This is a genomic window from Christiangramia aestuarii (assembly GCF_009735585.1).
Lineage (GTDB): Bacteria > Bacteroidota > Bacteroidia > Flavobacteriales > Flavobacteriaceae > Christiangramia > Christiangramia aestuarii.
Map to the genome: position 1 here is coordinate 57,672 of NZ_VJVW01000006.1, position 57,671 is coordinate 115,342.

Below are 57,671 nucleotides of genomic sequence, written 5' to 3' on the forward strand. Positions count from 1 at the left end.
ATAAATTCACCGGTAACCGTTCCGGCAGGGATATGCCCGTCCCATTTCACCAGCACAGGCACGCGGAAACCACCTTCCCAGCCTCCAACACCTTTCTGACCTTTAAAGGGCTGGTTACCACCATCTGGCCAGCTGTTGGAAGCCGCACCATTATCTGTAGAGAACATCACGATGGTATTTTCATCTGCGCCCAGTTCTTCCAGTAGGTCCAGTAATTCTCCTACATCATCATCCAGTTCCATCATCCCGTCGGCATAAATACCGTAACCGCTTTTGTCCTGGTATTCATCGTTCAAATTGGTACGATAGTGCATGCGGGTAGTATTATGCCATACAAAGAAAGGTTTGTCATCTTCTACCGCTTCCCTGATAAATCGTTTGGATTGTTCCAGAACATCCTGATCCAGGTTTCGCTGTACTTCTGCACCCCACGGTCCAAGGTCCTTGATCTCCTGTTTCCCGTTAGCCAGTGCTTTGGAATGAATAATTCCGCGTTCCTTGAGGTTCAATCTTTTTTGTACTTCCTCATCTTTTGGGAAGTCATATTGCTCTGGATATTCCCCGGCATTCAAATGGTAAAGAATTCCGTAGAATTCATCGAAACCATGCGCTGTTGTAAATGTTCATCCCGGTCTCCCAAATGGTTTTTGCCGAACTGCCCTGTGGCATAACCATAGGGTTTCAACATTTCGGCCAGGGTGGGATCACTGGCCTGTAATCCCTGAGGAGCTCCCGGCAGTCCCACGGTGCTTAGACCGGTTCGCATGGGATACTGCCCGGTAATAAATGCGGCACGACCCGCAGTACAGGATGCCTGCGCATAATGATCCATAAAGATCATTCCTTCCTTGCCAATTCGATCAATATTAGGTGTTTCACCACCCATCATTCCGCGGTGGTAAGCACTGATGTTCCACATTCCAACATCATCACCCCAAATGATCAAAATGTTCGGTTTTTCCTGGGCGCACATTACTACGGGCAGGAAAAAAAGGACTAAGTATAGCCAAGGGCTTTTAGTTTTCTTTTTCATAATTAAGACAGTTTATATTAGTTAATAGCCATAAAAATTCTGATCCTCGACTTTTGGGGATAGCCAGGTTTGGTTAGAGATCGAATAATTTATTTATGGGTTAGGATATTAAAAATAAAAAAAAAGTAATAGTCTCGTTAACAGATAATTATAGATTTCGAAAGAAGCCAATAATCCTATATGGATAAAAAAACCGGGCGAAAACCCGGTTTATGTTGTTTATTCTGATGGACTATACCAAATGGGACTACTCCAGGCTCTCTCCTGTATACTTACCGGGAGATCTTCCCGTGGTTCCCTTCCAAGAGTTTTAGCATCGTAAGTACTCCATCTTGGAGTAGGGATCTGGATAACCCTCGCGTAATAGACTGCATATTGAGAAGGGTCAAATTCCGGATCGGTCCAGAGGGTCCTGAGTTCTATATCTCCAATATCATTAGTATATGAAGGCTCCGACGGATTCACTGTATTGCCTACCTCTGCAACGGTACCGTCTGAACTTATTTTGCGGTCGCCAGATACAGCCACATTAAAAATTTTCTCCTGTTGATTGCCATTGGAATCTACCCAACCTTTAATGATTTGAATTCTATCCAGGTTCGCACCATCAGGATCCTTCATCGCATGTACCAGAAAGGTGGGTGCATTACCATTCGATCCGGTAAGGTCTCCGCCCATGGGCACTCCGCCAGAATAAGCCGACTCTATCCAGTTATCCTGTTCCAGCATGTTTTCAGTAAAACCAAAACCACCAAAGAATCTTACCTTTAAGCGGGGACCGGAAGTAGCGAAGGTTTCCTTGCGCATGATCGCATCAAAGATGGCTTCGCGGGTATTGGAAACCGCCCAAACTCCGGCCAGTCCGGCACTTCCAAATGCCCTAACCTGAGCGGCCGATGCTTCATCTACTCCAGGAGGGCCATCAAGCCGATGTTCGGGATTGTTTTCAAAACCGAATTTCCCATGGTAGTTATCTTCTTCGATTGGGGAATAGGAATTATGAGTATCTGAATCCCCAATAAAGCCATATTTAAATGGATTTCCCTTTCCTTCCTGTTCGTATTTCAGGGAGCGGATAAGCGCCTCGCGCATATAGCCTCCGCGTTTGTTCTTAGGTTCTTTTGCACCGGCAGCCAGCGTATAATCCCAGATCTCAAAATTGGCAAATTCGTCGTTAGGAGAAAGAGAGGGGTGAGTTTCTGAAGCACCCTTTATCTGGATTAGTTCAAACACCGGCTCATTTCGCCTTCGGGTTTGAGAATATTCCTTATTGATCGTACTTCCACCGTAAGTTTCTCCAATGGGAAACATCATTCCGTCACTGGCATTTCCATTATGAGGAACGGCCAGCAATCGGCTTCCCTGGGAACGTTGATGTTCCATCCATTTCCAGAGATCCTCGGGCACATCTGAATCTACAGCCGAAAAAGGAACTGCCGGTACGTTTTTGGTATCTCTGAATAATACTACCCTGTGGAGATTCCTCCAGTCTGGAGCAGCCGTCCACTCGAAAGCTGCAAAAGTGGTAAAGCTGCCCGGCTTATAATGTTTATCGGCGTAATCCACAACCTGGTCCCACATATTCGCGGCAAAAGTTGAATCACCAAGAATGGAATCCTTTTCCCTGTAGGTATAAATTCCATCTGAGATCTTTCCATAGGCCTCAAAAGATGCTACCGGATCGTCGCCGGTAATATCTCCAGCCAGTGGATGTTTACTCATCATGCTGTTTTCATCTTCCATCTTAGGCAGGGCGCCCAGGTATTCGGCATGGTCAGAAACCGCATACCAGTCCAGTGGTTTGTCGATTTTTAAAGTCGATCCATCGCCGCCACCTGCAATGGTTTCTCCCTGTGCCCACCGGTAGGCATCATCAGGTCCGGTGACCGACCCGTTGATGTAGCCATCAAAGGACCAGCTGGTATGAACATGTAAATTACCGAAATAAGCCTCTTTCAAAGGGTTTTCCTGGATCTCAGGTTCATCGGTTTCATTAGAGGTTTGAGTAGTATCTTCAGAATCCTTATCAGACTTACAGGATATGAAAATTATGAGGGCAAATATGAATAAATAAGGTCGCAGCTTCATATTAAAAGGTATTAGCGAGTTAGTTAAACATCTAATTTACTGAAAAACAGTTTTTTAAGTGTTTTTTTGTATTTTAATGTTCGCTTTTTCAGAAAAATATCTGGGAAAGAACTCTGTGTAATTAAAAAAACTACCAACTATGAAAAATTTATTCAGGTCGCTCGGGATACTATTAAGCTTTTGCCTTTTCTGGAGCTGCGGCGATGAAAAAAAGGAAAATGCCGAAAATGAAACTGCTTCCAACAATATGGAAAGCGAGCAGATCGAAAGAAATCCACTAAAAGAAGCCTATTTTGGAGACACCCACGTGCATACCGGCTGGTCATTTGATGCCGGCCTTGATGGCGCAACCCTAACTCCAACCGATGCCTATAGATATGCCATAGGTGAAGAAGTCACTTCAAATTCTGGGATAAAAACTCAGTTATCTCGTCCTTATGACTGGTTTATGATCACCGATCATTCCGATGGAATGGGAACCATCAATGAAGTGATCGATGGAAATGCTGAAATGATGGAAAGTGAAGTGCTGCAAAGGTGGAACGAGGCTTTTGCTTCAGGCAGTGAGGAAGCTGCAGGTGATGCCAAAAGTGAGGTCATCAACCTGCAGTCTAATGGACAGTTACCAGACCAAATAATGGATCCAAAATGGATGGAAACCGCATGGAATAAAACCATTGATGCGGCAGAGCAATTCTATCGTCCCGGTGAATTCACCACCTTTACCGCCTATGAGTGGACGGTGAATGCCGGAGGTGGAGATAACCTGCATAGAAATATAATCTATAAAGAAGGTGGCGACCAGGCTCGTGATATCCTTCCCTTTACAACTTTTGAATCTGAAGACGCTAAGAAACTTTGGGAGTGGATGGCCAATTATGAGGCCAAAACCGGGGACAAATTACTGGCCATTCCTCATAATGGTAATATGTCTAACGGCCGGATGTATGAAGAACAACAATTCGATGGTTCCCCTATGACCAAAGAATGGGCTCAAATGAGACAGAAATATGAAAGACTTATGGAATTGTTCCAGTATAAAGGGCAGAGTGAAGCTCACCCATTCCTTTCCCCAGAAGATGAATTCGCCGATTATGAGCTCTGGGATCGTGGTAACCTGGTGTTGAAGCCAAAGGAATCAAAGGAAACCTGGAAGTACGAATACTGGCGTGAAGGGCTTAAATCTGGGATGAGGATCAAACAGGAACTTGGAGTTAACCCTTTTATGTATGGCTCCAATAGTGCAACAGATACGCATACGGGAATATCATCAGTAGAAGAAGACGAATTCTATGGGAAGTTTAAGACCGTGGAACCCAGCAATAAAGAAAGATGGAATTTTCCATTAATTTCAGGGAACAACGATGCCTATAAAGGCTGGGAAATGGCGGCTTCTGGTATTATGGGTGTCTGGGCAGAATCTAATACCCGTGAGGATATCTGGGAAGCCATGTATAGAAGAGAAACTTTTTCCACTACCGGTCCACGTATGAAGATCAGGTTTTTTGGAGGTTTTGATTATACCGAAGAAGATAAAAATGACCTGGCAAAAAATGGATATGATAAAGGTGTAGCCATGGGCGCCATGCTTGGCGCTGCTCAAAATGATAAAGCACCAACATTCCTAATCCAGGCGATGAAGGATCCGGAAGGTGCGAACCTGGACAGGGTACAGGTAATCAAAGGCTGGGTAGATGCCAATGGTGAGACCCAGGAAAAGATCTATCAGGTAGCCTGGTCGGGAGATCGAAAGCTTGATAACAGTGGCAAGCTTCCCGCAGTGGGAAATACAGTAGATATGGAAACTGCAGAATATACCAACGATATTGGGGATACTGAATTCACTACCTACTGGACCGATCCAGACTTCGATTCAGCATTACCCGCCTTTTATTATGTAAGAGTATTGGAGATCCCAACACCCCGCTGGACATTATATGATAAAATAAGACATGATCTGGACCTTCCAGATGAAGTTCCCCTGGTACACCAGGAGCGAGGAGTAAGTTCTCCCATCTGGTATAACCCGGAATAGGAAATGAATTAAATTTAAAAAAGCCTGGATTTTAATCCGGGCTTTTATTTTTTAAGTAACTGTAATTCAGATTTTTAGTATCTTAATGTACGCTTTTGAAAAATTATTCCGAGATAAAAGTGTTCAATAAAACTACCAACCATGAAAATTTTTTTTAAGCCATTTGCGATACTGTTCAGTCTTTGCCTTTTAGGGAGCTGCGAAGATGAAAAAAAGGAAATTTCAGATGAATTAGCCATAAATAGTGGGACTGAAACTAAAGCAGTTGCAGAGAATCCGCTTAAAGAGGTGTTTTGGGGAGATACGCACCAGCATACGGGGAACTCATTCGATGTTTACCTGTTTGGTACTCCTAATTCCACCCCGGAGATCGCTTATAGGTTCGCCAAAGGGGAAGCGGTGAAAAGTCCTACCACGGGTGAAACCATGCAGTTAAGCAAACCCCTGGACTTCCTGGTAGTGGCAGACCATGCCGAATTAATGGGCTCTATCGCCCTGATGTATGAAGACACCCCTGGAATTTCTGATACCAAATCTGGAAAGGCATTCCTGGAAATTTCCCCGAACGCAGATGAGGAAGGAATGCAGAAGATCTATGACATTTTAAATTATGCAGCCTTTGACCAGCCAAATGAAGCCAATTTAACCGGAAAAGACCTGATCAACGATCTTGGAGGTGAAAAAAGGAAAACAGCCTGGAATAATTACCTGGAAACAGCCAGGGCTCACAATGATCCTGGGAAATTCACAACCCTTATTGGCTGGGAATGGAGCTCAAATAATGGCGGGGCGAACCTTCACCGGATAGTTTTTATGCCCCAGGATGAGGAAATAGCCAGTAAATTTATACCATATAGCGCCTTAAGCAGTGATGATCCTGAAGATCTGTGGGATTGGCTCGATGAAACCAGTTCCCGAACAGGAGCCGATTTTGTGGCGATTCCGCATAATCCAAATATCAGTCTCGGGCTTATGTTCCCTGAGGTTCGTTTGAACGGTGAACCGGTGGACGAAGCTTACGCTCTACAAAGAATGAAGTGGGAACGAGCCGTGGAGATCACCCAGATCAAAGGAGATTCTGAAACACATCCGGCGCTATCTCCCAATGATGAGTTCGCCGATTTTGAAACCTACGATTTTGCTTTAACCCCCGAGGGTACAAGGCCAGACCCAACCCTTGCAGATTATGTTAGGACAGGCCTTATGCGAGGCCTGGAACTGGAAAAAAAGCTTGGAACCAATCCATATAAGATTGGTCTTATTGGTAGTTCAGATTCCCACACAGGAATGAGTGCAATCCAAGAAAATAATTTTGCCGGGAAGGGGCAGCATGATGCCACTCCAGAAAAACGCCCACATCCTACAGGAATTGGCTCTTCAAAAGGCTGGGATATGGGTGCAGCCGGATGGGTTGGGGTATGGGCCGAATCCAATACACGTGAAAGTCTGGTCGAGGCATTTAAAAGAAAAGAGGTATATGCCACCACTGGCCCAAGGATCAACTTGCGATTCTTCGGCGGTTTCGAGTATGCTGAAGATGATGTTTCAGCAGAAATTATGGTTGAAACAGGTTATGATAAAGGAGTGCCCATGGGTGGTGATCTTTATAATACTGAAGGAAAGGCTCCGTCTTTTATGATAGCCGCGATAAAAGATCCTGATGGAGCAAATCTTGATAGAATTCAGGTGGTTAAAGGTTGGTTGGGAGCCGATGGAAAATCAAAAGAAAAGGTATTTGATGTGGCTCTTTCCGGTGATCGCACCGATGGTAGCCAGGCTGTGGGTAACACAGTAGACCTTAAGACAGGAAAATATACCAACAGCATTGGCGCCTCTGAACTCTCAACCTTGTGGACCGATCCAGAATTTGATGCCGGTCAAAGCGCATTTTATTACGTTAGGGTATTGGAAATTCCTACGCCAAGGTATTCCTTACTGGACGCTATAGAATTGGGGATAGATGTGAAGGAAACCAATCATCCTGCCACCATCCAGGAGCGTGTCTACAGTTCTCCAATCTGGTATAACCCGGAATAGAAATCTGTACCAAAGATTAAAGCCTGAAATTCAAAAGACTGCAGGTTTTTTTTTGGGAGAATTTAAAAAATGAAGTTTTAGAATAAAAAATTGACATTCAGCCTAGTGCTGAAATAATTAGACAATTGTTAAAAATCATAGCTAAGCCCTTGATTTAACTGTAAAACTCTGAATAATAGATTGTTAGTAGTGTTTGTGATGTTTTTTCACTAAATTAAGGCTTGCTTTTAAGCATAACCAATCCGAATCTCATAACCATTACAGGTCCTTTACAAAAGATGGCTCTTTCCCCACGCGCCGTTAAGATAACTTAACCCCATTATTTAACTGAAATATTGTGTTTACCTGCCAGGGAAAGTACCCGGCACTATTACTTGAGAGAGATCAATTACTTATAACCGCTAAAACCAACACTATGAAAAAAAGTCTCGCTATTTTTATTTTATGTCTTGGGCTTATTACTAGCTCAGTTATGGCACAGGAAAAACCCAATATCCTCGTGATATGGGGAGATGATATTGGCTGGACCAACCTGAGTGCTTATGAGCACGGGGTAATGGCTTATACCACTCCCAATATTGACCGGATAGGTGAAGAAGGGATCATTTTTACAGACCATTACGCACAGCCTTCCTGTACGGCAGGACGTGCCGCATTTATTACCGGGCAGTATCCTATACGTTCAGGAATGACCACCGTTGGTCAGCCGGGAGACGCATTAGGCTTGAAAAAGGAATCGCCAAGTCTGGCAGAGGTATTGAAAAAGCAGGGGTACCGTACAGGTCATTTCGGGAAAAATCACCTTGGAGACCGCAATGAGCATTTACCAACCGTTCATGGTTTTGATGAGTTCTTTGGTAACCTTTACCACCTGAACACCCAGGAAGAAGCTGAGCAACGCGATTACCAGAATTTTGGAGAAGCCTATTCAGGTTCCCTGGAAGAATATGAAAAGAAATTCGGTACCCGTGGAGTGCTTCATTCCTTCGCTACAGAAGAAACCAATAACCAGTCTGATCCTCGATTTGGACCGGTAGGAAAGCAGCGTATTGAAGATACCGGCCCACTTACCCAGGAACGAATGAAGAATTTTGATCGTGAGGAAGTGATCCCAAAAGCTCTTGATTTTATAGAAGGATCCAAGGATGCTAATGAGCCTTTCTTTGTTTGGCTAAACACCAGCCGTATGCACCTGTACACCAGGATCGAAGATAAATGGCTGGAAAAGGTCGAAAAATATACCTCGGAAGCAGATTATTATGGAGCAGGAATGCTTCAGCACGATTCAGATATAGGTTATGTACTGGACCAGCTGGAAGAAATGGGAATGCTTGAAAATACCATTGTACTATATTCTACAGATAATGGTCCCGAACATGCTTCCTGGCCACATGGAGGTACTACTCCATTCCGCGGTGAGAAGATGACCACTTACGAAGGTGGAGTTCGTGTTCCCTGTATGGTGAGATGGCCAGGTAAGATCCCTGCGGGTCAGCAATTAAATGGTATCCAAAGCCATATGGACCTGTTCACCACACTTGCCGCAGCTGCGGGAGTAGATAATGTTGCAGATAAAATGATGAACGAGAAAAAACAGTATATCGATGGGTTGAACAACCTGGATTACTGGATGGGAAAATCAGACAAATCTGAGCGAACCCATATTTTCTATTACTATGAAAGTAAACTAACCGCGGTGAGAATGGGCCCTTGGAAGTTCCATTTCTCCACCAAGGAAGATTATTATGCCAACGTGGTTCCACGTACAGTGCCGCTGGTTTTCAATATCCGCATGGACCCATATGAAAGTTATGACAGTACAGATTCTTACGGGCATTTAATGCAGAAAGTTTCCTGGTTGATCCAGCCTATGGGAGAGCTTATGCAGAAGCATTTGCAAACCCTGGCAGAGTATCCCCCAGTACAGGGAGGTAAATCCTTCGATATGTCTAATGTGGTGGATGAGTTCATCAATAAGGCAAGGCAATAATATTAGATTCCTTTAGGAGCTGTGAAGATTAATTAGTTGAGAAGCCGAAGATGATCTGGATACATTCAGGTTGTCTTCGGCTATTTATGCCTCTTCCATGATTTTTTTAACAAGTCTCGAGGATCAATAATCTAGATGTTCTTATAATTCGATTGTAATATGAAAAATTTAGCAAAATGTAGCCTGCTTGTTTTCCTCTGCCTGTTTGGTTTAAATCTATCTGCTCAGGAAGAAACAGAACTTGAAGCCGAACATGAGCAGCATGAAGAGCACCGACATAAGCATGTAATTTCCCTGGGGATAGGTCACGCCCATATTAACTCAGGAGTTGAAAATGGTGAAAAACAATGGCTGGTCTTACCCTCCTGGATGCTGGACTATAATTTCTGGTTCACCGAAAAATGGGCCATAGGATTGCATAGCGATATGATCATCGAAACATTCGAAGTGGAAGATGAGCACAGCTCAGAAGCTGTCATAGAAAGGGAGAATCCCATCGCCCTGGTAGGTGCTTTATCCTTTCAGCCTATTGAATGGCTGAGCCTGGTAGCCGGGGGTGGGGTAGAATATGAGGCAAACGAGAGCTTCGGGCTGGTAAGGCTTGGAGTGGAGCCTCACTGGGAGATACACGAAAAATGGGAAATATTTGTCAATATTGGCCACGACATCAAATTCGATGCTTACAACACATGGAACCTGGCCCTGGGAATTGGCCGCGGGTTTTAGAGCTTTCCCCTACTAACTAATCCTCCTTACAATGAAACAATTTTATCTTTTTCTTATTCTTTTCAGCTTGAGTGCTCAGCTATTCAGCCAGGCAGAACATAAGCCTAAGGAGGAACAGAAAAAGATAAAAATAGCCGGGGTTCCCTATGTGAATTATAGCAGGACCGTAGGTTTTTCCTATGGCCTCCTGGGAGCCGCATTTTACAAACTGAATGCTAATGATACCATCTCTCCTTCTTCGTCTACTACGGTAGCTGCTCTTTATTCAACTTCTGAAAGCTATATAGCCATGGGGATACAGCAGTTCTATTTTGCCGAGGATCGCTGGAGGGCGAAAATTTCAGGGGGAGTAGGAAACGGGAATCTCCAGGTCTACCAGAATTTCTATGCCGGGGGCACTTTTATAGATTACAGTACCAAGGTTAAATTTTTATTGGGTGAGGTGGCCAGGCGGGTAGCACCAGATCTCTATGTGGGACTATCGGGAGGGATCGCCAATGCCCGTACCGAGTTCGACCTGGACCTTCCTTTTACCGAACGCCGGCCAACCATAGATATCCCCATTAACTATGTGGGAACTTTTATTCAAAGTGATTCACGTAACAATGTAAACTACCCGAATATAGGTCATAACATCATGGCCAGTTTTAAGACAGCCGGAGAATGGCTGGGCAACGAATCTGGATTCAACCAGCTGGAACTCACTTACGATCTTTACAAACCACTAAAATCTGGAAGAGACATCTTTCTGGCCCGTTATTATTCAATTAGTTCCTTTGGCGACGTGCCTTTTGTAGGACAGAATACCGTGGGAGGGGATAATATTAGAGGCTACTCTGAAGGCAAGTACCGGGATGACCAGCTTTACTCCATGCAGGCCGAATACAGGCATAATTTCATGCCGAAATTCGGGATGGTCTTCTTTGGTGGATTCGCCACTGTGGTTCCCGAGATCTCTGAAATCTTTGAACATGAGTTTTTACCCGGCATTGGGACAGGTGTTCGTTATCTCTTACTGCCGAAAGAAAAGATAAATATAGGCCTGGATGTGGCCGTAGGAAAGGATGACTGGAGCCTGAGTTTTAGAATTTCAGACGCTTTCTCTAGATAATTTAAATCCCCCGGAAGATGAAAAAGAAAGAACGAATTTTAAAGAGCAATTTTGGAAATGGAGTATGCGCTGTTCTAATTCTATTGCTGGGATTTTTTTTTACACAACCCACCCAGGCGCAGGTCTCGAAATTAAGCAAGAGCGAGCGCGATAGCCTGGCCGCCATCCCCTACCCCTATATCCTGCCAATATTTGGGGGAAAGATAAGGGAACGAGGCATAGATTTTCCGCATCCATTTGGTATCATGGCGAACTATATCTACCAGGAATCAAAATACGACTTGGAAAATCCGCAAATCGGTATTGGCGATTCAGACCTGGTGAGCATAGATTTCGTCGATTTCAAGACCGTGAAGAACCGAACCAACATCCTCAACTTCAGGGCCGATGCCTGGTTATTTCCATTTCTAAACGTTTATGGAATTTACGCGAGGTCTGAGTCACGCAGTAATATCGAAATTGGTTTTCCGCTGAATATCGAGGTAGAAGCAAATCCTACCGGGGAAACCTGGGGTTTCGGAACGGTGGTCGCTTATGGGCTGGGAAATTATTTCGCTGCAGGGAATTTGAACTATTCCTGGACCAGCATCAGTTCACTGGATGATCCTGTACAGGGAACGGTCGCCTCCCTAAGGTTTGGACGTAATTTTCAATTAGGCAAAGCCAACCGAAGCTTTATCCCCACGATAGGGATACAATACCAGAGAATCACCCAGGATTCGGGCGGTGAACTTCCCATTTCAAATATTTTCGCCTCCTTCGATGAGGACGATCTCAACGAATTAAAATCGCAGATCGCCGATGAGGCCATGAACTGGTATGACGAATTAAGCCTGCCTCAAAAACTGGTGGTAGATCGCCTGGTAAACGCCCTGGATAACTGGCTTTCCGGAAGGGATCTGGGCAGCACTCCACTGCGCTACAGCTTCGACAAGGTTCCTTTAGGCGAATGGTCTTTCCAGGTTGGCTTCCAGTATAATCATAGCAAACACTGGTGGTACAGGCTGGAAACAGGTTTCGGTCCGGGCCGTTTTCAACTTATGACATCCATAAATTATCGCTTCGGAATATGAAATCCTGCCAGCTAAAATATTTCTGTTTCCTGCTGCTGTTGCTCTTCTGTATGGAAGGCTACGCGCAGGAAAAGGGGATCAAGGGCTATATGAAAAGAAGAGCCGTAAAGAAAGAAGCGGCCATAGAGGAAGGCCGCCCTTTCCTGAGCGTGCTTGCCGGGCCGGGATACACTCCAGAAAATGGACTTTTAATAGGTGGTGGCATTCTATATACTTTTAAAACGAATCCTGAAGATTCCCTGATACAGAGATCTTCAATTCCCATAAATACCTTCATCAGCACCAAGGGGAATTATGGTTTCAACGCCAAAATGGCCACGTTCTGGTTCCAGGATAAGCTACGCATCAATTTCGTGGGGAAATTTTCCAATGCCAATGATAATTATTTCGGGGTCGGATTTTCAGAGATCAACCGGCTTTCCCTTGGCGATAGCACCACAGCCTATAAAAGGGAATCCTATAAGATCTCCCCAACAGTTCTTTTTCGGCTAATGAAAAATATCTATGGAGGTTTGGGTATAGACCTCAACAGGTCAAAGGTTACTGAACTAAATCCTTTTATGGAACAGAATGCCTATTTCCGGGAATTTGGTCCGGAAAATTATAATGCCGGTCTTAAGTTCACCGCCAGTTACGACAGCAGGGATATCACCGTGAATGCCTGGAAAGGCTGGTTCGTTAACTTCAATGCGACCTTCTATGGCGATTACCTGGGTAGTGATAATGATTATAATATTTATGAACTGGACATAAGGACCTATCATCAGCTGAATCGGGAAGGAAATACGCTCGCCTTAAAATTATATGGCCGTGTGGGCACCGGGGATATCCCTTATGAAGAATTATCCAGGATAGGTGGCACCAATGCCCTAAGGGGTTATATAGATGGGCAGTACAGGGACAGGACCGGGGTGTACCTGATCTCTGAATGGCGACATATGTTCCTGAAGTCTAACGAAGAGCTAAGTAAACATGGGATCGCAGTCTGGCTGGGTTCGGGTAGTATCGCCGATGATTTGGACGCAATAAACGAGTGGATCCCCAACCTGGGAGTGGGTTACAGGTTGGAAGTTCAGCCCAGGATGAACCTGAGGATAGATTTTGGAATTGGTCGGGAATCTTCGGGGCTTTATTTCAATTTTACTGAAGCCTTTTAAAGCTTAACAATTGAATTACAGTGTATTATGAATTATAATAGTAGCTTTAATATTTTTCCCAAGGGAAAGGAATAAACCTAAAAACTGAATTATGAAAGATTTATTACTTCGATGGAGCAGGACTTTAGTGGTCTTTATACTTATAATTAGTCTTCCAGCATTGTCTAATGCGCAGGAGGAGGATGGTGGTGCACCCAGTGCAGAAGAACTGGCAAAAAAGCTTCAGAACCCGGTCGCTAGTTTGATAAGTGTCCCCTTCCAGGGAAACTTCGATTTTGGGATAGGACCGGACGATGGAAGTAGATATACCCTGAACATTCAACCCGTTGTTCCCATCAGCATAAGCGAAAACTGGAATCTAATTGGCAGGGTGATCCTGCCTATTACCACTCAAAACGACGTCTTCGGAAATAGCGGCAGGCAAACGGGCCTGGGTGATATGGTGGCCAGTGCTTTCTTTTCACCTAAGGAACCTACATCAGGAGGTTTGATCTGGGGAGCCGGTCCGGTCTTCCTGGTACCTACGGCCACAGATGATCTTGGGACCAAGAAATTCGGGATAGGACCAACGGGAGTTGTGCTCAAACAAATTGGTGATGTTACTATTGGCGCCCTGGCCAACCATATCTGGTCTGTTGCCGGCGATGATGATATGCCCGATGTTAATTCCACCTTCGTACAACCCTTTATCGCAAAGAACTTCGCGGGAGGCTATGCGATTGCCCTGAATACGGAGCTAACACAAAGCTGGGATTATGATGCAACGAATGGAACTGTAAACCTTATAGGTTCCAAGGTGATAAGTATTGGCAGCCAGTTGGCCCAGGTTGCCGTGGGACCGCGTATCCCCTATGGCAATGCTAATACCGCGGAATGGGGCTTCAGGGCAATGTTGGTACTTTTATTTCCGAAATAGAAATATCAATCAAGTGCATTAGTTTGGTCATGCTCTTTTAAAAATAGATTAAGTTTGCTTAGATCATAATAAATAGGAATTGAAGGTCAATTCAGAAAATTATAGGAATATCCTGGAAAATATTGGGAGGTACGTAAAACTGTCAGATGCTGACATCAATCGTCTTGTTGGAATAATTCAAACCGCCAGGATCAAAAAGCGACAATTCATCGACCAACCTGGTTATACCAGTCAGTATAGGAATTACATCGTTAAAGGATCATTCCGGTCTTTCTTTCTGGATGCTGAAGGTAAGGAACACACAGTACAGATTGCTATGGAAGACTGGTTTGTAAGTGATTTTTATAGTTATATCACCCAGACTCCGGCCACTCTTTTTGTAGAAGCACTGGAAGATTCGGTTATTTTAAGGATGTCCTATGAAGAAATTGAAGGTCTATGCAAGGAGATACATGGGTTAAGTGAGTATTTCAGGATCACTACAGAACGAGCTTTCGCCTTTTCCAGAAAAAGGGCTTTATCCAGCCTAAGCATGACTGCCGAAGAACGATACTTAGAATTACTTGAAAGGTATCCTGCCATGGTAGATCGCATTCCCCAGAAGATTATCGCTTCTTACCTGGGCATGACCCCCGAATTTCTATCCCGAATTAGAAAGAATCTCTCCTCTCAATCTTGATCTAGGTCAAGATTATTTCCTAAACCAGGTCATTTTAAAAAAGTTCTATTCAGCTCAACTTTGTATAGTCAATATTGACGAACTAAAAACAAAGTATTATGAGTTTAAGAACAGAAACACCTTCATACCAGGATGGATTGAAGGAATTACAGGGAAATTTAAGCAATATGCTTCCTGGGGAGGCTTTAGCCATTTTTGAGGAAGATGCGACAGCACTGGAAGCCCAGCATCAGGATATTCTAAAACTAAGCAAAGGAGACCTGGCTCCTAATTTTATCCTGAATAATGCTGTTGGGGAAACTATTCAGTTAAATAACTTACTTCAAGAAGGCAAAGTGGTACTGGTATTTTACCGGGGGTCCTGGTGTCCTTATTGTAATTTGCAGCTAAAGCAATATCAGCAGGTGCTAGACAGAATGGAGGATCTGGGGGCACAATTGGTAGCTGTTTCTCCCCAAACTCCAGATGAATCCCTTAACTTAAAGGAAAAAAATGAACTTGATTTTCAGGTGTTGAGTGATCCTGCAAACCTGGTAGCCAGAAAATATACAAGTGTATTTAGGAATGCCGATAAACCTGTAAAGGCAATGGCAGATCTTGGAATCGATTTCAATTCATATTATTCTGACGATTCCCAGGAGCTACCGGTTCCCGCAGTATTCATTATCGAAAAGGATGGAAAGGTTTCCTTTACCAGGGCAACAGGAGGTGATTACCGTAACAGGGTGGAGCCTTCAGAAATAATTGACGAATTAGCTAAATCTTAAGTTATGGAAGCTGGAGAAAAAAGAATATGGTTTATTACCGGGATATCAAGCGGATTGGGTAAGGCACTTGCCCAATCTGTTATTGACAGTGGAGATTTCATGATTGGTACCTTCCGGACCAGGCCAGAAGTGGTTGAATTCAATAGGAAAAATAGCCAATCCGCCTATGCTGTGCGGCTGGATCTTACAGATCAGGAAAGCATTGGTTTGGCTTTGAAGAGCGTCATGCAGAAGTTCGGAAGAATTGATGTTTTGGTAAACAATGCCGGAATTGGTTTCGCGGGTGCTATTGAGGAAGCTTCGGAAGATGAGGTAAGGAACGTTTTCGAGATCAATTTCTTCGGTACCCTTAATTTGACCAGGCAGATCCTACCAATTATGCGAAAACAGCGGAAAGGACATATTATTCAAATTTCTTCTCATGCCGGTGTTAAATCCTTTCCGGGTTTCGGAATATATAATGCAAGCAAATTTGCTTTAGAAGGATTCAGTGAGGCTTTAGCCCAGGAAATTGAACCTCTTGGAATCAGACTGACTATTGTGGAACCCGGTCCATTTAGAACCGAATTCGCCGGAAAAGGATTATTAACTGCAGCTAATATGATCGCTGAATATTCTGAAACTGCAGGAGCCTTCCGAAAGAAACTTAAAGAGGTGCATGGAATACAGGAAGGAGATCCGGTAAAGGCGGGCAGGGCAATCATAGATATGGTAAATTCCAAAAAATCTACATTGCGACTTCCGTTAGGTAAAACTCCGTTGACGACCATCCAAATGAAAATAGACAGTTTGCAATCCGATCTGGATGCCAACAAAGAAATTGCTGAAAGCGTGATCTTTTAAAACATATATAGAGGGAGGCTGTTTAACTTAAACCGATTTTTTTTATCTTAGAAATCATCTAATATATTAATAATCAGTTTAAATCACTTTTATGCGGGGGCATTTTTGGGTTATGTTTCTTTTATTTGGAATTATATCCGTGGATGCTCAAAATGATTCGCTTGTCTTCACCAACAACAATATCATGGTAGGGGAATTAAAATCCCTGAACAAAGGCGTGATCACCATAGAAACCGATTACAGTGACAGCGATTTCAAGATAGACTGGGAAAAGGTTCGTGAGATCTATTCCACAAGCAACTACCTGTTCACGCTTACCGACGGCAGGAGGCTGAACGGCAGGGTGAATACCGTAGCTGTTCCCAGGTGGGAGATCTACAGGATCAATGGTGACACCGTGGAAGTGGAGAGGGACGAGATCGTTTATTTCAGGTCTTATAAGAAGGATTTCTGGAGCAGGCTGAACGCTTCTGTTGATGCCGACTACAGTTTTACCAAGGCAAATAATTTCAACCAGATAGGAGCCCGGGCCAATATTGGTTATACCGCCCCACGCTGGTGGTTAAAGGCGGGATACAGTATCCTGAGGTCCAACCAGGATGATGTGGAAACGGTTAGAAGGCAGGACGGCAACCTTACCTATCGGAAATTCATGCCCAAAGACTGGTATTACGGCTTTGTGATCTACTTTCTATCCAATACCGAACAGCTACTGACCCTCAGGTCTAATGTGAGGGCGGGGATCGGGAAATATATCATACATACCAATTCCTCTTACCTGGGTATTGAAGCCGGGGTCTCCGGGGTGAACGAGAACTTTGAGAACCGGCCGGAAAACCTCAATTCCCTGGAGGCATACCTGGGTTCAGAACTGAACCTTTTTGATATTGGTGACTGGAGTTTACTAACCCGGATTTTTGCTTATCCCAGTCTTACCGAAAACGGTCGCTGGCGTGTGGATTACAGCCTGGATACCAAATACGACCTGCCTTTAGATTTTTATGTTAAAGGTGGCTTTACCCTTAACTATGATAACCAGGCCATTGAAGGTGCAGCCGACCTGGATTACGTGGTGCAGACCGGAATTGGCTGGGAGTTTAATTGATCAATGTTTTTCATATTTCTGGATCACGGCCATGCTGATGGAAAGTACCAAAATTGCCGCAGGAATAATCAAAAGGTTCCATTCCATTTCCCCCTCATGCTGAAACAACTGGTCTACAAAAAGCACGACCAGGGAGACCAGGATGGTTTGCCATAACAATATTTTCAGCTCAAAGAAATTACCAATGCGTAGCCATTTGGGGAGGTTGTTCTGATCTTCATCGTCTACCAGCCTGCCCAGGAACAGTTTTGTTAAGCCCAGTGAGAATATGAGGAACACCAGCCCTATAAGGAACAGGTCTATAGATTCCAGGATCTCAACCCCAGGCGGTTTGTCACTTTCAAAATTAAAAAATACGATCCCGTAAGCATGTACCGACCTTTTTGCGGCCAGGAAGATCAGGATAAGAGAATTTAAAAAAGTGAACAGCACGATTATGACCACGAGGAACCTAAGCTTGAGCAGATAGTTTAGCATGAGTTAAGCAATTAAAGTAATAGTACCTTAATTTACTCAAAAAACAAGTTAATTATCTGTATTTCAACAACTAATAAACTTTTTCAGGCAAACAAATCTCAACCTTTATATATCTGAAATTGAATTTTATGTCACCAGGAGATGGCAGTTCAGGAATCAAGGAATTCAGGCTCTACCCATGTTTTCCTGTAACCTCTTCAGAAAATCTGCGTCTTATTGATATAACTACAATCTAAATTTTATGAAAAGTTTTTCATCATCATCGGCCAGGGCTCTTTACCTGTTCCTTGTCCTGCCTTCATTTCTATTTATCGCCTTTGCTCAAACTTCGGAAGAGTCAGAGAAGATCGATGAATTGATGAGCAAATATACCCAGTACAAGCAATTCAACGGTTCCCTGCTAGTGGCCAAAGAAGGCGAAGTAATTCTAAAAAAAGGCTATGGGATGGCCAATATGGAATGGGATATTCCAAATAGCCCGAAAACCAAGCACCGGGTGGGCTCTATTACCAAACAATTTACGGCCATGCTTATTATGCAGTTGAAGGAAGAGGGAAAACTACAGTTGGATGTTCCAATTACAACATATTTAGAAGAATATCCTAAATCTACCGGGGACAAAGTGACCATTCATCATTTGTTAACCCACACTTCTGGTGTACCCAATTATACTTCCTTTCCAGGTTTTTTCGAAAATAGGTCCAGGGATCCGTATACGGTAAGGGAACTTACCAGAACCTTTTCAGACTCCAGCCTGGTATTCGAACCCGGAACTAATTTCGCTTACAGCAACTCAGGCTATATTCTTTTAGGCGCCATCATCGAGGAAGTTACCGGAAAAACTTACGAAGAAGCGCTAAAAGAAAGGATCTTGAAACCACTTGCCATGAACGATACCGGGTACGATCATTTTGAAGAGATCATCAAAAACAGGTCTACCGGCTACGAACAGAAAGGCAATAATTTCACAAATTCAAAATACCTGGATATGTCTATCCCCTATGCCGCCGGATCCATTTACAGTACGGTGGAAGACCTTTTTAAATGGCATAAAGCTTTGCTTAACGACGAGCTTATCTCCCCGGCAAGCAAAAAGATCATGTTCCAGGCCCATAAACCCCTGGGACCACAGTCGGCCGCCTATGGCTGGTTCGTGGGTAGTCAGAAATTTGGTATGGAGAAAGATTCGGTTTTTACGACGGTGCACAGCGGAGGCATTAATGGTTATAGTTCTCTTATTACAAGGATCCCCAGTGATGACGCCCTTATCGTACTGCTGAACAACACCGGAGGAAAAGCGCTGAATGATATGACCGAAGCCATTGGAAGGATCCTTTATGATCAGGATTATGAATTTCCGAAGCCTTCTGTCGTCCTGGAAGTAAGGCGTGAGTACCAGGAAATGGGACTTGAGGCTGCCAGGGAACTATATTCAGAAATCAAGGATTCTGAAGACTATGAATTGAATGAATATGAACTTAACAGCTTTGGTTACGATCTTCTTCGCAGCAATAAGATCGATGAGGCCATAGAGATCTTTAAATGGAATGTAGACGCTTTTCCCGAGTCGGGCAATGTTTACGATAGTCTTGGGGAGGCTTACCTGAAAAAGGGAAATATAGAACTTGCTATAAAGAACTATCGAAAGTCTGTAGAATTAGATCCAGCTAATTCACATGCTCTACAGGTGATCAACGATCTTGAAAAGCAGGTGAAATAATTGAAATATTAGCAGGAACGGCAAAAAACAAACAGGTTTTAGCCGTTCTTTTTTGCTTATTCTGCAAATCAGGATCCTGGCAGACGGCTTAATAATTAAAAAGGCACCGGCGGACTCAGCCTGGCCGGTTGCGAGATCTTTACTTCCTCAACCTCGAACTTTTTAGAAGTATAGTTTCTGGAGGTTAGAAAATTAATAAACAGCGCGATTGCCGCGATCATACATAATTTGAAAAGCAGACTAATAGGATTGATCCTGATATCCAGATCCAGTCTCTCAGCCAGTTTTACCTGTTGGGGCATTGTTTTCATATAGCTAAATTTAGCAGCAGTAGGGCACTGCTGGTTCATTTAAACCAATTACATAAGTAGGGCGGCATTTGGGGGCACCTGCAAGTTAAGAACAGATCACCCCTGAAAATTTTATGCACTTAATTAGTTATTAACCAAACTATTAACAATTCTTAAAATTTTGGCCTGGGCCAGTTCCAACCCGGCCCCGGCCAAAAGAATTCATCTAACGGACGGGCCTGTTATCTCACGAGACCTCACCTCAGTTATTCCTGATCGCTGCCTGTGCCGAGGCAATTCGTGCAATAGGCACCCGGAAGGGCGAACAGCTCACATAGTCCATCCCCGCCTTATAGCAGAATTCTATGGAAGAGGGTTCACCTCCATGTTCCCCGCAGATCCCGATCTTAAGCCCGGGCTTGGTTTTCCTGCCATTTTCAATTCCAATCCTTATCAATTGACCTACTCCCTCCTGGTCTATAGCTTCGAAAGGATCCCCGGCCAGGATTCCTTTTTCATAATAGACCGGCAGGAACTTACCTATATCATCCCGGGAAAATCCGTATACCATCTGGGTTAGGTCATTTGTCCCAAAGGAGAAGAATTCGGCATGTTTCGCGATCTCGGCAGCGGTAAGGGCCGCCCTGGGCACCTCGATCATGGTACCTATCTGGAATTCTACCCTGCTTTCCCTCTCTGTAAAAACGGTTTCGGCGGTTTCCCTGATGATCTGCTCCTGCAGGATAAATTCACTTACAGTCCCTACCAGTGGGATCATGATCTCTGGTTTAACTTCAATTCCCTTTTCTTTAAGGTTCAATGCTGCTTCCAGAATCGCCCTGGCCTGCATTTCGGTGATTTCGGGATAGGTGTTACCCAGCCTGCATCCCCTGTGTCCCAGCATAGGGTTGAATTCCCTTAGCTCGTCCACTTTATTTTTCACCTGTTTTACAGAAATATGCATTTCGTTGGCCAGCTCCTTCTGTTGGGTGAGCTCATGGGGAACAAATTCATGCAACGGAGGATCCAGTAACCTGATGGTAACCGGCAGTCCCTGCATAGCCTCGAAAATACCTTCAAAATCTGCTCTTTGCATAGGTAATAATTCCCGCAGAGCCCGTTTTCTTCCGTTAGGCGAATCTGCAAGTATCATTTCACGCATGGCTTTGATCCTTTCATGACCAAAGAACATATGTTCGGTCCTGGTAAGACCAATTCCGGAGGCCCCGAAGTTTCTTGCCGCTTCAGCATCCTTAGGTGTATCGGCGTTGGTACGCACCTTCATCTTTGCGAACTGGTCTGAGATCTCAAGCAATTCAGCCAGGTCTTCGCTTAGCTCGGGTTCAACGGTGGCTACTTTTCCTTCCAGGATATTTCCAGTACTTCCGTTAAGGGAGATCCAGTCTCCTTCGTGGTATACCTTGCCTCCGGCCCTCATCTCCCGGCTTTTATAATCTATGTTCAAAGATCCTGCTCCAGAGACACAACATTTTCCCATTCCGCGTGCCACCACCGCCGCGTGAGAGGTCATTCCCCCACGTGCAGTAAGTATACCCCTGGCCAGATTCATCCCTTCAAGATCTTCTGGAGAGGTTTCGATACGAACCAGGATTGAATTCTTGAACTTATGAGCCTCATCTGCAAAGAACACGATCTGGCCGGTAGCGGCTCCCGGAGAGGCCGGAAGCCCCTGGGCAATTACATGGGCTTTACTTAATGCTGCCTTGTCAAAAACGGGATGAAGCAACTCATCCAGTTTCATGGGTTCAATACGCAGGATCGCTTCTTTTTCACTGATCTTGCCTTCCTTAAGCAGGTCTACGGCAATTTTGATCATGGCCGTACCGGTACGTTTCCCATCCCTGGTCTGTAGAATCCATAACCTGCCTTCCTGAATGGTGAATTCCATATCCTGCATGTCCCGGTAATGATCTTCTATTTTCTGTTGGTACTCATCGAGTTCTCTATACAGGTCGGGCAGCAATTCCTCCAGCGAAGGATATACTTCCCGTCTTTCCTTTTCATCGACCCTGGCCAGTTCTGCCCAGCGCTGCGATCCCAGTTTGGTGATCTGCTGCGGAGTTCTAACCCCGGCCACCACGTCTTCACCCTGGGCATTCATAAGATATTCCCCGTTGAAAACATTTTCACCACTACCGGCATCACGGGTAAAGCAAACCCCTGTAGCTGAACTATCTCCCATATTTCCGAAGACCATGGCCTGGACGTTTACCGCCGTACCCCAGTCTGAAGGATATCCATGCATATTCCGGTAATAGACCGCCCTCTTCCCGTTCCAGCTGTCGAACACGGCCATAGTGGCATCCCAAAGCTGTTCCCAGGGATCTGCAGGGACGCTTTTCCCCGTTTTCTTTTTTACGATCTCCTTGAAATCGCTCACCAGTTCCTTAAGGTCCTCGACACCAAATTCAGTATCCAGCTGAATATTACGTTTTTCCTTCAGCTTCTCTATGATCTCTTCGAAACCGTCATTTTCTTCCTTGGAATCGGGCTTCATTCCCAGTACCACGCTACCGTACATTTGAATAAAGCGCCGGTAGGAATCCCAGACAAATCTATCATTACCGGTCTTCTTAATGAGACCGGCCACTACCTCGTCGTTCAAACCAAGGTTGAGTACCGTATCCATCATTCCAGGCATGGACTTTCTTGCGCCAGAACGAACTGAAAGCAACAATGGATTCCCGGGATCTCCATATCTGGAGCCCATGATCTTTTCTACATGCTCCACTCCTTCCCTTACCTCGGGTCTCAGGATATCGATCAATTTTTCCTTGCCCAGCCGGTTGTATTCTGTACATACTTCAGTGGTGATCGTAAATCCCGGCGGAACCGGAATACCGATACGGCTCATCTCGGCGAGGTTGGCTCCTTTTCCGCCCAAGAGGTTTTTCATATCCTTGCTGCCGTCGGCTGTTCTATTCCCAAATCTAAAGATCCGGGCCTTGGTGGTTACTGCTGCTTCCATAATTCAAATCTTTTAAATGAAACGAGATTATTCTGCATGAAATTAGGCAAGAAAACCAGCAATAAGTATGACTAAAATCAGCTAAGCGGGTCTTTTTGAAGACTGAAAATGAAACAGGTAGAATTATTGTCTTAAAACTACACACCTGAGGCAATGCCTTATGAAAAGAGGAATTTTAGATGCAGTTTTTAAGACTTAACCGGATTTCCTTCTCATTCTTTAAAATTTATTTAGGAAACCTGAGGTTTTAAAATTTTACATTTGAAAGAGCATACCAACAGCTAAAATTTGTCTTTTTCATACCTAAAATACCGAAAACCTACTCCCAATGCTAAATTATAGCTCGCCCAAATGGGCTTTGATAATAGGCTTCTGGCTTATCTCCTGCCAGGTCCTTCTTGCACAGGATACCAGTGAGACCCCACCGGAAGTTGGCACCACCCAGAAGATCGGGGACGTGATACTTTTTTCATTACCGGCCGCAACCCTGGCCTCCACTTTTATTGTTGAAGATGCTAAACCCAATGGAGCCTGGCAGTTTACCAAGGGTCTATTGCTAACGGTAGGAGTTACCTACGGGCTCAAATTCGGCATCAATAAACCCAGGCCAGATATGAGTAATGATAACTCGTTTCCCTCAGGGCATACCTCAACGGTCTTTCACAGCGCCGGATTTGTCCATCGCAGGTATGGTTTTAAATACAGCATGCCGGCCTACGCTCTTGCCGGTTTTACCGCTGCCAGCCGGATAGATTCAGAAAAACATGATATCCTGGATGTGATTGCCGGTGCAGCAATTGGTTTGGGCAGCAACCTGCTTTTCACTACCGAATACCAGCAAGAACATATGCAACTCAGCTTCAGTAGTGGAGATGGCAGTTATTTGCTGGGTTATACCTATAGCTTTTGACAGATGAGAAAGTCCTTAATTGATTTCATATCGAATATCAGGAATTTTTTAATCAGAAAATTCAAAGCCTACGATCATAAACTGCCATATATCATCATCGTTCTAATCGCGCTTATTGTTGTGGTTACAAGCATCAATCTTTTTGTAGAGCTTACCGATACTTTAAAAACAGAGATGCTGGCAGAGATCGATGATAAGATCACCAGTTACGTACTATCATTCCGTAGCCCGGGACTTACAAATTTTTTTATCTTCATGACAAGGCTGGGCGATTTTTACGGTTATCTGGCGGTTCTCATCGGCTATTCCCTGGTTTCCCGCCTGATCTTTAAAAGATGGAAATACGTCTTACAATCCAGCCTGGTACTTATCCTGGCTTCAGCCTCCAACATGATGTTGAAACGTTTTATAAACAGGGCAAGGCCGGGAATAGAGCATATGGTTTCTGTAGAGACGCTGAGCTATCCCAGCGGGCATGCGATGAGCGCCATGGCCTTTTACGGGTTTCTAATTTACCTGTGCACAAAATTCAGGATAAATAAATTCCTGAAAGCGGGGCTTATCGGGCTGCTGGTCTTTATCATCCTCAGCATCGGCATAAGCAGGATCTACCTGGGAGTGCATTTTCCTTCAGATATAGCGGGAGGTTATATTGCCGGCCTTTTCTGGGTGGTCTTTTGTATACTTATATTCAACCTTATTGAAATTTTCAGAAGGGATCCACAAACTTAATTCTGCCAAAAAAATAAACCTGCAGATCAAAGGACCTGCAGGTTTTAACGTAGCCTCACCAGGAATCGAACCTGGATCTAAAGTTTAGGAAACTTCTATTCTATCCATTGAACTATGAGGCCAGCTGCCACAAAAGTAATCTCTTTATTGAAAAAATAAAAAGCCTGGTGAAAAACTTTAATTTTTCCAATCGGGGCACAAATCCTATCTTTCCTTTGTCTAAAATAAGTGAACCTATGAAATTTTTTTCTGCCATTGGGATCTTCCTGCTGTTAGCCGTCCAATCCAGTTGCGGGTCCTTAAACCCCGAAAAATCAAAGCAGTATTCCGGTATCATAAAACCCGCGGGAATCACCACTTACCAGTACGGAACCCACAGGCTGGAAACTAAGGGAGCTTTTTACGCGCTTAGAAGCGATAGCATAGATCTTGAACAATACGAAGATCAAAAAGTGAAGATCACGGCTACCCGCATAAAAGGATATCCTGTAGATGGCGGGCCTGTATTTTTAGAGGTAACAAAAGTTAAAAATTAAATGCTGTAAGCCAATCCTTGCTAAAAAGCCTTTTCCGCTCTAATTTCACCTGAAAAACAAGTATTTTGAAAAAATTATTCCTTGTCCTGTTCCTATGCTTTTTTTCCCATTTTAATTCCCACGCCCAGGTGGACGAGGACCAGTTAGGTGCCTGGTACATGTATATCTGGAACACCGAATTTGGAGAATCAAAATTCGGATTACAGGGAGACGCTCAATATCGAAACTGGAACGTCCTGGGTGACCTGGAACAGCTTCTCCTTCGTGCTGGATTTACCTACAGCCCTAATTCCAGTATTAAGCTTACTTTAGGCTATGCCAATATCACCTCGGGCAGTTTCGGCGATTCCAACGACACCTCTTCTGAAAACAGGATCTACCAGGAAGCTCTGCTTCCGCATAAGATAGCAAACAGGATCTACCTAAAACACAGGTTCAGATATGAGCAGCGATGGGTAGAAGACCAGGATTTCAGGACCCGGTACCGCTATAATCTTTTTCTGAATATTCCCCTTAATCAGCCAGATCTCAACAAGAACTCTATCTATCTCGCCCTGTACAACGAGATTTTCATTAATGGGCAAAAGGATGTTGGGAACGGCAGGGTTGAGCTTTTTGACCGTAACCGTTTTTATGCTGCCCTGGGCTATGCCATAAAAGACAATCTTAAAGTCCAGGCCGGTTACATGGAGCAAAGTACCAACGATATTAGCAAGGGACAGCTGCAGCTGAGCCTTCACCATAGCTTCTAGGATAAGCAGGCTTTTAGTATCTTTAGAAAAATTACAAAACCAGTTATGAAAAAACTATTACTTCTTACCTGTCTCCTATTTTCTGCGGGACTTAGCTCTCAGAACATTAAAGGTCTTTCCAAAGACGCTTTTGCGCATACCTATTCTATAGTTGCCAGGGATACTATCACCGGGGAAATGGCGGTGGGCGTGCAGAGCCACTGGTTTTCGGTGGGCTCCATTGTTTCCTGGGGTAAGGCCGGGGTTGGAGTGGTGGCCACCCAGTCTTTTGTGAATCCCGCTTATGGGCCCGAAGGCCTGGAGCTAATGGCAAATGGTATTTCAGCAGAACAGGCGCTCACCAGGCTTGTGGAAAAAGATGAAGGCCGAGCCTATCGACAGGTCGCTTTCCTGGATGCCAACGGAAATGTTTCCGGTTTCACCGGGGAAAAATGCGTAGAGGCTGCTGAAGACCTACAAGGAAAGAATTTTTCGGTACAGGCCAATATGATGCTTAACGATGAAGTAATACCGGCAATGGCCGAGGCTTTTGTAAGATATTCAGATTATCCCCTGCCCGAAAGGGTTGTTGAAGCATTGAAAGCTGCCCAGGAAGCAGGCGGCGATATAAGAGGCAAACAATCTGCTGCCTTGATCGTAGTGGGACCAGAAAGGACCGACAAGAGCTGGGAGGAAAAAAAGATCGACCTGCGGGTAGACGACCATAAAACTCCTATCAGGGAACTTGAGCGTTTACTGAAGGTTCACCGTGCCTACGAGCATATGAACAAGGGAGACCTTGCCGTAGAAGAAGGAAATATGCAAAAAGCCCTGAAGGAATACGGGGCGGCAGAAAAGATGTTCCCGGAAAATCTGGAAATGAAGTACTGGAAAGCCGTAGCCCTGGCCAATAGCGGAAGGCTGGAAGAGGCCAAACCAATCTTTAAAAAAGTATTTTCAGAAGATGAGAACTGGAGAGAGATGACCACCAGGCTTCCGGCCTCCGGCATCCTTACTGTTTCTGATGAAGAACTTCAGGCAATAATAGAATAATTTGAATATATTTACCAGTCTAATCCTCTTACTATGAAAAGATTATATAGAACTCCAATAATATTAGCTTGCCTTCTATCCATCCTGGTATTTTCCTGCAAGGAAGAAGATAAAAGCACTGAAAAGGAAGAAGCTACCGCTCAGACAGCTTCAGCCGAAGAAATGAAAAAGAACATGGAAAAGAGCAGCGATCTAAAATACAACCCCGAACACGGGGAAGCAGGCCATCGCTGTGACCTTCCGGTAGGAGCACCACTGGACCAGGCAAATGCCTCAACTACTCCAGAGATGACCAGCTCGCCGGTAAGGCTCCAGAGCGCTACACCAAGGATAAATCCTCCTCATGGGGAGCCGGGACATGATTGCAGTGTTGCCGTTGGTGCCGAACTCAACTAGGGATAGCCCATTTTCAGGAACGAATAGAAATTAAATTCGCCCTTTTGCGACCTAAACTGTATGAGCGAAATAAATACCAATTTCTATTCAGACCTTGCCATTCACGACTCTTCCATAAGCGAGCTGATTGGTGACCGCGAGAAATTTTGCAGGCTGCCCGATTCCTGGCATATCCTTGTGGCCGATATCCGGAACTCTACCCAGGCGGTTGCTGAAGGAAAACACAACAATGTGAACCTGGTCGCTACCGGTTGCGTGATCGCCATTCTCAACCTCGCAGAAAGCAATAATATCAACGTCCCCTTCTTTTTTGGAGGTGATGGCGCTGTATTTCTGATTCCGGAAGAACTAAAAGACAATTCCCTGGCCGTACTAGAAAAACATAACCAGAACGCCAGGAAGAATTTCAATTTCAGCCTATCTATTGGCAGCTTTAGCATAGCAGATATTTACCGGGAGAACATAGGCCTACAGATCGCCAGGGTAAGGGTGAATAAAAATTTCAATATTCCGGTGATCCTGGGTACCGCCCTGCAGTATGCTGAAAACAGGATCAAGAACAATGATTATTCCCAGCAGATATCCACCAATGGAGCTCAGTTGGACCTCAGCGGAATGGAATGTAAATGGGACCGGATTAGACCACCTATGGAAGACCAGGAAGTGATTAGCCTTATAATTGAAGGCTGCGAGGAATCAGATTTTTCGCGGGTATATTCCAAGATCATGGCCGCGATAGATGATATCTACGGCTCGGTTGGCCGAAGAAAACCTATTTCGGTAAAAAAATTAAAGATCAAAGCGGGACTGCACAGGATAAATGCGGAATTGAGGACCAAGCTGGGAAGATGGAGCCTGCCGGCTTTCCTTAAAAGCTTTATGATCGCCAATTTCGGGGAACTTTACCTGAAAAACACGAAGGCTGGGATGACCTACCTGCAGAAACTGGTTGAACTTTCAGACAATCTTAGCCTTGATGGCAGGATAAACACCGTAATTACGGGGAACAGTTCCCAGCGCAAAAAACTTACCGCATACCTCGACAAACTGGAAAAATTACAGCTCATTAGATACGGGTACCACGTGAGCGAGGAAAGCATTATGTCCTGCTACGTTAAGGATACCAGTACAGACCAGCACGTTCATTTTATAGATGGCGGCGATGGTGGTTATACCAAGGCAGCCAACCACCTTAAATCTAAATACAAGGTTTAGCTGCCTTAGTTAAAACTGAATTAGTCCAGCATTCCTGCTCTTTCCGCATCCTTGGGTTCGGGCCATGTCATTGGTTCTCCCGTTCTTTTGCTTACAGGCAGTTTTATCTTTTCCCTGGAAGTGGTTTCAGGATCTTCGCTGGCCATATACGCCAGAACAGCAGTAAGGATCACATTATTCTTAACATCATCAAAAACGATCTTATCGTAGGTATCCCTGTTGGTATGCCAGGTGTAGTTCCAGTAATCCCAGCTTAGCGAGCTAAGATTAAATGCCGGTGCCCCGGCGGCTACAAAAGAAGCATAATCTGAGCCTCCCCTTCCCGGTGTGCCGGGGAAATCTGTATTTATATGCTGAGTGATATCCTCTGGTACCTCGTAAAGCCAGTCACCCAAATAATCGTAAGCATGCAGGAATCCGTTCCCCGAAATATCTACCACTCTCCCGGTCCCGTTATCCTGGTTGAACAAGGCCTGGACCTTTTCAACGATCTCGGGATGATCCTTTACAAAGGCTCTGGACCCGTTCAATCCCTGTTCCTCACTTCCCCAATGCCCCACCAGGATGGTCCTTTTAGGATTAGGGTATAATTTCTTAAGGATACGCATGGCTTCCATCATTACGATGGTTCCTGTACCATTATCGGTTGCCCCGGTAGCGCCATCCCAGCTATCGAAATGAGCTGAAAGGATCACATATTCCTCTGGCTTTTCTGTTCCCTTGATCTCGGCAATAGTATTAAAGGTTGGCATCTCCCCAAGTTCTGAAGACTCTGCCACGATCTTTAGTTCAGGCCTGTCGCCATATTCTGCCAGCCTGAACAACATCCCGTAATCTTCAAGGGAAACATCAATGGTCGGGATCTCTTCGGTATAAGAAGAAAATACTTTGTTCACTCCAAAACCACGTGACCAGCGCGAACTTATGATCCCTTCGGCTCCAGCTGCTTCCAGAGCCTTAGGTAATTCCCGGTAATCTAATCCTGTACGCTCTATCCTTTCTTCCCATTTCTTATCCAGCGAATCTCGTTCAGCCTTCATTTTAGAAAAAGAATCTTCAGTTGCCCACTCTTCCCAGTTATCGTCTGGCCTTCCTGTTGGCTGGGGCATGGAGATCATTACAAATTTTCCTTTAACCGACTTCAGTTTATCGATAAAATCCAAAGAGTCCTTAGCATTGGGAAGTATCATCACTTCTGCCGTAATCCCTTTCTTTCCGGTAGAAGGGCTCCAGGCCAGCTGCCTGGCCTCCAGGCTTTGTATCCTGGGTGAGATCATATCTACATGGGTAATTCCCCTTTCCCAGCCTTTCCATTTCCCCCATTGTTCGTTCCTGGCGGTAATATCCCAGCTGCTATATTTTTTCACGGCCCAGTCATGAGCATTTTTCATTTGTGGGGTGCCTACAAGTCGTGGCCCCACCACATCAAGGAGTTCATGGGCCAGAACTTTCAATCGTGAATTCTCATTAGCCTCCTGCACGATCTGGGAGACAATTTCCTGCCTGCTCTGGGCAGTTAGAATACTGCTGCTTAGAAATAATAACAGCAGAACAGAGAGTAGTTTGTTGGTCATAAGTGAAATTTTAAGTGGTAAATTAAGGATCTACAAGATCGTATTTTTTTGAATAACATTCATATTAGACCTAAGCTCCGGCAGTTGGTTTAAGTGGGCACAAATTTTAATTATCTTGGCGGGACAATATTTTCGGCCTTCAGGGCCAAAGAAAACTTTAAAAACAAAGAAGGCATGCTAGACATTGATTTTGTAAGAAAGCAATTCCCATCCCTGGACGGGGATTTCATATTTATGGATAACGCCGGTGGTTCACAGGTACTGGGAAATGTGATCGAACGCATTAGCGGATATCTTTTACACCATAATGTGCAGCTGGGTGCTTCTTATTCGGTTTCTGAAGAAGCCGGCAGAAAACTGAAATTTGCCACCTCCCAGATCGCACAACTGCTGAACGCTTCCCGGGATGAAGAAGTGGTAATTGGTTCTTCCACGACCATGCTGCTGCGTATTCTAAGCCTTAGCATTAGTAAACAATGGAAAGAAGGAGATGAGGTGATTGTAACCGATACCGATCACGAAGCCAATGTATCTCCCTGGATGGACCTTGAAGAAAAAGGGATCAAGGTTAAAATCTGGCAGGTAAATAAAGAAAGTCTTGAATTAGAATTATCTGAACTCAAAAAGCTTATGGGCCCTCGTACTAAACTGGTCGCGGTCACACATGCCTCGAATTTACTGGGAACCATTAATCCCATCAAGGAGATCTCGAAAGAAGTGCACAAGGCCGGAGCCCTTATATGTGTAGACGGGGTAGCCTATGCTCCTCACCGAAAGGTTGATGTGCAGGAACTGGATGCAGATTTCTATACCTTCAGCTGGTATAAGACCTACGGGCCTCACCTGGCGGTGATGTACGGTAAATACGCTGAATTGCTTAAGCTGGACAGCCTTAACCATTATTTTATCGGGAAAGATGCTGTTCCCTATAAACTGCAACCCGGGAATTTCAATTTTGAGCTGACCTATAGCATCCTGGGTATCACCGAATATTATTCTGAACTCTGCAAGCATCATGAAGAGACTGGGCTGCCCGGGTTCAGCCAAAGGCTTTCCAAGGCTTTTGAACTGATTTCTGAGCACGAGCAGCAACTTGCAGAGAAGCTTCTAACCTACCTCAACTCTATCCCAGAAGTAAGAATCATTGGGAATACCTCGGCAGATTCAAGCCTTCGGGTTCCAACAATTTCCTTTGTACATGAGAATTTTAAAAGTGATGAGATTGTGGAAAAAGTGGATCCGCATAGAATAGGGATCCGTTTTGGAGATTTTTACGCTAAAAGGCTGGTGCAGACATTAGGACTGGAAAACAAGAACGGCGTGGTAAGGGTTAGCCTGGTACATTACAACACCCGGGAAGAGGTGGAAAAACTGATCTCGGTATTCCGGGGAATATTTTCATAGGGCATCATTGATTCCAAAACAAGCTAAAACACATCTTCAGCCTCCAGTATTACTGATAAAGAGAAAATTAAATCAAAAGGAAAGCTGGCTATCTATAATAATAACGGTTAAGACGGTTAAGAGGTACTTTGATACCTGCAAAGAAGGCCATTCTCCTTACATTATCGGCGACCACTTCCAGCAGCTCCACCTGGCCACCCAGTTCAAAAGTAATATGGTTCCTTATACGGTAGGAAGTAGATAATTTCAGGGGAACTGTGATCACCCGAACATCTTCTTCCAGAACCTTTCCGCGGTAATCGGGAAGCTCCTGTATAAATGCCAGCCCCACTCCTCCGCCAAAATGTAGGTTGCTTATCTGCCTGAAGGGATCCACATTCACATAGGGCATGAAGGTTATGGAATTATAATATTCCCCACTGGGGAGTTCGGCTGAAGTGGTTCGCTGAAAATAGAGCTCAGCGCCCAGACCCAGTTTAGGCCGGAAGTAATAGATCGCATACAGCCCCGCGGCATAGTTCGGCTCGAATCCCGAAGCAGAATGCCGGTCGCCCTCTTTATTGTTCAAAACACCGTCTGCCACCAATAAGGTGGTATGTTCATAATTGAACATAGGACCAATTTCATAATCCTTATACCGCTGACCATAACTACTAATCGAGAAAAGGAGTATATATAATAAAAACAGCTTTCTGATCATGATATTGATTCCTTGTCAAATTAAAAAGTGCAGGTAATATGTTTCGAATTTAAAGAATAAGCCTGAAACCCTCAAGCAGATTTAAGATAAGCTTTATTAGTTTTTCTAAGGCAGATAAAAATGAGAATTACATGAAATTAGTCTTAAAACAATAGACAATTCATAAAGTTTGATGTTACGGAGCAATTGAGTCAATTAAACTTTCAATATTTTTAAGATTTTATTAAGATTTCAATATTTTCGACCGCATTTTAAAAAATAAACAATATGAAATTAAGAAATTACCTGAACTATATGGCTGTTGCTACAGTAGCCTTAGGTTTATTTTCCTGCGAAAAGGATGAAGCTTATCTTGAAAACTCGAATGTGGAAAATTCAAAGATCGGCACCAATATCAATCAATTTGAAAATTTCAACAAACAGTCATTAGATCTTAAAGTCGATACAGATTACATCAAGGATTTTGGATTAAAAATACCGGAATTAGATGCTGTGGAGCCTTCTGCCTGTTCCACTACTGCCTTTAATACCGTTACTTCCAATGCATATGGCGAACTGGTAACTTCAATCGTCAAGATCTGGGATCGAAAGAGCTATACACCAATTGACCTGGTATATGGAGATTATTTTACGATCAATAACTATGCTGCACAATTAGGAATTAACGCAGGATATTTCGGAAAAGATGGTGAATACACCAATTATGTAAATAATCAGAAAAGGGGTCTGGAACAATTCTGGAATATGCCCGATATGATCAGGGTTCATGGACAACATACTAAAACCCTAGCAGATCTTGAAGTAATTGAGTTCATGTATACCTATTACAGTGACTTTGGTTTGGTCGCAGATGATCCGACCCTGGATGAGAATGATGAAATCGTACAAGAGGGTGCTACTATAAAAGAACTTCTGAGCATAGCCGAAAAATTTAATACCAACAGCGACCAGATCCCTGAAAACGTTGTATATGCTTCAGATGCATTTGCTACCAGTAACGGTACCATAGTGCTTGGAGATGGTATTATTGAATTACTAACAAGGACCGGATTAGAGGATAAAATCGTTATTTCCAGCATCCTTTCTCATGAATGGGCACACCAGATACAATTTGCTAATTTTACCGACTGGAGCTATCCAGTAGATGCTTTTGCCAGAACTCCGGAATCAACAAGGATGACCGAATTAGAAGCCGATTTCTTAACTGGATTTTACCTAACTCATAAAAGAGGTGGAACCTATAACTGGAAAAGAGTAGAAGAAGTATTAACTAACTTCTATTTTATTGGAGATTGCGGATTTGAAAATAAAGGTCACCACGGAACTCCTATCCAACGCTTAAAATCGGCTAAAGCTGGTTATGATTTTGCTCAGGCAATACAGGAAAAAGGATTTCTTCCTACTGCCACTGAAGTTCATTCAGAATTCCTGAATAATTTCGATGATATTTTATAATTCCAGGAAGAGGACAAATAAAAAAGCCCTGCGATTGCAGGGCTTTTTTATTTTATAATTTTTTCAGGCCTTTAAGCTCTGTTTTATCTGCCTCCATGATGCTAATGGCGTAACCACCACCCGGCATGGATTTCTGGGAAAGCTCAGATTTGCTGTTTACCCTGTATTTTTTGATTTCGTATGCCTGCGGATTAGTTTTATAGTGAGCATCGGGAGCATCGGCATAGACCGTGGCGATATAGTCTTTACCTTTTTCAAGGAAGTCGAATTTTATTTTGGACGTTCTTGTCTCATTCCCGTTCACATTCCCCACGAACCAGTTATTGGCTCCTTTTTCCTTCCTAGCCACGGTAACATAATCTCCGGGTTCTGCTTCCAGGTAAACACTCTCGTCCCAGTCTATGGCCACATCTTTAATGAACTGGAAGGCATCGGGAAACCTCATATAGTTCTCTGGCAGGTCTGCCGCCATCTGTAAAGGGCTGTACATGGTCACATAAAGCGCCAGTTGGTTGGCCAGCGTTGAGTTCACATGAGAAGAATTATCCGGGTTGAGCTTGCTCAGGTCCATTTCAAATATTCCCGGGGTATAATCCATTGGCCCGCCAATAAGCCTGGTAAAAGGCAATACGGTCACGTGGTTTGGTTTAGAACCGCCAAAAGACTGGTATTCGGTTCCCCTTGCCGACTCGTTCCCGATAAGGTTTGGATAGGTTCTGGCGATCCCTGTAGGTCTAACCGCCTCGTGGGCATTTACCATGATATTGTAATCTGCTGCTTTTTCCAGGGCATACTGGTAATGGTTCACCAGCCACTGGCTGTAATGGTTCTCTCCCCTTGGAAGAATATCCCCTACATACCCGCTTTTTACCGCCGGATATCCATATTTGTTCATGAACTGGTAAGCGGTATCCAGGTGTCGCTCGTAATTTCTTACCGATGATGAAGTTTCATGGTGCATGATCATTTTCACGCCCTTACTTTCAGCATAATTTTGAATCTCTTCAACATCAAAGTCCGGATAAGGGGTCACAAAATCGAAAACATAGTCCTTGGAGTGCCCAAACCAGTCTTCCCAGCCAATGTTCCAGCCTTCAACCAAAACTCCATCAAAACCATGCTCAGCAGCAAAGTCTATATATTCCTTGACATGCTCAGTGTTCGCGGCATGATTTCCGTTAGGTTTGGCGGCTTCAAAATCGGTTTCTCCAAGTTTTACCGCTTTGTATTCATCGGTATAGTTCCAGGAACTTTTCCCGGTGATCATTTCCCACCAGACTCCGATATATTTCATAGGCTTGATAAAGGAAGGATCTTCAATAACAATGGGCTCATTAAGATTGTAAGTCATTCTGGATGCAAGGATATCACGGGCATCATCACTTACCATGATGGTCCTCCAGGGAGTTTCGGTTGGCGCCACCAGGTAGCCCTTATCTCCATTCACATCTGGAGTTAACCAGGATTCAAAGACCATGTTTTCATCGTCCAGGTTCAGGTGCATGGTAGAGTAGTCTACAAGAGCGGCCTCGTGAAGATTGATATAAAGACCGTCATCAGTTTTCATCATCAGGGAAGTTTGCACTCCCGTTGGTGAGAACGAGGTCTGGGAAAGGTTTTCGGTAATAGAGGATTCCATTTCTCCCCTTATTTCTGAAAGTTTAGACTCGGTATAATCATATTCCTGGGTATCATAATCTCCAGGGATCCAAAATGCCGTGTGATCACCGGTCATGGCGAACTGGCTTCTTTCTTCCTTTATCACAAAATGTCCCAGGTTGTTTTGCTGCGGAAATTCGTACCTGAAACCAAGACCCTCATTAAAAAGCCTGAAGCGAATCACCAGCTCCCTGTTCGTAGAAGGCTGAAGCAGGTTTACTTCAAGTTCGTTATAGTGGTTCCTGATCTCTTTCTCTTCTCCCCAAATCGGTTCCCAGGTATTATCGAAAGTTTCTTCCTCGGTATCTTTTATACTGAAACCCGAAAGCAGGTCTTTTTCTTCCTTAAGGTCAAAGCCCAGTTTACTTGGCTTAATAACCGTTTCTCCTTTATAAGAAAGGTTGTAAACAGGTGTACTGTCTGCGGTAAGTTCGAATCGCATTTCAAGTTCTCCGTTAGGGGACTTGATACTCTGGGCAATTCCAAGGTTTACCGCCATTAAAATAAAAACTGAAAAGAGAATTTTTTTCATAATTGTTTTTTGGATAAAAATACCCGGTTTGCCCGGGCGACTGTCATTTAGGTTTATATAATTCTTACTGTATCGCCTGTTTCAGGTCGTTGATAAGGTCTTCCTCATCTTCTACCCCCACGCTCAGTCTTATGAGCGAATCTACTATCCCGGTCTTTTTTCTTTCTTCCGCCGGAATGGAAGCATGGGTCATGGTAGCCGGATGTCCGGCCAGCGATTCTACCCCTCCAAGAGATTCCGCGAGGGTAAAAATCTTAAGATTCTCCAGGATCTTCCTGGCTCCATCCAGGCTATCTTCTTTGGTTGTAAACGAGATCATCCCGCCAAAATCTTTCATTTGCTTTTTCGCGATCTGGTGATTGGGGTGATCTTCAAAACCCGGCCAGTAAACCTTGTCGACCTTAGGATGAGACCCAAGATACCTGGCCACAGCTGCCCCGTTTTCACAATGTCGCTGCATGCGCAGATGCAGGGTTTTAATGCCTCGCAGTACCAGGAAACTATCCATAGGCCCGCAAATGGCTCCGCTGGCGTTCTGAATAAAATAAAGTTTGTCTGCCAGTTCCTTATCATTTACTACCAGGCCTCCCATAACCACATCGCTATGCCCGCCCAGGTATTTCGTCGCGCTATGCATAATGATATCAGCACCCAGGTCCAAAGCCTGCTGCAGATATGGTGTAGCAAAGGTGTTATCTACTGCCAATAACAGTTCATGTTTTTTAGCAATGCTGGAAACTTCGGCAATATCTATGATATTCATCATAGGGTTGGTAGGAGTTTCCACCCAGATAAGCCTGGTATTTTCATTGATATGCTTTTCTATATTCCCCGCTTCCTGCATTCCCACAAACCGGAATTTGATCCCAAGACCATCGAAGATCCTGGTGAATAACCTGTAGGATCCTCCATAAAGATCGTTGGTGGAGATGATCTCGTCTCCGGGTTTGAAAAGTTTTAGAACGGCATCTATAGCTGCAAGTCCAGAGCCAAAGGCAAGGCCATAAATTCCATTCTCCAAGCTGGCCAGGGACTTTTCCAGGGCAGTCCTGGTAGGATTGGCACTTCTGGAGTATTCATAACCCTTGTGCCCGCCCGGCGTACTCTGTGAATAGGTACTGGTCTGGTAAATTGGAGGCATCACAGATCCGTATGCCGGGTCTGTATTTTCCTGGCCTCCATGTATGGTTTTGGTGTTGAACTTCATATTTCAAATTTATTTGACCCTAAAGGCAATTAGCCAGGCCAGTTTCGCAAGCAGCTAATAACGGTGCAGGACCGGCGGCAGGCTTCAGAAAAATCGAAAAACAAATGTAGTGAGCCGGTTGGGCAATCACAAAATTGCCTTTACCTTTATCTTGTTATTTAACACCTGTAAATTTTGAAAAGACTTTTACCTGCTCTTATTGTTCTATTTAGCTGTTTATCCTGTGGAGAGGATAAAAAAGAGACTGAAACCGAAGAACTGAAACCACTCTCATTCTCCTCTAAAACCATCGAGGAAAAACTGGACAACTGCCAGCCGGAGAATGGTGACTGCACTTTTATAAACCTGAACTTCCCGGTTGCTGAAAATGGACGAGGTGAGGCTGAAAAAATAAATAAGAATATTGAACTCTTCCTGCTGAACACCATAGATTACAATGACGAAGGGGAAGCAAGGAAACCAGAGGAGCTGGCCAGAAATTTCATTGAGGATTACCAGGAAACCGCCAGGGAATTTCCTGAATACGAATTGCCCTGGGAAGCGACCATCACCGGTAAGTTAGTATACCGTTCTCCTGAGATCATTTCCTTAAAATTCAATACCGACATGTTCACTGGTGGGGCCCACGGTTACCGAAGTACCAATTACCTCAACTTCGACCCGATAACGGGAGAAAAACTAAAGCCCGAAGCTATTTTCTCTTCAGAATTCATAGATTTTGTGGAAAAGGATTTCAGAGAAAAACAGGACATCCCTATAGATTCTAACATCAACAGCACAGGAATGTTCTTTGAAAATGACGAATTTCACCTGCCGGCGAATATTGGCTTTACCCGGGAAGAGATCATTTTGCATTACAACGCCTATGAGATCGCGCCCTATTCGGCCGGGAATTTTGTGCTGAGTTATCCAAGAGAGAGCGTTCAGCAATTCATAAAACTGAAGAAAGATTCCCTTCCGGAATCGTAACAGGCCTTCAGAATTCTTTAAAAATTACGTTCTTTGCATTTGAAAATCTTCAGCCATGAAAAAAATCTATCATCTACCTACCTGCGATACCTGTAAACGAATTCTGATAGAACTGGATGCCCCGGAATCCTTCATCTTACAGGATATTAAATCTGAAGAGATCACCGAAGAACAACTAGACGAAATGCACGAGCTTTCGGGAAGTTATGAAGCTTTGTTCAGCAAAAGAGCCAGGCTCTACAAGGAAAGGGACCTGAAAAACAAGAACCTGCAAGAAGAGGATTACAGGAAGCTGATCCTGGAACATTATACTTTTTTAAAACGTCCCGTCATCCTTAACGGGAACGAAATTTTCATTGGCAATTCCAAAAAAAATGTAGCTGCCGCGAAAGAATCTATACATGGATAACAGCCGGGTACTGGCTATCCTGGCCGCTTTTGGTGCAAGTGCGATCTACGGGGTGAACCACACCATCGCCAAAGGGCTTATGCCTTTATATATCGAACCTTTCGGATTCATCCTGTTAAGGGTCACCGGTGCAGCCATCCTTTTTTGGATCATCAGCCTTTTTGCTCCGAAAGAGAAAATAGCAACTTCAGACTGGCCCAGGATACTGGGGTGCGCCGTTTTTGGGATGGTGATAAACATGCTTTTCTTTTTCAAAGGACTTAGCCTTTCAACTCCCATCAACAGTTCGGTGATCATCACGCTATCACCGGTAATGGTATTAATACTGGCGTCCATTCTTATAAAGGAGCGTATCACCCTGTTAAAAACACTCGGGATTATCATAGGCATGGCGGGAGCCCTGGTCCTGGTACTGTTCAGCAAGGACGAAAATATGAACGCGCCAAATATTCCCATGGGCAACGTACTCTTTATTGTGAACGCATTTTCGTATGGCTTATACCTCATCCTGGTAAAACCACTTACCAAAAAATACCACGCGATCACCCTGATGAAATGGCTTTTCTTTATCGCCATTTTTATCAATCTTCCGGTAACTTATTCAGAATTCGTAGCGGTGGACTGGGCGAACCTGCCTTTTGAAGCCGTCTGGAAAATGGGGTTCGTGGTGCTGGGCACCACCTTTATGACTTATCTGCTGAACATTTACGCTTTGAAACAGCTTTCCCCCTCAACCATAAGTGCCTTCATTTATTTGCAGCCCTTGATCGCCATAAGCTTTGCGATCGCCGTTGGTGCAGACCAGCTTAACCTTGTGAAAGGAATCGCCGCTGCCCTCGTATTTATAGGGGTTTATATGGTGAGCGTAAAAAAGACAAAGATCAAGTCCTAGCTATATTATTAATTCCGAAAATTGCTTATGCAGGAATCTGAACTGTTAATCTGAGAACAGAAGATCATCATATAAATCGTCCAAGATTATCCACAGGATGACTATGCTAGCCACAAAACCTATTGCAGCGGTGGCTATCGCGGATCCTGCTGTGTTTTTCACCTGGAATTTTTTATAATTATTCGGATCAATAAGGTAGGCCGTAAAACCTGGATAGCCCAGGTTTGCCGGCTCCCTATCTTTGAATTTGTTCTGGTAAAAAAATGAATTTTTGGCCAGAGCGTAGAAATTGCTGTCTTTCTCTATCAGTTTGTAGAAAGGATAGGATTTCCCTTCATCATCAAGCATACGGAACTTTTTCTGGGATGCTACCACTTCCTGCGGGCTGTAATTCTTGTTGTAGTAAATAGTGCAGCTGTAGAAGAGCAGGATTAACGCCAATCCCGGAATAATATGGTTGAAGAGATCTTTCATACCCGATCATTTTTAAAAGATCAGGGGCCGGAAATATAAAATTAGGTATAATTATTTGATTTTCAGAGGCTTAATCCGTTTAACCAACTGAAAAACAGAGTCTTGTAATTTGGATCAACTTGCAGCCCTGATCAGTTCAAGAAGTTCATTTTCGGGGATTTTATCAGACACACCCGTTTTGTTTCCTAAGTACTCCTTTAATTCTCCATCTGTAATATCATAGGTTTCCTGTAATCCTTTTATGATCGTGTTCAGGTAAGCCTTATCGGGTTTATTGATCTCATCTTCTAGATAAGTTTCGCTTGTAAAGGTGATCACAGGCCTGCCTTCGATCTCCCCTAGGTAAAGCAGCATCCCGTATCTGCCCTGGTTCATACAATCATAACTACCATGTTCGATTAGTTCCTGAAAATCGATATGTAAGCGACCTTCGAATTTCAATTCCTGGCGTACCAGGTCTATAAACTGGCCGGAGCTAATAAGATATCTCCGGCCCAGTGTATTTATTTTTTTATTTCTTTCAGGATCCAGGAAGCAGATACCGCCACCATTCCAGGTTGGAGATTCCTTGGCAAAATACATCTCGTGAGGTATGCTAATACTGGCTCTATCTTTTGGTTTTGTGGTATCCTCGCAACCGGTAAAATGCTTCAGGGCTCCTGGTGGTGTCCCTCCGCTAATATAACACAGGAAGCGTTCTTCACGAATGTTAGAACCGTAACAGGCATACCAGACTTCATCTATCCCTTCCGTCATAAAATTACATGGCATTTACCTCTTCCGGAGTGATATCCTGAGGTCTTTTACCATATTTACGGGTATCTTCCTTAGTGAGTATTCTAAAATCTTCAGATTTTGGAGTATGATCCAGCTTATAATAAAGCTCTTCTGGGAGTACGGTAAGCTTACGCTTTTCCAGATCTATCCAGGATCCCATCATTTCACAGGTCGCACAGTTCTTCCCGTTATGATCGTAGATCTTATGAACGAACTCAAAATACATCCCGTCTTCAGAAAGACCACTTAACTCAAGGCTCACTGTAACAGGTTCACCTGCGAAGATCTCCTTGAAATAATATATATGTTCGTAGAATACTATGGGGCCAAGGTTGTAATGAGAAAGCTGCTTCTGGCCAAAACCATTATCCATGAGGAAGCTCATCCTGGTATGGCTCATAAAATTTATAAAGGCCGAATTCGCCAGGTGCCTGTTAGCATCCAGGTCACTCCACCTAATTTCGAATTTCTTAGTGTACATGTCTTCAATTTTTTCAAAACTAGCAATAATTAGTAATCGTGCATACCTTATCTTGCCTAAGTTTATATTAAAATTTGGATAAGATGCCAGTGCTGAAGGATAACTATACACCGCCCGGAATTTTCAAAAATGCAGATGTTTCTACCATTTATTCGGCCAAGCTTCGGAAGGTTGAAATGCCTGTTTACGAAAGGGAGAGAATAGAACTTAGCGATGGTGACTTTATCGACCTGGACTGGAGCTATTCCCGGAGTTTTGAATCAGATAACCTGGTTATCCTTCTGCATGGCCTGGCCGGTGACACCGGCAGGCCGTATATGAGAGGAATGGCCAAAGCCTTTAATCTTAAGAACTGGGATGCCCTGGCCATGAATTTCCGTGGTTGCAGTGAAGAGCTCAATCGTCTTTACAGGAGTTACCATGGTGGCGCCAGCGATGACCTGGCAGAAGTGATCACCCATGTGCTATCCCTAAAAAAATATCGTCGTATCATGCTCGTAGGATTCAGCCTTGGGGGTAATATGATGCTGAAATACCTTGGCGAGAATCGAAGCAGGCCCGATGAGATCCTTGGCGGGGTAGGCATTTCTGTTCCCTGTGACCTGGCAGGTTCGCTGGGAGCGATCAACCGGATGCGCAATTTCGTATATTCCAAAAGATTTGAACTAAACCTGAAACAACACCTGTACGAAAGAGCAAAAAAATTTCCCGATAGGCTGGATAGAAAACAGATCTCGGCATGCAGCTCACTGCGGGATATCGATGACCTGTATACTTCAAAAGCTCATGGATACAATAATGCTGCAGATTACTATGAAAAGGCCAGTGCCCTGAACTTTTTGCCTGGCATAAAAAAACCCACCTTGATCATCAATGCCGCTAACGACAGTTTTCTATCCAAAAAATGCTACCCGAGGGATATTGCTGAAAGATCTGATAATTTATTCCTTGAAATTCCCCAGTATGGCGGGCATGTAGGATTTGTAACTTCCGGCGATATATTTTACCACGAACAGCGCGCTACAGAGTTCATGGAATCCCTGTTATAGACCAGTCATTTAGGGCCCCAGACAAAGGCCTTATAAATTGTAGATGCTATAGAATTGATTATCTTTGCGCAAGCTTTTAAAATTCAGGCATGATTCAATCAATGACAGGCTTCGGGAAAAGCATCACTCAAATTCCCAATAAAAAGATCACTGTAGAGCTAAAATCTCTGAACAGTAAGAATTTTGACCTGAATGCACGCATTCCTTCCCAATACCGGGAAAAGGAACTGGACCTTCGCACGATCATCTCGAATTCACTGGGCCGCGGCAAGGTAGACCTTTCAATTTATGTGGAATATACCGGTGAACAGACCTCGACCAATGTGAATACCGAAGTGGTTAAAAACTACATGAACCAGCTTAGGGACATCGTAAACGCCAGCGAGGTTGAATTGCTGAAAATGGCTGTAAAGATGCCGGATGCCCTGAAGACCGAAAGGGATGAAATAGACGAGGAAGAGTTAAAGGCTATTGAAGGGGCGGTGAAAGATGCGCTTACCGAGATCAACAGCTTCCGGACAGATGAGGGTAAAGCTTTGGAAAAGGACCTTAAGCTAAGGATTTCCAATATCCAGGATTTGCTCGAGCAGGTGATTAAAATGGATCCGGACAGGATAGACGGGGTAAGAGAGCGACTTCGTAAAGGCATCGAAGAGATCAAGGAGCAGGCAGACGAGAACAGATTTGAACAGGAGATCGTTTACTATATCGAGAAATTCGACATTACAGAAGAAAAAGTAAGGCTGGAGAACCACCTGGATTATTTTCAGAAAACCCTGGACAGCAAGGATTCCAACGGAAGAAAACTTGCCTTTATCTCCCAGGAAATAGGAAGGGAAATAAATACCATTGGCAGCAAATCTAACTACGCGCCCATGCAGCAGCTGGTTGTGCAAATGAAGGACGAGCTGGAAAAGATTAAAGAACAAATTCTAAACGTACTCTAAATGAGCGAAGGTAAACTTATCGTCTTTTCTGCTCCGTCGGGATCAGGTAAAACCACGATAGTACGTCACTTATTAAGACATCCTGAACTGAAACTGGATTTTTCCATTTCGGCCACTTCCCGCGAGCCCCGCGGAAATGAAGTAGATGGCAAGGATTACTATTTCCTTTCCCTGCAAGACTTCAAACAAAAGATAAAGAATGACGAATTCCTGGAATGGGAAGAGGTGTACCGTGATAATTTCTACGGAACTTTAAAAAGCGAGGTAGAGCGTATCTGGAAAATGGGTAAACACGTCATCTTCGATATAGACGTGGTAGGCGGATTGGACATCAAGACCATCTACCCGGAAAAGACCCTGGCAGTTTTTGTAAAACCACCAAGTATAGAGGAGCTGAAGATACGTCTTAAAAAGAGGAAGACCGAAAGCGATGACAAGATCAATATGCGTGTGGCCAAGGCTTCCATTGAACTGGCAACTGCCCCTCAATTCGATTTCATTATAGAGAACAACCATTTGGGGACCGCTTTAAAAGAAGCCTACAATTTGGTAGCAAATTACGTGGGAGCAGAAAAACCAGAGGAATGAACAGAAAGGTAGGCTTGTTCTTCGGGACCTTTAACCCTATTCATGTAGGTCATCTTATCATCGCCAATCATATGGCCGAATATTCAGATCTGGAAGAAATCTGGCTGGTAGTGACCCCACATAATCCGCATAAGAAGAAAAGCAGTCTTCTTGATAATCACCATAGATTGGAAATGGTCTATAGGGCTTGCGAAACTTACGAACACCTGAAACCAAGCAATATTGAGTTTGGCCTGGAGCAACCGAATTATACGGTCAAAACACTGGCACATTTACAGGAAAAATATCCCACCAACGAATTTTGCCTGATCATGGGGGAGGATAACCTTAAAAGCTTTCATAAATGGAAGAATTACGAGGTCATCCTGGAAAATCATGAAATATACGTGTACCCAAGGATCGCTGCGGGAAGCATGGACGAGCAATTCGCCGGACATCCTAGGATAAAGAAAATAGACGCTCCTATCATAGGCATATCATCTACTTTTATTAGGCAATCAATTAAAGATTCTAAGAATGTGAGACCTTTACTGGATGAAAAGGTCTGGCAGTTTATAGATGAGATGAACTTTTACCGGAAATAAGGTAAAAGACTGTTCAAAAATCTCTTGGTGATATTCGATTTAGCTGATTGATCCTACTTTTTTCATTGTGGAACTACAAGCATTAGGACGTCGACTGTCCTCAGTTTAACATCCTCAAAATCTCCAAACAGTCTTTTATTACTTTTTATCTCTTGCTATCCATCGGCGGAATCCTGAGTACCTGCCCCGGATAGATCTTATCTGGATCCTGTAACATTGGCTTATTGGCCTCGAAGATCAAAGGATACTGGTTTGGATCTCCATAATGTTCTTTCGAGATCTTACTCAAGGTATCTCCTCTCTCTACGGTATGGAAAACAGCTTCCGGCTCCTTGTTCTGCACGTCCATACGGTCGTCTACCTGGGAAATGCCTTCAGAATTACCCACTACTAGGATGATCTTTTCCCTGGTAGCCTGGTCCAGGGCCTTCCCTGACACCACGGCCATATCGTTTTCTATATGTATTTTTAAATTTTCAGCTTTAAGATTCAGGTCGGTAATGGTCTGTTCCAGTTTCCTGGCTGCTTTCTCATTCTCTTTTTGATCTGTCTCGGTATTCACCTCTTTAGATTTGGACTTATCGATCCCAAAGACCTTCTTGCCTGCATCTTTAATAAATGAAAATATACCCATATCGTTGATTTGTAGTTAGTTATTTAAATGTACAAAAGAGAGGCTGTTTTGCCCACCTTACTTCTGCTAAAGTTTTCCAAAAATATATCTGGGCTTAATTAAAAAAACCGCCTCTGGCGAGACGGCTTTTTCAACTAAATAACCAACCAAAAAAACTAAGACGTACTTTCCACTTTAATGTAGGGAAAGAACAATTTTATAACGGCCTTGCCATGATTAGATTGTATGGGCCGGGAAAAGCAATTGTTAAAGTTTACTGGCGTCTCATTGTGATATTCGCAATAAATATTCCTAAAACAAGAGAAAACCTTTATATCCCTGTAAATTTGACTATTTTTGAGGCAGAGAATGAATTAATATGGATAAAACTCCTAGTTTCGGTGTAATTGGTGGTGGTAGCTGGGCTACCGCAATTGTAAAAATGCTATGTGAGAACCTCGATAATGTGAACTGGTATATGCGCAGTGTATATGCCCTGGAGCACATAAAAAAACAGGACCACAACCCTAATTACCTGAGCTCGGTAGAATTCGATGTAAACCAGCTTAGTCTAAGCAACGACATCAATGAGGTGGTGAAAGCTTCAGATTATCTCATATTCGCCATTCCTTCAGCTTTTCTGAAAAGGGAGCTCGACGCCCTTACGGTACCATTAAGTGACAAGGTGGTATTTTCAGCAATTAAAGGTATCGTTCCCGAAACCAGCCTTATCGTTGGTGAACATTTTAATGAATACTTTGATGTCCCCATGGAGAATATCGGCATTCTAACAGGACCATGCCATGCTGAAGAAGTTGCCCTGGAACGACTTTCCTATTTAACCGTTGCCTGCCAGGATGAAAAAAAGGCCGAACTGGTCGCAAGTTTCCTTGCCAGCGATTACATCACCTGCAAGACCAGCGATGATGTAATAGGGACCGAATATGCTGCTGTTTTAAAGAACATCTATGCTATCGCTGCTGGAATCGCCCATGGACTGGGTTATGGAGACAACTTCCAGAGTGTGCTTATGAGCAACGCCATTCGCGAAATGAAGAAATTCATCAAGAAGGTTCATAAGATGAAAAGGAATATTAACGACTCTGCTTACCTTGGAGACCTTCTGGTTACCGGATATTCGATTTTTAGCCGTAACCGAATGTTCGGCAATATGATCGGGAAAGGATATACGGTTAAGAGCGCCCAGATGGAGATGAGCATGGTCGCCGAGGGCTATTATGCCACTGAAAGCGCTTATAAGATCAATAAGGAAAAAGGAGCCAAGACCCCTATCATCAACGCGGTCTACGCCATTCTTTATGAAGGAAAGAACCCAAAAAAGGTCTTTAATAAGCTGGTAGACAAGCTGGATTAATTTATAAGTTTTTTCCTACTTATTTTATATAACGAACTGGGTTTTAAAACTTTTCGCCGATTTTTTTGTTGTTATTACAGAATTTAATACTACTTTTATCCTACCAAAATTCTAATTAACCAAATTTATCATGAACAAAAAGTTATTCATGCTTAGCCTTGGGCTGGGTCTTTTTCTTATAGGCTGCCAGTCTGATGTTAACACAGAAAATCCTGAAGAGATCAACGAATTTCAGGAATCAAATAAAGAAGTAAAGCACGATGTAAACAAATGGCACGTTCCTGAGGGTGAAGGATTCACAGCCAATGGTTTTAAACTACACCAGGCCGGATATTTCCAGGGTGCGCTTGCAGACTGTGATACTTATGCCCATTATGAGGGTGGTGATAACCTGATCGTGGTAGAAGACGATCCTCAATCTTATCATGGTGAAGTTAATGTAAAGAACATTTCAGTGAACGACCAGCTGAATATCTGCGGAACCGTTAGAGTAAATAATAATGTAAAGGTTAATTACAGGGGTATTTTTAATCTGGGAGGTGAACTTTTTAACGAAGGTGACCTGAGAATTAACTATGGCGGCCATCTGGTTGTTGAAGGAAACGTGGTAATTAAAGGAGATCTTGAACTTAACAAGGGAGCCCTGGTTAAATTCATAGGTGATAATAGTTCTATTGAAGTACTTGGTAAAACCAGAATTCATAAGGACGTGACCATCGAGGGAAATTTCAAGGACATTTCTAACAAGATAAACTAAGCTTTCAGGTTAATTAAGCCAAGCTGTTTCATAAAAAAAGGCCGTTCATTGAACGGCCTTTTTATTTCTAATTTTTTATCTGATTACTTTGCAAGAATCCCTTTTTCTGGGATCACCGGAATTTCGCTTACCGCATTTTCCGTGATACTGTTTTTAGGAAAACTGAACTTCTTATCATACATCTTCGAATCCTTGAAGTAAGTGACCTTAAAATCATTATTAAGGGCCAGCACATCGTCTTGGAGAAACTCTATCTTGGCAAAATTGCCGGCAGGTAACTTTTCGATCTTGTGACGCATCAATGAGGTCTCTTTTTTCTTATCATGTCCCTTAGAAACAATTAGAACCATTTCAAGATCCTCTTCAGAAGCATTGATAAGGTACACGTTCCATTCCTTAACCTGGAACTCTTCATTAAAGACCTTAACTGCCGCTACATGAACGTCTTTAACCTCAGGTATTTCTATATCCTTTTTCAAAACTTTTCTTTTGTCTTTTTCTTGATCTTAGACCATAATATCCAGAAAACCAGTGCCGCTACTGACAGCAGGATAAGTCCCAGCCCCAGTTTTATCAATGCGATCACGAAGGTTGCATAGATAATGGCGCCAAGGATTATTGCGGCCAGTACGAGTAGCAAGGTCCTGTTCATTACAGGGCCGATTTGAACTGTTCCAGGAATCGAAGATCGTTCTCATAGAACATACGTATATCTTCTATCTGGTACAAGAGCATCGCAATCCTTTCTATTCCCATTCCAAAGGCGAAGCCCGAATACTCCTGCGGATCTATATTACAATTCCTCAATACATTTGGGTCTACCATTCCGCAGCCCATGATCTCCAGCCAGCCGGTACCTTTGGTGATACGATAATCGGTTTCAGTTTCAAGCCCCCAGTAAACATCTACCTCGGCGCTAGGCTCGGTAAATGGGAAATATGAAGGTCTCAGCCTGATCTTGGATTTTCCGAACAATTGCTTGGTAAAATACAGGATGGTCTGCTTCATATCGGCAAATGAAACATCCTTATCTATATACAAACCTTCTACCTGGTGGAAGATACAGTGTGACCTGGCCGAAATGGCTTCATTCCTGAAAACCCTTCCCGGAGAGATCGTCCTGATTGGCGGTTTGTTCTCTTCCATATATCTCACCTGTACCGAAGAAGTATGCGTTCTAAGCAGGATATCGGGATCTGTCTGGATAAAGAATGTATCCTGCATATCCCGGGCGGGGTGATATTCCGGAAGGTTAAGGGCAGTAAAGTTATGCCAGTCATCTTCCATCTCTGGTCCTTCAGACACATTGAAACCAATATTTGAAAAGATTTCGGTGATCTGATTCTTTACGATCGATATCGGGTGCCTTGAACCAATTTCCACAGGCTCTGCAGGCCTGGTAAGGTCTCCGTAGATCCCTTTTTCTTCCTGGCTGTTCTCCAGTTCTTCCTTCAGGACATTCACTTTTTGCTGAGCCGAGGTCTTCAGTTCATTGATGGCCTGCCCAAAAGCTTTCTTTTCTTCGTTGGGAACGTTCTTAAATTCAGCAAAGAATTCGTTCAGGATCCCTTTTTTCCCAAGATATTTGATTCGAAATGCTTCGATCTCATCTTTTGTCTTAGCATTAAAGCTTTCAACATCAGCTATATGTCCTTTAATTTTATCGATCATAGGTGATTTAATTTCGGAAGCGCAAATTTAATAAAATTTAAAGCTTAACCACTTCTTTTGGCGGCTTATTCGGTTCTTACTTATCTCTAATCTTTACCGCTTCGGTAAGTTTATCATTATAAATATAATTGATAAGGAAAAAAACCGAAAGCGCCCCGAAACAATGCCAGAGCCAGTGGGTGCCCATAGGGAAGATATAGATGAACCTGTCCATCACCCTGAAGCTTATGGCCAGGCCAAAACTTAAAAAAGCAAGTAAGACCAAGCCCCAGTTATGCATTTTCGTGGTAAAGAAATAAGCCAGGATAGGTAATAAAAGCCCTATGGCCGTGCCTATATAACCTACAGAGGTCTTAATGGAAGGAGGCCATGGGATCATCCTGATACCAAAAACCAGGAAAAGTATTACCCCAAGCATTATTATCCTGTTGGTCCTGGAGACCTTCAGCTTAATACTGTAATAGATAGAAACCGCCAGACACAATATTATGATGGGAAGCCAGTCCATATACATCCATACATCGTGGCTCCTGGTAGCATGGTAAACCGTTCCCCCAACGAATCCCAAAAAAAGTACCGGCAGGCTCCAGGCCAGGAATCGATGATTCTTATAGTCCCGGTACACTTTTACCGAAAAATAGATGATAATGATTAAAAAGAAGATATTGCTGTACGTATTATATGGCTCCACGGGTAATCTACCGGCGAGGGTTTCCTGGTAAATGGGGCCGCTATCCTTAGGAAAGGAAAGCAAAATAGGTACGAGGTTCATTTATGAAATGTATTCTTTTTCCATAAAATATTGCACAATAGCTTCTTTCATTAACACCGACTGTTCCCCGGCCTTAAGTGTGGGAAGTTGTTCCTTGACCTTGAAATGAGGCCATCCGTCTTCATCATAAAAATCGAACTCATAATAGCCGTAAGGTTCCAATAAGGTACATATGGCGATATGCATAAGGTCGAGTTTATGATCTTTTTTATATCTGCGATGGGGCTGTCCCAGCTCCTGCACTCCAATGAGGTAAATTATAGCATCCAGCTCCATTAATTCCCCGTCTGCAAACTGGTCTGAAAGTTTTTTCTGAACCTGCTCCCATCTCTCTTTTAATTGTTCGTCTCTTGCCATATTGCAAAGATACCATCTAGATTTAATAATTAATTATATTTGATTTATGAATACCGTAGATATTATCTTGAGCCTGGTACTGCTTTATGGGCTGGTACGAGGCTTTTTTAGAGGTTTGCTCACCGAACTGGCTTCACTTATAGGCATCGTGGCCGGGATTTATGGCGCGGTACATTTCTCCCATTTTTTAGGCGAGATCCTTTCCAACTATCTAGATTGGGAAACCCAGTATATAAACCTTATAAGTTTTGCCTTCACTTTCGTGCTTATCGTTTTTCTGGTATCCCTTGTGGGTAAAATGCTAACCAAGGTCGCGGCCTTTGCCGCACTGGGGATAGTAAACAAACTGCTGGGAGGAGCTTTTGGCTTGATTAAAGCTGCCTTTGTAGCCAGTGTGATCATTATGTTCTTTAAGGCAACCAATGAACGTATAGAGATCGTGGAAGACGAGACGCTGGAAGATTCTATCCTTTATAATCCGGTAAAAAGTATCGCCCCGGTGATTCTCCCCTCTATTATAAAACAGGTAAAGGAAAGGGACCTGCTGGATACCGATGAAGTAGAACAGGTTTCCTTAAAATAAAAGATCTGGAACATTGCTGCTCCAGATCTCCATCTTTCTTTTCATAGCCTATCCCGGCCAGATAAACGAATTACAACAAAGTAACTTTCCCGGTGGATATTGAATAAACACCACCCACGATCTTAATTTCTCCGTTATCTTCCATTTCTTTTAGAATAGGACTCTTTTCCCTGATCCTGTTCATGGTTAGCTTCACATTATTTTCTACCACATCGGCAACAAAGGAATTGTTTTTCGAGTTCCTTTCACCATCTGTATTGGTAGCTTCTACTGCTGGCCTAATATTGCTTAACAGGTGGGTTATATTTCCCAGTTGCACGTTATCACAGGCAGCCTTTACCGCTCCGCAAGCCTCGTGGCCCAGAACAAGTACCAGCTTGCTGCCGGCTACCTTACAGGAATATTCCATGCTTCCCAGTATATCTTTATTCTCAAAATTACCGGCAACCCTGGCTGTAAAGATATCTCCAACACCCTGGTCAAAAATGGTCTCTACGGGAACACGCGAATCTATGCAACCAAGCACAACGGCCTGTGGCCATTGGCCACCACTCGTCTGCTCGATCTGGCTGGCATAATCCCTTTGATGCATCTTGTGATCTACAAATCTTTTGTTCCCGTCCATTAGATCTTTTAAAACATCATCTGGACTAAGTTTAGACTGCTTTTCTTTATTTATAATTTCTTTGATCATAATTAATATTTTAGTTCTTGCTGGTTAAAATTAAGCTGGTTTTTTCTCTAATTCAAAGAACTGCCGGTAACTTTCAGGATTTTCAACAGTTCCTCTTTCTGAAACGATCTTGATATCGATGTTCTTTTCTTCAGCCTTTATCTTGAAATCGTCCAGAATATCTATGATATCGCTATCCAGATACTTGGTATTGGTCACATCCATGATTAAGTAAGAATTATCCTCAAGCTTGTTTAGCTCTTTAAGGATCGCCCCCTTATTGATAAAAGTAACCTCTTCTGCCAGTTTCATTTTGATGGTTTTTCCGCCATTGTCCAGGTTTTCTATGTGCAGAAAGTGAGAGTTCTGGTAACTCTTGATAAGGATCACGCAGATACCTACCACAAGTCCTAAACTGATACCTATTAGAAGGTCGCCAAATACGATCCCTGTAATGGTTACCATGAAAGGCACGAACTGCTTCCAGCCGGCCTGGTACATCTGAGCAAATAAGGATGGTTTCGCCAGTTTATAACCAACCAGGAAGAGTATGGCAGCAAGTACCGAAAGCGGAATATAATTCAGGATGTTCGGGATGATCACAATGGAGATTAGCAATAAGAACCCGTGCATGATGGCAGACATTTTTGTTTGCCCTCCAGACTGGATATTGGCAGAACTTCTTACGATCACCTGGGTGATAGGAAGTCCTCCAATAAGTCCCGACATCACGTTACCGGTTCCCTGGGCAAAAAGCTCACGGTTGGTTGGTGTGGTCCTTTTGTGAGGATCCAGTTTATCGGTCGCTTCCACACATAGTAGTGTTTCCAGACTGGCTACCAGCGCAATTGTAAATCCGGTGATCCAGATCTCCAGGGTGCCGATCATTTCCAGGGAAGGAAGGGTGAATTGGCCAACAAACGAATCAAAACTATCTGGCACCGGTACGTTTACCAGATGATCTGCTGAGATCGATAAGGTTTCAGAATCCTTGGTTAACAGGTAGAAAACAATACCTACCACAACAGCTACCAGCGGCCCCTGTACCAGTTTGAAGAATTTACCTTTTTTAGAAAGCACCGCTTCCCAAAGCACCAGGATGGTCATTCCTATCACAGCGATGATGGTTGCCCCGGGGCTAATATTGTTTACCATATTGAAGATCTCTGAAAAGGTATTTTCTCCATCTACCTGGAAAAAGGCCCAGTCTCCCTGCGGGTCGCTGTCGTAACCAAAGAAGTGTGGGATCTGTTTCAGGATAATGATAATCCCGATACCCGTAAGCATCCCCTTAATAACCGAGTTTGGAAAATAATAGCCAATGATTCCGGCTTTTAAAAGGCCAAATCCTATCTGGATAACACCTCCAATAACCACGGCAAGCAAAAGGTTTTCATAACCAAGGCTGGAAATAGCGGCAAGCACGATCGCAGCAAGGCCTGCTGCCGGTCCGCTTACCCCGAGACTGGAACCACTAATACCCCCTACAACGATCCCACCTATTATTCCGGCAATTAATCCTGAAAATAATGGTGCTCCACTGGCCAGGGCAATTCCAAGACATAAGGGAATGGCCACAAAAAATACGACAATACTTGCCGGAAAATCTTTATTAAGATGTTTAAACATAATACACGTGTTTTTACAGATCCTAACAGTCTGCAATAAAATTTTAATTAATTAGGTTTAGGGAGATAACCAAAGGCTGTCCCCAAGCTTCCAGACCTGGAAGCCAATAAATCGAAATGTATTATGCCTGTTTTGGAGGTGGCGAGCTTATGGAAAGAAATACGTTATAATTGATCTCCTTGTAATAATGTCCATCTGTCTTCTGGATCTGGAGAAAATGTATGCTCTCGTAATTAGAGAAGCTTTCTTCCAGGGTATATTCTAAATTGATCTGATTCTTGGTAGAGCTTTCTTCTTCATTCAGGTTATAGGCAATAGATATATCCACATTCCTGTCTATTAAAGTGATCACCGTAGGCGAGAACAGAAAGGAAATGAATATAAATGCTAATATGTATGAAAAAGTCTTCACAAAGCTAAAATAAGGGTTTTACGTCTAAAATACTTAAAAAGCGCAATATCTTAACGAAAAACAATAATATGAAAAACTTATAACTTTCTCAATCCTTCCTTATTTACCCAGCCCTGGGCACCGTTGGCGAGTTCTATCCTGTACCAATCCTGGTAATCTTCAAGCACCCTTGCCTTGGTCCCTTCATGAAGCTCGAAACTGGCTTCTCCCCTTAGGTTAGGCTCTTCACGAACGTCTATTTCTTCTTGGAATACAATTGCGTACTGGTTATCCTGAATATAGGCTTCCTGCTGGAAGGCGAAAATTACCGAGATAACGCATAATAGAATACTTAACATCGCCCCTGCAAAAAGGATCCTTTTGTAAAGCGGACGATAGGTGAAATAATACAACAGGAATAAAATAACGAAAAGCACAGAGAGCACTATAGAGATTACTGCCCATGTAGAAAAATTGAAAGTGGAGATAAGCCCGTTCATCCACTGGTTCATCCCGGTTTCTTCCACTTTTTCTATATCGTCTATAGCCATATTCCTGGCAAATTCGATATTGTTTTTTATATCCTTATCGGTAGGGTCCAGCTGAAGCGCTTTTTCATAATAGAAGATGCTCGGCGCCACGTGATTCATTTTATAGTGGGCGTTCCCAAGGTTGAAATACAGCTCTGCAGAAATTTCACCATTATCTATGATCTGCTCATAAGTATTAATGGCTGCCTCATAATTCCCATCCTGGTATGCCGCATTGGCTTCTTCGAACAAAGCTTCATTCTGGGTAAACCCGGTAAAGCTCAGGAATAGAATACAAATCAAAATTAGCTTTCTCATCCTATAACTGTTTATCAAGGGTTGAAATTACACTGACGGCCTTATCGTAATCCTGGTGCATGGCATCTGAAGACGCCGGGGTATACCTGGCGAATTCACAACTCTCCAGCAGGGAAATAAAATCTGAATTCGTCTGTTGATCCACTCCCTTCTCCTGTAGCAGGGCAGAGATCCTGTCCTTGCTCATTTCACTGGTCTGTATGCTCAGCTTAGCTTTCAGATAATTATGCATAGAACGCTCCAGGGCAAGGTAAAACTCCTTCTGGTCCCCAAGTTTCTTTCTGGCTTCTGAAAGATATTTTCTAGCCAGCTTATCGGCCTTTCTTATCCTGTTGCCACGTACGTCGTTAGCTCTCTGCTCCCTTTTCTTTCCAAAAAGGATGAAAAGTGGAATTGCCGCAAGCGGAAGAATTAATGCGCTCCAGTAAGCTACCGAGCCCAGGAAATTATCAGAGTCTGCCTGCCTGAGGTTGGTCTTTAGTTTAATGAACCTGAACTGGCTACCGTCCAGGTTAAGTTTCTGCTTGTTCACCCCTGCTGGCCCTGAAGGTTCGTTCCCGGCCAATGGTCCATTGTTCACATTTACCATGATCTCTTCTGAAGTTAGGGTTCTGTAACTTTCAGAAGAAGGATCGAAATATGAGAAAGATAGTGCCGGGATCGGATATTTCCCTTTTCGGGTTGGCACGATGGTATAGGTTTGTGAAACCGTTCCCTGCATTCCGTTAAGGTTGGTATTCACATTTTCTGTACGTTCCGGATCATACATTTCCAGTGAAGAAGGTGCGGTAAGTTCTGGCAGGTCGAACAACTTGAGGTTTCCGTTCCCTCTAACCTCTACCTTGGCCTGTAAACTTTCACCCGCATTCAGCTCATCCTTGGTGGTGCTTACGTTAAAACTGAATTTCCCAACAGCACCAGTAAAATTGGCCGGCTTCCCATCAGGTAATGGTTTTACTTTGATCTTTTTATTATTGGCCGCAACGGTCTTATTCACCGTTTTGTAGATACGGCTTCCAAAAATATCCCTTCGCTCACTTGGTACATCTACCGCTATGGAAAGGGTTAGAGGTTCAATATTCAATTCCCCGGTCTTCTGTGGATACAATATGGTCTTTCTGAGAACAACATATCTATAAGGCTCACCATCATATTCGCCGTTTTCTACCCTTAATTGCTGAATATCGATGCTTTGACTCCAGAAATCGTTATATTTCGGGCTGTCCAGCTCTCTCCAGTTACTTACGCTCACCTTGGGACTTACGTATAGTTTGTACACCACGGTAAGAGCCTCGTTCAGATAAGGATCGGCTTTAGATATCTCGGCAACTAGGTGCAGGTTATCTTCTGCTATGAGTTCAGAATTGTCGCCATCGGTGGGTTTATCTACCGCTGCGCCAACATTCACGGTGATGGGCGAGGTTTTGTAAATGGTATTGTCTATTTCTACCTCGGCCTGGCCCACAGTGAGCTTTCCTCTTTTCTTGGGCTGAAGGTAAAAACTATAGGTTTTGGAAAAGGACATTTTTCCGTTCACAAAGCTTTGGCTTACCTTCTGGTTTGGCCCTCCTACCACGGTAAAATCTGAAAATGACGGAGGTTTGAAGTTATCCCCGTCTTCATTCATTTCGAAATCCACCCGCAGGCGTTCATTAATTCCCAGCTCTTCACGGCTAACCTTGGCTTCAAACCTCACCTGGGCCTGAATGATCCCGGTAGCACATAATAAAAAACCTAAAATTAAATACTTCAAATTCATCTTTTTCCTCCTATAAGGTCAATCTTTTAGTATAGTTTTCAGCAAAAATGTTACCAATCTTTGTCAGATTTCACTTTGACACCTTTCGCTTTTTCGGCGTTTATTTTATCCTGAACTTTTTTCTCCTCGTTGTTCATAGCCTCGAGCAGGTTCTGGATCTGCTGCGGGGATAACTGCCCCTGGGTAGGTCTCTGCTGCTGTTGTTTCTCCTTATCTCCCTGCTTAGGATCCTTCTTCTGCTCCTCTCCCTGGTCTTTCTGCTTATCTTCGTTCTGGTCGCCCTCTTTCTTATCTTTTTCGTTCTCACCCTCGTCCTGAGGCTTCTGGTCTTCCTTCTCATCTTCTCCACCTTCACCATCCTGCTTCTGGTCTTTATTCTGCTGGTCCTGGCTCTGGTCCTTATTGTTTTGGTCCTGCTTATTCTGGTCCTGGTTTCCCTGCTGGTTCTGCTGTTCCTTTTCCAGCATTTTTTTCGCCAGTGCAAGGTTATACCTGGTCTCCTCGTCGGTAGGATCGTTCCTCAAGGCATTCTTAAAGGCATTTACAGCCTCCTGGTATTGCTTCTGCTGCATATAAGAATTACCGAGGTTATGAAAAATTCGGTGCTTATCAGATTTTGTTTCGGCTATTTCAGCAGCCTGTTTCAACCTCTCCTCGGCATTCAGGGATTTTTCCTTGTTATAATAAAGGTTACCCATATTATATTTCGCCGTGGTATTTGAAGGATCCTTGGCAATGGCCTTGCGATAAGATGCCTCGGCACTGGCAAAGTCATTTTCAGAAAGCGCCTCCTGGGCTTCAGCGATGAGCTTATTGGACTCCCTGGCCAGCTTCTTCGGTTTTTCCTGGGCTAACAGCCCATTGAAACCGAACAATACCAGCATAAGGCCAACAATGTAAGTTCTAAAATTAAGCATCTCCATCTCCTTTCTTCTTGCGTTCATTGAAAAGATTCAGCTTGCGTATCCAGGCTGTACTACGTTCAAGTACAAAGATATCAAGAAATAATAATGCCAAAGCTATCGCCAGAAACAATTGAAAATGAGATTCAAAGTCGGCGAACTGCTTGGCCTCGAACTCGGTTTTCTCAATATTCTGAAGCTCTTCCTGTACTTTTTCGACCACATCGCTGGTCACCTTTCCTTCGATATAACTACCCTCGGTGGCATCTGCGATCTCTGTTAATGTGGCAGGATTCAGCTTGGTAATGACAGTCTCTCCCTGGTTATCCTTCTTATAGTTCTGTATCACCCCATTTCTTTTGATAGGGATAGGCCCTCCTTTTTCGGTACCGACACCTATGGTGAAAATACGAATCCCCATTTCAGCAGCCTTCTCGGTGATCTCTTCAACATTCCCCTCGTGGTCTTCCCCGTCGCTGATGATGAAAAGCACCCGGTTGGTCTGTTGTTCATCATCATAGTAGGTGGTAGCCAGCTCGATAGCATCACCTATGGCCGTACCCTGCGAAGAGATCATGTCTGTATTAAGCGATTGCAGGAACATGCGCGCTGCCGAATAATCTGTGGTAATTGGCAATTGCGGATAGGCGCCACCGGCATAAGCTATGATCCCCACCCGGTCACTACCCAGGCTGCTCAGGATCTGGCTTACCAGCTGTTTAGATTTTTCCAGTCGGTTAGGAGCTATATCTTCGGCCTCCATACTTTTTGAAACATCTATCGCAAAGACAATATCTACCCCTTCTCTTTTTACTGTTTTTAGCTTGGTTCCCATTTTAGGATTGGCCAGGGCAACGATCAAACTGGCGAAGGCCAGCAGGATAAGAATGAGTTTAATGATGGGCTTGGATCGTGACCTATTAGGTGCGAGCCGCTTTAGCAGGGAAGCTTCGGCAAATTTCTTCCGGGTTCTGCTCTGCCAGAAAAGTAAAATAAGGAATAAGAGCACGATCACCGGGATCGCCAGCAAT

General features: G+C 43.7%; 58 protein-coding genes and 1 tRNA gene (2 of these 59 cut by a window edge). 32 read left to right on the forward strand and 27 right to left on the reverse strand.

From position 1 onward, the window contains the following. The 3 genes from FLP08_RS14155 to FLP08_RS14160 all read right to left on the reverse strand — a co-directional run. Nucleotides 1-572 carry the 5' portion of a sulfatase-like hydrolase/transferase gene (locus FLP08_RS14155; RefSeq protein ID WP_202912783.1) on the reverse strand. The gene continues 499 nt to the left of window position 1, outside the view, so the window shows 572 of its 1,071 coding nt (coding positions 1-572); it begins with the start codon at nt 570-572; its stop codon lies beyond the left edge, outside the window. Next, entirely contained in the window at nt 569-1,033 is a 465-nt protein-coding gene (locus tag FLP08_RS16535) for a sulfatase-like hydrolase/transferase (RefSeq protein ID WP_202912778.1), read from the reverse strand. Before FLP08_RS16535 ends, FLP08_RS14155 begins: the two co-directional genes overlap by 4 nt. A gap of 219 nt (nt 1,034-1,252) precedes the next feature. Further along, complete coding sequence (locus FLP08_RS14160) at nt 1,253-3,121, reverse strand: DUF3604 domain-containing protein (protein WP_156277666.1); 1,869 nt, start codon at nt 3,119-3,121, stop codon at nt 1,253-1,255. A 139-nt stretch (nt 3,122-3,260) separates the two neighbouring features. Here FLP08_RS14160 and FLP08_RS14165 point away from each other — a divergent pair, with 139 nt between their 5' ends. The 12 genes from FLP08_RS14165 to FLP08_RS14220 all read left to right on the forward strand — a co-directional run bounded on the left by FLP08_RS14165 (nt 3,261) and on the right by FLP08_RS14220 (nt 17,560). Further along, complete coding sequence (locus tag FLP08_RS14165; RefSeq protein WP_156277668.1) at nt 3,261-5,156, forward strand: DUF3604 domain-containing protein; 1,896 nt, start codon at nt 3,261-3,263, stop codon at nt 5,154-5,156. A 141-nt stretch (nt 5,157-5,297) separates the two neighbouring features. Then, on the forward strand, nt 5,298-7,193 hold the full coding sequence (locus FLP08_RS14170; protein WP_156277670.1) for a DUF3604 domain-containing protein: 1,896 nt from the start codon (nt 5,298-5,300) through the stop codon (nt 7,191-7,193). Between the two features lie 415 nt (nt 7,194-7,608). Beyond that, nucleotides 7,609-9,183 carry an arylsulfatase gene (locus FLP08_RS14175; RefSeq protein WP_202912779.1) on the forward strand — a complete coding sequence of 525 codons (1,575 nt, stop codon included), beginning with the start codon at nt 7,609-7,611 and terminating at the stop codon, nt 9,181-9,183. A 159-nt stretch (nt 9,184-9,342) separates the two neighbouring features. Then, nucleotides 9,343-9,909: a hypothetical protein gene (locus FLP08_RS14180; protein ID WP_156277671.1), complete on the forward strand. Its 567-nt coding sequence runs from the start codon at nt 9,343-9,345 to the stop codon at nt 9,907-9,909. A gap of 31 nt (nt 9,910-9,940) precedes the next feature. Beyond that, complete coding sequence (locus tag FLP08_RS14185) at nt 9,941-11,020, forward strand: BamA/TamA family outer membrane protein (RefSeq protein ID WP_156277672.1); 1,080 nt, start codon at nt 9,941-9,943, stop codon at nt 11,018-11,020. 17 nt (nt 11,021-11,037) lie between these two features. Beyond that, complete coding sequence (locus FLP08_RS14190) at nt 11,038-12,093, forward strand: hypothetical protein (protein ID WP_156277673.1); 1,056 nt, start codon at nt 11,038-11,040, stop codon at nt 12,091-12,093. Then, nucleotides 12,090-13,250: a BamA/TamA family outer membrane protein gene (locus FLP08_RS14195; protein ID WP_156277675.1), complete on the forward strand. Its 1,161-nt coding sequence runs from the start codon at nt 12,090-12,092 to the stop codon at nt 13,248-13,250. Before FLP08_RS14190 ends, FLP08_RS14195 begins: the two co-directional genes overlap by 4 nt. 91 nt (nt 13,251-13,341) lie before the next feature. Then, the gene (locus FLP08_RS14200) at nt 13,342-14,166 is read left to right on the forward strand and encodes a transporter (RefSeq protein WP_156277676.1); all 825 of its coding nucleotides are present in this window, start codon (nt 13,342-13,344) and stop codon (nt 14,164-14,166) included. Between the two features lie 79 nt (nt 14,167-14,245). Beyond that, nucleotides 14,246-14,845 (forward strand): Crp/Fnr family transcriptional regulator, encoded by a 600-nt coding sequence (locus tag FLP08_RS14205; protein WP_202912780.1) that lies wholly within the window; start codon nt 14,246-14,248, stop codon nt 14,843-14,845. A gap of 98 nt (nt 14,846-14,943) precedes the next feature. Next, the gene (locus tag FLP08_RS14210; RefSeq protein WP_156277677.1) at nt 14,944-15,612 is read left to right on the forward strand and encodes a peroxiredoxin-like family protein; all 669 of its coding nucleotides are present in this window, start codon (nt 14,944-14,946) and stop codon (nt 15,610-15,612) included. Between the two features lie 3 nt (nt 15,613-15,615). Next, nucleotides 15,616-16,455 carry an oxidoreductase gene (locus FLP08_RS14215; RefSeq protein ID WP_156277679.1) on the forward strand — a complete coding sequence of 280 codons (840 nt, stop codon included), beginning with the start codon at nt 15,616-15,618 and terminating at the stop codon, nt 16,453-16,455. A gap of 112 nt (nt 16,456-16,567) precedes the next feature. After that, nucleotides 16,568-17,560 (forward strand): DUF481 domain-containing protein, encoded by a 993-nt coding sequence (locus FLP08_RS14220; RefSeq protein WP_238388507.1) that lies wholly within the window; start codon nt 16,568-16,570, stop codon nt 17,558-17,560. On the opposite strand, the gene FLP08_RS14225 is transcribed toward FLP08_RS14220, so the two are convergent. Beyond that, entirely contained in the window at nt 17,561-18,037 is a 477-nt protein-coding gene (locus FLP08_RS14225; protein WP_156277683.1) for a YqhA family protein, read from the reverse strand. 241 nt (nt 18,038-18,278) lie between these two features. Between FLP08_RS14225 and FLP08_RS14230 the strand changes: the two genes are divergently transcribed. Then, the gene (locus FLP08_RS14230; RefSeq protein ID WP_156277685.1) at nt 18,279-19,757 is read left to right on the forward strand and encodes a serine hydrolase; all 1,479 of its coding nucleotides are present in this window, start codon (nt 18,279-18,281) and stop codon (nt 19,755-19,757) included. A 95-nt stretch (nt 19,758-19,852) separates the two neighbouring features. Here the strand turns inward: FLP08_RS14230 and FLP08_RS14235 are convergent, their stop codons facing one another. Then, nucleotides 19,853-20,068, reverse strand: a complete 216-nt coding sequence (locus tag FLP08_RS14235) for a hypothetical protein (protein ID WP_156277687.1) — start codon at nt 20,066-20,068, stop codon at nt 19,853-19,855. A gap of 241 nt (nt 20,069-20,309) precedes the next feature. After that, complete coding sequence (gene ppdK / locus FLP08_RS14240) at nt 20,310-23,036, reverse strand: pyruvate, phosphate dikinase (protein WP_156277689.1); 2,727 nt, start codon at nt 23,034-23,036, stop codon at nt 20,310-20,312. Nucleotides 23,037-23,364: 328 nt separating this feature from the next. On the opposite strand from ppdK, the gene FLP08_RS14245 reads away from it, so the two are divergent. Together FLP08_RS14245 and FLP08_RS14250 are read left to right on the forward strand one after the other, a co-directional pair. Then, nucleotides 23,365-23,946, forward strand: a complete 582-nt coding sequence (locus FLP08_RS14245; RefSeq protein WP_156277691.1) for a phosphatase PAP2 family protein — start codon at nt 23,365-23,367, stop codon at nt 23,944-23,946. A 3-nt stretch (nt 23,947-23,949) separates the two neighbouring features. Beyond that, the gene (locus FLP08_RS14250; RefSeq protein WP_156277693.1) at nt 23,950-24,678 is read left to right on the forward strand and encodes a phosphatase PAP2 family protein; all 729 of its coding nucleotides are present in this window, start codon (nt 23,950-23,952) and stop codon (nt 24,676-24,678) included. 50 nt (nt 24,679-24,728) lie between these two features. Here the strand turns inward: FLP08_RS14250 and FLP08_RS14255 are convergent. Then, nucleotides 24,729-24,800: transfer RNA gene (locus tag FLP08_RS14255), tRNA-Arg, on the reverse strand. A 114-nt stretch (nt 24,801-24,914) separates the two neighbouring features. Between FLP08_RS14255 and FLP08_RS14260 the strand changes: the two genes are divergently transcribed. The 5 genes from FLP08_RS14260 to FLP08_RS14280 all read left to right on the forward strand — a co-directional run bounded on the left by FLP08_RS14260 (nt 24,915) and on the right by FLP08_RS14280 (nt 28,609). Beyond that, entirely contained in the window at nt 24,915-25,214 is a 300-nt protein-coding gene (locus FLP08_RS14260; RefSeq protein WP_156277695.1) for a hypothetical protein, read from the forward strand. Between the two features lie 65 nt (nt 25,215-25,279). Next, nucleotides 25,280-25,966 carry a DUF2490 domain-containing protein gene (locus FLP08_RS14265; protein WP_156277696.1) on the forward strand — a complete coding sequence of 229 codons (687 nt, stop codon included), beginning with the start codon at nt 25,280-25,282 and terminating at the stop codon, nt 25,964-25,966. Nucleotides 25,967-26,011: 45 nt separating this feature from the next. Further along, the gene (locus FLP08_RS14270; protein WP_156277697.1) at nt 26,012-26,998 is read left to right on the forward strand and encodes a DUF1028 domain-containing protein; all 987 of its coding nucleotides are present in this window, start codon (nt 26,012-26,014) and stop codon (nt 26,996-26,998) included. A gap of 33 nt (nt 26,999-27,031) precedes the next feature. Next, nucleotides 27,032-27,394: a hypothetical protein gene (locus FLP08_RS14275; protein WP_156277698.1), complete on the forward strand. Its 363-nt coding sequence runs from the start codon at nt 27,032-27,034 to the stop codon at nt 27,392-27,394. Between the two features lie 60 nt (nt 27,395-27,454). Beyond that, nucleotides 27,455-28,609, forward strand: a complete 1,155-nt coding sequence (locus tag FLP08_RS14280) for a DUF3095 family protein (RefSeq protein WP_156277699.1) — start codon at nt 27,455-27,457, stop codon at nt 28,607-28,609. Between the two features lie 20 nt (nt 28,610-28,629). On the opposite strand, the gene FLP08_RS14285 is transcribed toward FLP08_RS14280, so the two are convergent. Then, nucleotides 28,630-30,183, reverse strand: coding sequence for a M20/M25/M40 family metallo-hydrolase (locus FLP08_RS14285; RefSeq protein WP_156277701.1), 1,554 nt, complete (start codon nt 30,181-30,183; stop codon nt 28,630-28,632). Between the two features lie 174 nt (nt 30,184-30,357). On the opposite strand from FLP08_RS14285, the gene FLP08_RS14290 reads away from it, so the two are divergent. Further along, nucleotides 30,358-31,587, forward strand: a complete 1,230-nt coding sequence (locus FLP08_RS14290) for a cysteine desulfurase-like protein (RefSeq protein WP_156277702.1) — start codon at nt 30,358-30,360, stop codon at nt 31,585-31,587. Between the two features lie 88 nt (nt 31,588-31,675). Here the strand turns inward: FLP08_RS14290 and FLP08_RS14295 are convergent, their stop codons facing one another. Further along, complete coding sequence (locus tag FLP08_RS14295) at nt 31,676-32,287, reverse strand: hypothetical protein (RefSeq protein ID WP_156277703.1); 612 nt, start codon at nt 32,285-32,287, stop codon at nt 31,676-31,678. 267 nt (nt 32,288-32,554) lie between these two features. Between FLP08_RS14295 and FLP08_RS14300 the strand changes: the two genes are divergently transcribed. After that, entirely contained in the window at nt 32,555-33,742 is a 1,188-nt protein-coding gene (locus FLP08_RS14300) for a hypothetical protein (protein ID WP_156277704.1), read from the forward strand. Between the two features lie 52 nt (nt 33,743-33,794). On the opposite strand, the gene FLP08_RS14305 is transcribed toward FLP08_RS14300, so the two are convergent. Further along, entirely contained in the window at nt 33,795-35,933 is a 2,139-nt protein-coding gene (locus tag FLP08_RS14305) for a glycoside hydrolase family 97 protein (protein WP_156277705.1), read from the reverse strand. 64 nt (nt 35,934-35,997) lie between these two features. Then, entirely contained in the window at nt 35,998-37,140 is a 1,143-nt protein-coding gene (locus tag FLP08_RS14310; protein ID WP_156277707.1) for a cystathionine gamma-synthase, read from the reverse strand. A gap of 174 nt (nt 37,141-37,314) precedes the next feature. On the opposite strand from FLP08_RS14310, the gene FLP08_RS14315 reads away from it, so the two are divergent. Genes FLP08_RS14315 through FLP08_RS14325 form a run of 3 tightly spaced genes read left to right on the forward strand, consistent with a single transcriptional unit; the run spans nt 37,315 to nt 39,410 of the window. Continuing rightward, nucleotides 37,315-38,109 (forward strand): DUF3298 and DUF4163 domain-containing protein, encoded by a 795-nt coding sequence (locus FLP08_RS14315; protein ID WP_156277709.1) that lies wholly within the window; start codon nt 37,315-37,317, stop codon nt 38,107-38,109. Nucleotides 38,110-38,164: 55 nt separating this feature from the next. Next, on the forward strand, nt 38,165-38,518 hold the full coding sequence (locus FLP08_RS14320; protein WP_156277711.1) for an arsenate reductase family protein: 354 nt from the start codon (nt 38,165-38,167) through the stop codon (nt 38,516-38,518). Next, nucleotides 38,511-39,410, forward strand: a complete 900-nt coding sequence (locus FLP08_RS14325; protein WP_156277713.1) for a DMT family transporter — start codon at nt 38,511-38,513, stop codon at nt 39,408-39,410. The genes FLP08_RS14320 and FLP08_RS14325 overlap by 8 nt, the downstream gene beginning before the upstream one ends. A gap of 45 nt (nt 39,411-39,455) precedes the next feature. On the opposite strand, the gene FLP08_RS14330 is transcribed toward FLP08_RS14325, so the two are convergent. From FLP08_RS14330 to FLP08_RS14340, 3 genes are all read right to left on the reverse strand, one after another. After that, complete coding sequence (locus tag FLP08_RS14330) at nt 39,456-39,884, reverse strand: hypothetical protein (RefSeq protein WP_156277714.1); 429 nt, start codon at nt 39,882-39,884, stop codon at nt 39,456-39,458. Nucleotides 39,885-39,998: 114 nt separating this feature from the next. Then, on the reverse strand, nt 39,999-40,640 hold the full coding sequence (locus tag FLP08_RS14335; protein ID WP_156277716.1) for a hypothetical protein: 642 nt from the start codon (nt 40,638-40,640) through the stop codon (nt 39,999-40,001). 4 nt (nt 40,641-40,644) lie between these two features. Then, entirely contained in the window at nt 40,645-41,142 is a 498-nt protein-coding gene (locus tag FLP08_RS14340; RefSeq protein WP_156277717.1) for an acyl-CoA thioesterase, read from the reverse strand. Between the two features lie 83 nt (nt 41,143-41,225). On the opposite strand from FLP08_RS14340, the gene FLP08_RS14345 reads away from it, so the two are divergent. The 4 genes from FLP08_RS14345 to nadD all read left to right on the forward strand — a co-directional run bounded on the left by FLP08_RS14345 (nt 41,226) and on the right by nadD (nt 44,310). Continuing rightward, a complete protein-coding gene (locus FLP08_RS14345) occupies nt 41,226-42,191 on the forward strand; it encodes a YheT family hydrolase (protein ID WP_156277719.1) in 966 nt (321 codons plus the stop codon). An 89-nt stretch (nt 42,192-42,280) separates the two neighbouring features. After that, the gene (locus FLP08_RS14350) at nt 42,281-43,138 is read left to right on the forward strand and encodes a YicC/YloC family endoribonuclease (RefSeq protein WP_156277721.1); all 858 of its coding nucleotides are present in this window, start codon (nt 42,281-42,283) and stop codon (nt 43,136-43,138) included. Next, nucleotides 43,139-43,726, forward strand: a complete 588-nt coding sequence (gene gmk / locus FLP08_RS14355) for a guanylate kinase (RefSeq protein WP_156277723.1) — start codon at nt 43,139-43,141, stop codon at nt 43,724-43,726. After that, a complete protein-coding gene (nadD, locus tag FLP08_RS14360) occupies nt 43,723-44,310 on the forward strand; it encodes a nicotinate (nicotinamide) nucleotide adenylyltransferase (RefSeq protein ID WP_156277725.1) in 588 nt (195 codons plus the stop codon). Before gmk ends, nadD begins: the two co-directional genes overlap by 4 nt. Before the next feature lie 145 nt (nt 44,311-44,455). Here the strand turns inward: nadD and lysM are convergent, their stop codons facing one another. After that, a complete protein-coding gene (gene lysM / locus FLP08_RS14365; protein ID WP_156277726.1) occupies nt 44,456-44,944 on the reverse strand; it encodes a peptidoglycan-binding protein LysM in 489 nt (162 codons plus the stop codon). A 358-nt stretch (nt 44,945-45,302) separates the two neighbouring features. Between lysM and FLP08_RS14370 the strand changes: the two genes are divergently transcribed. Then, nucleotides 45,303-46,298: an NAD(P)H-dependent glycerol-3-phosphate dehydrogenase gene (locus tag FLP08_RS14370; RefSeq protein WP_156277728.1), complete on the forward strand. Its 996-nt coding sequence runs from the start codon at nt 45,303-45,305 to the stop codon at nt 46,296-46,298. 130 nt (nt 46,299-46,428) lie between these two features. Further along, nucleotides 46,429-47,055 carry a hypothetical protein gene (locus FLP08_RS14375; RefSeq protein WP_156277729.1) on the forward strand — a complete coding sequence of 209 codons (627 nt, stop codon included), beginning with the start codon at nt 46,429-46,431 and terminating at the stop codon, nt 47,053-47,055. Nucleotides 47,056-47,138: 83 nt separating this feature from the next. Here FLP08_RS14375 and FLP08_RS14380 read toward each other — a convergent pair whose 3' ends face one another. The 5 genes from FLP08_RS14380 to FLP08_RS14395 form a co-directional block, all read right to left on the reverse strand. Beyond that, nucleotides 47,139-47,534 (reverse strand): hypothetical protein, encoded by a 396-nt coding sequence (locus FLP08_RS14380; protein WP_156277730.1) that lies wholly within the window; start codon nt 47,532-47,534, stop codon nt 47,139-47,141. Next, nucleotides 47,531-47,707 (reverse strand): hypothetical protein, encoded by a 177-nt coding sequence (locus FLP08_RS16425; protein WP_202912781.1) that lies wholly within the window; start codon nt 47,705-47,707, stop codon nt 47,531-47,533. Before FLP08_RS16425 ends, FLP08_RS14380 begins: the two co-directional genes overlap by 4 nt. Then, the gene (gene pheS / locus FLP08_RS14385) at nt 47,707-48,726 is read right to left on the reverse strand and encodes a phenylalanine--tRNA ligase subunit alpha (protein ID WP_156277731.1); all 1,020 of its coding nucleotides are present in this window, start codon (nt 48,724-48,726) and stop codon (nt 47,707-47,709) included. The genes FLP08_RS16425 and pheS overlap by 1 nt, the downstream gene beginning before the upstream one ends. A 76-nt stretch (nt 48,727-48,802) precedes the next feature. Continuing rightward, nucleotides 48,803-49,498 (reverse strand): hypothetical protein, encoded by a 696-nt coding sequence (locus FLP08_RS14390; RefSeq protein ID WP_156277732.1) that lies wholly within the window; start codon nt 49,496-49,498, stop codon nt 48,803-48,805. Beyond that, complete coding sequence (locus FLP08_RS14395) at nt 49,499-49,855, reverse strand: hypothetical protein (protein WP_156277734.1); 357 nt, start codon at nt 49,853-49,855, stop codon at nt 49,499-49,501. Between the two features lie 46 nt (nt 49,856-49,901). Between FLP08_RS14395 and FLP08_RS14400 the strand changes: the two genes are divergently transcribed. Next, entirely contained in the window at nt 49,902-50,438 is a 537-nt protein-coding gene (locus tag FLP08_RS14400; RefSeq protein WP_156277736.1) for a CvpA family protein, read from the forward strand. 70 nt (nt 50,439-50,508) lie between these two features. On the opposite strand, the gene FLP08_RS14405 is transcribed toward FLP08_RS14400, so the two are convergent. From FLP08_RS14405 to FLP08_RS14435, 7 genes are all read right to left on the reverse strand, one after another. Continuing rightward, nucleotides 50,509-51,132, reverse strand: coding sequence for a carbonic anhydrase family protein (locus tag FLP08_RS14405; RefSeq protein ID WP_156277737.1), 624 nt, complete (start codon nt 51,130-51,132; stop codon nt 50,509-50,511). A 30-nt stretch (nt 51,133-51,162) separates the two neighbouring features. Further along, nucleotides 51,163-52,740 (reverse strand): SulP family inorganic anion transporter, encoded by a 1,578-nt coding sequence (locus FLP08_RS14410; protein ID WP_156277738.1) that lies wholly within the window; start codon nt 52,738-52,740, stop codon nt 51,163-51,165. A gap of 121 nt (nt 52,741-52,861) precedes the next feature. Beyond that, nucleotides 52,862-53,152 carry a hypothetical protein gene (locus FLP08_RS14415; protein ID WP_156277739.1) on the reverse strand — a complete coding sequence of 97 codons (291 nt, stop codon included), beginning with the start codon at nt 53,150-53,152 and terminating at the stop codon, nt 52,862-52,864. 77 nt (nt 53,153-53,229) lie between these two features. After that, nucleotides 53,230-53,979 carry a tetratricopeptide repeat protein gene (locus FLP08_RS14420; protein WP_156277740.1) on the reverse strand — a complete coding sequence of 250 codons (750 nt, stop codon included), beginning with the start codon at nt 53,977-53,979 and terminating at the stop codon, nt 53,230-53,232. A gap of 1 nt (nt 53,980) precedes the next feature. Continuing rightward, entirely contained in the window at nt 53,981-55,738 is a 1,758-nt protein-coding gene (locus FLP08_RS14425) for a BatD family protein (protein ID WP_156277741.1), read from the reverse strand. Nucleotides 55,739-55,788: 50 nt separating this feature from the next. Continuing rightward, the gene (locus FLP08_RS14430) at nt 55,789-56,682 is read right to left on the reverse strand and encodes a tetratricopeptide repeat protein (RefSeq protein ID WP_156277743.1); all 894 of its coding nucleotides are present in this window, start codon (nt 56,680-56,682) and stop codon (nt 55,789-55,791) included. Beyond that, nucleotides 56,648-57,671, reverse strand: partial view of a VWA domain-containing protein gene (locus FLP08_RS14435; protein ID WP_156277744.1) — the 3' portion only. It continues 35 nt past the right edge of the window; 1,024 of the gene's 1,059 nt are visible here — the last part of the coding sequence; its start codon lies off the right edge, out of view; its stop codon occupies nt 56,648-56,650. Before FLP08_RS14435 ends, FLP08_RS14430 begins: the two co-directional genes overlap by 35 nt.

Excerpts from the sequence above, each read along its gene's own strand:
- FLP08_RS16535 (WP_202912778.1), bottom strand. The coding sequence starts at position 1,033 with ATGAAAAAGAAAACTAAAAGCCCTTGGCTATACTTAGTCCTTTTTTTC.
- FLP08_RS14160 (WP_156277666.1), bottom strand. The coding sequence starts at position 3,121 with ATGAAGCTGCGACCTTATTTATTCATATTTGCCCTCATAATTTTCATA.
- FLP08_RS14165 (WP_156277668.1), top strand. The coding sequence starts at position 3,261 with ATGAAAAATTTATTCAGGTCGCTCGGGATACTATTAAGCTTTTGCCTT.
- FLP08_RS14170 (WP_156277670.1), top strand. The coding sequence starts at position 5,298 with ATGAAAATTTTTTTTAAGCCATTTGCGATACTGTTCAGTCTTTGCCTT.
- FLP08_RS14175 (WP_202912779.1), top strand. The coding sequence starts at position 7,609 with ATGAAAAAAAGTCTCGCTATTTTTATTTTATGTCTTGGGCTTATTACT.
- FLP08_RS14180 (WP_156277671.1), top strand. The coding sequence starts at position 9,343 with ATGAAAAATTTAGCAAAATGTAGCCTGCTTGTTTTCCTCTGCCTGTTT.
- FLP08_RS14185 (WP_156277672.1), top strand. The coding sequence starts at position 9,941 with ATGAAACAATTTTATCTTTTTCTTATTCTTTTCAGCTTGAGTGCTCAG.
- FLP08_RS14190 (WP_156277673.1), top strand. The coding sequence starts at position 11,038 with ATGAAAAAGAAAGAACGAATTTTAAAGAGCAATTTTGGAAATGGAGTA.
- FLP08_RS14195 (WP_156277675.1), top strand. The coding sequence starts at position 12,090 with ATGAAATCCTGCCAGCTAAAATATTTCTGTTTCCTGCTGCTGTTGCTC.
- FLP08_RS14200 (WP_156277676.1), top strand. The coding sequence starts at position 13,342 with ATGAAAGATTTATTACTTCGATGGAGCAGGACTTTAGTGGTCTTTATA.
- FLP08_RS14210 (WP_156277677.1), top strand. The coding sequence starts at position 14,944 with ATGAGTTTAAGAACAGAAACACCTTCATACCAGGATGGATTGAAGGAA.
- FLP08_RS14215 (WP_156277679.1), top strand. The coding sequence starts at position 15,616 with ATGGAAGCTGGAGAAAAAAGAATATGGTTTATTACCGGGATATCAAGC.
- FLP08_RS14220 (WP_238388507.1), top strand. The coding sequence starts at position 16,568 with ATGTTTCTTTTATTTGGAATTATATCCGTGGATGCTCAAAATGATTCG.
- FLP08_RS14225 (WP_156277683.1), bottom strand. The coding sequence starts at position 18,037 with ATGCTAAACTATCTGCTCAAGCTTAGGTTCCTCGTGGTCATAATCGTG.
- FLP08_RS14230 (WP_156277685.1), top strand. The coding sequence starts at position 18,279 with ATGAAAAGTTTTTCATCATCATCGGCCAGGGCTCTTTACCTGTTCCTT.
- FLP08_RS14235 (WP_156277687.1), bottom strand. The coding sequence starts at position 20,068 with ATGAAAACAATGCCCCAACAGGTAAAACTGGCTGAGAGACTGGATCTG.
- ppdK (WP_156277689.1), bottom strand. The coding sequence starts at position 23,036 with ATGGAAGCAGCAGTAACCACCAAGGCCCGGATCTTTAGATTTGGGAAT.
- FLP08_RS14245 (WP_156277691.1), top strand. The coding sequence starts at position 23,365 with ATGCTAAATTATAGCTCGCCCAAATGGGCTTTGATAATAGGCTTCTGG.
- FLP08_RS14250 (WP_156277693.1), top strand. The coding sequence starts at position 23,950 with ATGAGAAAGTCCTTAATTGATTTCATATCGAATATCAGGAATTTTTTA.
- FLP08_RS14260 (WP_156277695.1), top strand. The coding sequence starts at position 24,915 with ATGAAATTTTTTTCTGCCATTGGGATCTTCCTGCTGTTAGCCGTCCAA.
- FLP08_RS14270 (WP_156277697.1), top strand. The coding sequence starts at position 26,012 with ATGAAAAAACTATTACTTCTTACCTGTCTCCTATTTTCTGCGGGACTT.
- FLP08_RS14275 (WP_156277698.1), top strand. The coding sequence starts at position 27,032 with ATGAAAAGATTATATAGAACTCCAATAATATTAGCTTGCCTTCTATCC.
- FLP08_RS14280 (WP_156277699.1), top strand. The coding sequence starts at position 27,455 with ATGAGCGAAATAAATACCAATTTCTATTCAGACCTTGCCATTCACGAC.
- FLP08_RS14285 (WP_156277701.1), bottom strand. The coding sequence starts at position 30,183 with ATGACCAACAAACTACTCTCTGTTCTGCTGTTATTATTTCTAAGCAGC.
- FLP08_RS14290 (WP_156277702.1), top strand. The coding sequence starts at position 30,358 with ATGCTAGACATTGATTTTGTAAGAAAGCAATTCCCATCCCTGGACGGG.
- FLP08_RS14295 (WP_156277703.1), bottom strand. The coding sequence starts at position 32,287 with ATGATCAGAAAGCTGTTTTTATTATATATACTCCTTTTCTCGATTAGT.
- FLP08_RS14300 (WP_156277704.1), top strand. The coding sequence starts at position 32,555 with ATGAAATTAAGAAATTACCTGAACTATATGGCTGTTGCTACAGTAGCC.
- FLP08_RS14305 (WP_156277705.1), bottom strand. The coding sequence starts at position 35,933 with ATGAAAAAAATTCTCTTTTCAGTTTTTATTTTAATGGCGGTAAACCTT.
- FLP08_RS14310 (WP_156277707.1), bottom strand. The coding sequence starts at position 37,140 with ATGAAGTTCAACACCAAAACCATACATGGAGGCCAGGAAAATACAGAC.
- FLP08_RS14320 (WP_156277711.1), top strand. The coding sequence starts at position 38,165 with ATGAAAAAAATCTATCATCTACCTACCTGCGATACCTGTAAACGAATT.
- FLP08_RS14325 (WP_156277713.1), top strand. The coding sequence starts at position 38,511 with ATGGATAACAGCCGGGTACTGGCTATCCTGGCCGCTTTTGGTGCAAGT.
- FLP08_RS14330 (WP_156277714.1), bottom strand. The coding sequence starts at position 39,884 with ATGAAAGATCTCTTCAACCATATTATTCCGGGATTGGCGTTAATCCTG.
- FLP08_RS14335 (WP_156277716.1), bottom strand. The coding sequence starts at position 40,640 with ATGACGGAAGGGATAGATGAAGTCTGGTATGCCTGTTACGGTTCTAAC.
- FLP08_RS14340 (WP_156277717.1), bottom strand. The coding sequence starts at position 41,142 with ATGTACACTAAGAAATTCGAAATTAGGTGGAGTGACCTGGATGCTAAC.
- FLP08_RS14345 (WP_156277719.1), top strand. The coding sequence starts at position 41,226 with ATGCCAGTGCTGAAGGATAACTATACACCGCCCGGAATTTTCAAAAAT.
- FLP08_RS14350 (WP_156277721.1), top strand. The coding sequence starts at position 42,281 with ATGATTCAATCAATGACAGGCTTCGGGAAAAGCATCACTCAAATTCCC.
- gmk (WP_156277723.1), top strand. The coding sequence starts at position 43,139 with ATGAGCGAAGGTAAACTTATCGTCTTTTCTGCTCCGTCGGGATCAGGT.
- nadD (WP_156277725.1), top strand. The coding sequence starts at position 43,723 with ATGAACAGAAAGGTAGGCTTGTTCTTCGGGACCTTTAACCCTATTCAT.
- lysM (WP_156277726.1), bottom strand. The coding sequence starts at position 44,944 with ATGGGTATATTTTCATTTATTAAAGATGCAGGCAAGAAGGTCTTTGGG.
- FLP08_RS14370 (WP_156277728.1), top strand. The coding sequence starts at position 45,303 with ATGGATAAAACTCCTAGTTTCGGTGTAATTGGTGGTGGTAGCTGGGCT.
- FLP08_RS14375 (WP_156277729.1), top strand. The coding sequence starts at position 46,429 with ATGAACAAAAAGTTATTCATGCTTAGCCTTGGGCTGGGTCTTTTTCTT.
- FLP08_RS16425 (WP_202912781.1), bottom strand. The coding sequence starts at position 47,707 with ATGAACAGGACCTTGCTACTCGTACTGGCCGCAATAATCCTTGGCGCC.
- pheS (WP_156277731.1), bottom strand. The coding sequence starts at position 48,726 with ATGATCGATAAAATTAAAGGACATATAGCTGATGTTGAAAGCTTTAAT.
- FLP08_RS14390 (WP_156277732.1), bottom strand. The coding sequence starts at position 49,498 with ATGAACCTCGTACCTATTTTGCTTTCCTTTCCTAAGGATAGCGGCCCC.
- FLP08_RS14395 (WP_156277734.1), bottom strand. The coding sequence starts at position 49,855 with ATGGCAAGAGACGAACAATTAAAAGAGAGATGGGAGCAGGTTCAGAAA.
- FLP08_RS14400 (WP_156277736.1), top strand. The coding sequence starts at position 49,902 with ATGAATACCGTAGATATTATCTTGAGCCTGGTACTGCTTTATGGGCTG.
- FLP08_RS14405 (WP_156277737.1), bottom strand. The coding sequence starts at position 51,132 with ATGATCAAAGAAATTATAAATAAAGAAAAGCAGTCTAAACTTAGTCCA.
- FLP08_RS14410 (WP_156277738.1), bottom strand. The coding sequence starts at position 52,740 with ATGTTTAAACATCTTAATAAAGATTTTCCGGCAAGTATTGTCGTATTT.
- FLP08_RS14420 (WP_156277740.1), bottom strand. The coding sequence starts at position 53,979 with ATGAGAAAGCTAATTTTGATTTGTATTCTATTCCTGAGCTTTACCGGG.
- FLP08_RS14425 (WP_156277741.1), bottom strand. The coding sequence starts at position 55,738 with ATGAATTTGAAGTATTTAATTTTAGGTTTTTTATTATGTGCTACCGGG.
- FLP08_RS14430 (WP_156277743.1), bottom strand. The coding sequence starts at position 56,682 with ATGAACGCAAGAAGAAAGGAGATGGAGATGCTTAATTTTAGAACTTAC.